The 55756-nt window shown below is 71.9% G+C and carries 53 protein-coding genes and 1 tRNA gene (2 of these 54 cut by a window edge); 18 read left to right on the forward strand and 36 right to left on the reverse strand.

The window, feature by feature from the left end:
* On the forward strand, positions 1-1948 hold the 3' portion of the coding sequence (locus ACQEVI_RS27750) for an alpha/beta hydrolase (protein WP_432906311.1). It extends 287 nt beyond the left edge of the window; only the last 1948 of its 2235 coding nucleotides appear in the window; its start codon lies beyond the left edge, outside the window; the stop codon is at positions 1946-1948.
* A 155-nt stretch (positions 1949-2103) separates the two neighbouring features.
* On the opposite strand, the gene ACQEVI_RS27755 is transcribed toward ACQEVI_RS27750, so the two are convergent.
* Entirely contained in the window at positions 2104-2859 is a 756-nt protein-coding gene (locus ACQEVI_RS27755) for an SDR family NAD(P)-dependent oxidoreductase (protein ID WP_432906314.1), read from the reverse strand.
* Between the two features lie 147 nt (positions 2860-3006).
* Here ACQEVI_RS27755 and ACQEVI_RS27760 point away from each other — a divergent pair, with 147 nt between their 5' ends.
* Complete coding sequence (locus ACQEVI_RS27760) at positions 3007-3795, forward strand: helix-turn-helix transcriptional regulator (RefSeq protein WP_432906317.1); 789 nt, start codon at positions 3007-3009, stop codon at positions 3793-3795.
* A 52-nt stretch (positions 3796-3847) separates the two neighbouring features.
* Here the strand turns inward: ACQEVI_RS27760 and ACQEVI_RS27765 are convergent, their stop codons facing one another.
* From ACQEVI_RS27765 to ACQEVI_RS27815, 11 genes are all read right to left on the reverse strand, one after another.
* Entirely contained in the window at positions 3848-4537 is a 690-nt protein-coding gene (locus tag ACQEVI_RS27765) for a LuxR C-terminal-related transcriptional regulator (protein ID WP_432906320.1), read from the reverse strand.
* A complete protein-coding gene (locus tag ACQEVI_RS27770; RefSeq protein ID WP_432906323.1) occupies positions 4534-5910 on the reverse strand; it encodes a sensor histidine kinase in 1377 nt (458 codons plus the stop codon). The genes ACQEVI_RS27765 and ACQEVI_RS27770 overlap by 4 nt, the downstream gene beginning before the upstream one ends.
* 86 nt (positions 5911-5996) lie before the next feature.
* Positions 5997-7217 carry an FAD-dependent monooxygenase gene (locus ACQEVI_RS27775; RefSeq protein WP_432906326.1) on the reverse strand — a complete coding sequence of 407 codons (1221 nt, stop codon included), beginning with the start codon at positions 7215-7217 and terminating at the stop codon, positions 5997-5999.
* The gene (locus ACQEVI_RS27780; RefSeq protein ID WP_432906328.1) at positions 7214-8632 is read right to left on the reverse strand and encodes an MFS transporter; all 1419 of its coding nucleotides are present in this window, start codon (positions 8630-8632) and stop codon (positions 7214-7216) included. The genes ACQEVI_RS27775 and ACQEVI_RS27780 overlap by 4 nt, the downstream gene beginning before the upstream one ends.
* A gap of 374 nt (positions 8633-9006) precedes the next feature.
* Entirely contained in the window at positions 9007-10272 is a 1266-nt protein-coding gene (locus ACQEVI_RS27785; protein WP_432906331.1) for a glycoside hydrolase family 71/99-like protein, read from the reverse strand.
* Between the two features lie 60 nt (positions 10273-10332).
* Entirely contained in the window at positions 10333-11421 is a 1089-nt protein-coding gene (locus ACQEVI_RS27790; protein ID WP_432906334.1) for an aldose 1-epimerase family protein, read from the reverse strand.
* Between the two features lie 67 nt (positions 11422-11488).
* Positions 11489-15481 (reverse strand): glycosyl hydrolase family 28-related protein, encoded by a 3993-nt coding sequence (locus tag ACQEVI_RS27795; protein ID WP_432906336.1) that lies wholly within the window; start codon positions 15479-15481, stop codon positions 11489-11491.
* Between the two features lie 104 nt (positions 15482-15585).
* On the reverse strand, positions 15586-16572 hold the full coding sequence (locus ACQEVI_RS27800; RefSeq protein ID WP_432906339.1) for an NAD-dependent epimerase/dehydratase family protein: 987 nt from the start codon (positions 16570-16572) through the stop codon (positions 15586-15588).
* Positions 16573-16622: 50 nt separating this feature from the next.
* On the reverse strand, positions 16623-17513 hold the full coding sequence (locus tag ACQEVI_RS27805; RefSeq protein ID WP_432906342.1) for a carbohydrate ABC transporter permease: 891 nt from the start codon (positions 17511-17513) through the stop codon (positions 16623-16625).
* Positions 17510-18493: a carbohydrate ABC transporter permease gene (locus tag ACQEVI_RS27810; protein ID WP_432906345.1), complete on the reverse strand. Its 984-nt coding sequence runs from the start codon at positions 18491-18493 to the stop codon at positions 17510-17512. Before ACQEVI_RS27810 ends, ACQEVI_RS27805 begins: the two co-directional genes overlap by 4 nt.
* Positions 18490-19914: an ABC transporter substrate-binding protein gene (locus ACQEVI_RS27815; protein ID WP_432906348.1), complete on the reverse strand. Its 1425-nt coding sequence runs from the start codon at positions 19912-19914 to the stop codon at positions 18490-18492. The genes ACQEVI_RS27810 and ACQEVI_RS27815 overlap by 4 nt, the downstream gene beginning before the upstream one ends.
* Positions 19915-20050: 136 nt before the next feature.
* Here ACQEVI_RS27815 and ACQEVI_RS27820 point away from each other — a divergent pair, with 136 nt between their 5' ends.
* The gene (locus ACQEVI_RS27820) at positions 20051-21364 is read left to right on the forward strand and encodes an enolase C-terminal domain-like protein (protein ID WP_432906351.1); all 1314 of its coding nucleotides are present in this window, start codon (positions 20051-20053) and stop codon (positions 21362-21364) included.
* A 41-nt stretch (positions 21365-21405) separates the two neighbouring features.
* On the opposite strand, the gene ACQEVI_RS27825 is transcribed toward ACQEVI_RS27820, so the two are convergent.
* The gene (locus ACQEVI_RS27825) at positions 21406-22611 is read right to left on the reverse strand and encodes an ROK family protein (protein ID WP_432906354.1); all 1206 of its coding nucleotides are present in this window, start codon (positions 22609-22611) and stop codon (positions 21406-21408) included.
* A 246-nt stretch (positions 22612-22857) separates the two neighbouring features.
* Between ACQEVI_RS27825 and ACQEVI_RS27830 the strand changes: the two genes are divergently transcribed.
* The 3 genes from ACQEVI_RS27830 to ACQEVI_RS27840 all read left to right on the forward strand — a co-directional run bounded on the left by ACQEVI_RS27830 (position 22858) and on the right by ACQEVI_RS27840 (position 24335).
* Positions 22858-23340, forward strand: a complete 483-nt coding sequence (locus tag ACQEVI_RS27830; protein ID WP_432906357.1) for a GNAT family N-acetyltransferase — start codon at positions 22858-22860, stop codon at positions 23338-23340.
* A gap of 123 nt (positions 23341-23463) precedes the next feature.
* Positions 23464-24162 (forward strand): NADPH-dependent F420 reductase, encoded by a 699-nt coding sequence (locus tag ACQEVI_RS27835; RefSeq protein ID WP_432906360.1) that lies wholly within the window; start codon positions 23464-23466, stop codon positions 24160-24162.
* A 99-nt stretch (positions 24163-24261) separates the two neighbouring features.
* Positions 24262-24335: transfer RNA gene (locus ACQEVI_RS27840), tRNA-Pro, on the forward strand.
* A gap of 106 nt (positions 24336-24441) precedes the next feature.
* On the opposite strand, the gene ACQEVI_RS27845 is transcribed toward ACQEVI_RS27840, so the two are convergent.
* Positions 24442-24711, reverse strand: a complete 270-nt coding sequence (locus ACQEVI_RS27845) for a hypothetical protein (protein ID WP_432906363.1) — start codon at positions 24709-24711, stop codon at positions 24442-24444.
* A 406-nt stretch (positions 24712-25117) separates the two neighbouring features.
* Here ACQEVI_RS27845 and ACQEVI_RS27850 point away from each other — a divergent pair, with 406 nt between their 5' ends.
* Positions 25118-26047, forward strand: coding sequence for a hypothetical protein (locus tag ACQEVI_RS27850; protein ID WP_432906366.1), 930 nt, complete (start codon positions 25118-25120; stop codon positions 26045-26047).
* 139 nt (positions 26048-26186) lie between these two features.
* Here ACQEVI_RS27850 and ACQEVI_RS27855 read toward each other — a convergent pair whose 3' ends face one another.
* The 3 genes from ACQEVI_RS27855 to ACQEVI_RS27865 form a co-directional block, all read right to left on the reverse strand.
* Complete coding sequence (locus tag ACQEVI_RS27855) at positions 26187-27134, reverse strand: NADP-dependent oxidoreductase (protein WP_432906368.1); 948 nt, start codon at positions 27132-27134, stop codon at positions 26187-26189.
* A 79-nt stretch (positions 27135-27213) separates the two neighbouring features.
* On the reverse strand, positions 27214-27843 hold the full coding sequence (locus ACQEVI_RS27860) for a TetR/AcrR family transcriptional regulator (protein WP_432906371.1): 630 nt from the start codon (positions 27841-27843) through the stop codon (positions 27214-27216).
* A complete protein-coding gene (locus tag ACQEVI_RS27865) occupies positions 27836-28297 on the reverse strand; it encodes a nuclear transport factor 2 family protein (protein WP_432906374.1) in 462 nt (153 codons plus the stop codon). The genes ACQEVI_RS27860 and ACQEVI_RS27865 overlap by 8 nt, the downstream gene beginning before the upstream one ends.
* 279 nt (positions 28298-28576) lie before the next feature.
* Between ACQEVI_RS27865 and ACQEVI_RS27870 the strand changes: the two genes are divergently transcribed.
* Positions 28577-29248: a DsbA family oxidoreductase gene (locus ACQEVI_RS27870; protein WP_432906377.1), complete on the forward strand. Its 672-nt coding sequence runs from the start codon at positions 28577-28579 to the stop codon at positions 29246-29248.
* A gap of 80 nt (positions 29249-29328) precedes the next feature.
* Here ACQEVI_RS27870 and ACQEVI_RS27875 read toward each other — a convergent pair whose 3' ends face one another.
* The 3 genes from ACQEVI_RS27875 to ACQEVI_RS27885 all read right to left on the reverse strand — a co-directional run bounded on the left by ACQEVI_RS27875 (position 29329) and on the right by ACQEVI_RS27885 (position 32890).
* Positions 29329-31005, reverse strand: coding sequence for a PQQ-binding-like beta-propeller repeat protein (locus tag ACQEVI_RS27875; protein ID WP_432906380.1), 1677 nt, complete (start codon positions 31003-31005; stop codon positions 29329-29331).
* An 84-nt stretch (positions 31006-31089) separates the two neighbouring features.
* On the reverse strand, positions 31090-31782 hold the full coding sequence (locus tag ACQEVI_RS27880; RefSeq protein WP_432906383.1) for an alpha/beta fold hydrolase: 693 nt from the start codon (positions 31780-31782) through the stop codon (positions 31090-31092).
* Positions 31783-32023: 241 nt separating this feature from the next.
* A complete protein-coding gene (locus ACQEVI_RS27885) occupies positions 32024-32890 on the reverse strand; it encodes a helix-turn-helix transcriptional regulator (RefSeq protein WP_432906386.1) in 867 nt (288 codons plus the stop codon).
* A 229-nt stretch (positions 32891-33119) separates the two neighbouring features.
* Here ACQEVI_RS27885 and ACQEVI_RS27890 point away from each other — a divergent pair, with 229 nt between their 5' ends.
* Positions 33120-34007: an SDR family NAD(P)-dependent oxidoreductase gene (locus ACQEVI_RS27890; protein ID WP_432906389.1), complete on the forward strand. Its 888-nt coding sequence runs from the start codon at positions 33120-33122 to the stop codon at positions 34005-34007.
* A 48-nt stretch (positions 34008-34055) separates the two neighbouring features.
* Here ACQEVI_RS27890 and ACQEVI_RS27895 read toward each other — a convergent pair whose 3' ends face one another.
* From ACQEVI_RS27895 to ACQEVI_RS27910, 4 genes are all read right to left on the reverse strand, one after another.
* Positions 34056-34742: a DNA alkylation repair protein gene (locus tag ACQEVI_RS27895; protein ID WP_432906391.1), complete on the reverse strand. Its 687-nt coding sequence runs from the start codon at positions 34740-34742 to the stop codon at positions 34056-34058.
* A gap of 178 nt (positions 34743-34920) precedes the next feature.
* The gene (locus ACQEVI_RS27900; protein WP_432906469.1) at positions 34921-35628 is read right to left on the reverse strand and encodes an ATP-binding cassette domain-containing protein; all 708 of its coding nucleotides are present in this window, start codon (positions 35626-35628) and stop codon (positions 34921-34923) included.
* 128 nt (positions 35629-35756) lie between these two features.
* Positions 35757-36803 (reverse strand): ABC transporter permease, encoded by a 1047-nt coding sequence (locus ACQEVI_RS27905; RefSeq protein ID WP_432906394.1) that lies wholly within the window; start codon positions 36801-36803, stop codon positions 35757-35759.
* 2 nt (positions 36804-36805) lie between these two features.
* On the reverse strand, positions 36806-37879 hold the full coding sequence (locus tag ACQEVI_RS27910; RefSeq protein WP_432906472.1) for a substrate-binding domain-containing protein: 1074 nt from the start codon (positions 37877-37879) through the stop codon (positions 36806-36808).
* Positions 37880-37994: 115 nt separating this feature from the next.
* Between ACQEVI_RS27910 and ACQEVI_RS27915 the strand changes: the two genes are divergently transcribed.
* A complete protein-coding gene (locus tag ACQEVI_RS27915; RefSeq protein ID WP_432906396.1) occupies positions 37995-39062 on the forward strand; it encodes a LacI family DNA-binding transcriptional regulator in 1068 nt (355 codons plus the stop codon).
* A gap of 15 nt (positions 39063-39077) precedes the next feature.
* Here the strand turns inward: ACQEVI_RS27915 and ACQEVI_RS27920 are convergent, their stop codons facing one another.
* Genes ACQEVI_RS27920 through ACQEVI_RS27930 form a run of 3 tightly spaced genes read right to left on the reverse strand, consistent with a single transcriptional unit; the run spans position 39078 to position 41976 of the window.
* Positions 39078-39869, reverse strand: coding sequence for an ABC transporter ATP-binding protein (locus ACQEVI_RS27920; protein WP_432906399.1), 792 nt, complete (start codon positions 39867-39869; stop codon positions 39078-39080).
* A complete protein-coding gene (locus tag ACQEVI_RS27925; protein WP_432906475.1) occupies positions 39866-40858 on the reverse strand; it encodes a FecCD family ABC transporter permease in 993 nt (330 codons plus the stop codon). The genes ACQEVI_RS27920 and ACQEVI_RS27925 overlap by 4 nt, the downstream gene beginning before the upstream one ends.
* Before the next feature lie 26 nt (positions 40859-40884).
* Positions 40885-41976 (reverse strand): ABC transporter substrate-binding protein, encoded by a 1092-nt coding sequence (locus ACQEVI_RS27930; RefSeq protein ID WP_432906402.1) that lies wholly within the window; start codon positions 41974-41976, stop codon positions 40885-40887.
* A gap of 226 nt (positions 41977-42202) precedes the next feature.
* Here ACQEVI_RS27930 and ACQEVI_RS27935 point away from each other — a divergent pair, with 226 nt between their 5' ends.
* The 5 genes from ACQEVI_RS27935 to ACQEVI_RS27955 all read left to right on the forward strand — a co-directional run bounded on the left by ACQEVI_RS27935 (position 42203) and on the right by ACQEVI_RS27955 (position 45450).
* Complete coding sequence (locus ACQEVI_RS27935; protein WP_432906405.1) at positions 42203-43138, forward strand: metal ABC transporter substrate-binding protein; 936 nt, start codon at positions 42203-42205, stop codon at positions 43136-43138.
* A complete protein-coding gene (locus ACQEVI_RS27940; RefSeq protein ID WP_432906408.1) occupies positions 43135-43887 on the forward strand; it encodes a metal ABC transporter ATP-binding protein in 753 nt (250 codons plus the stop codon). The genes ACQEVI_RS27935 and ACQEVI_RS27940 overlap by 4 nt, the downstream gene beginning before the upstream one ends.
* Entirely contained in the window at positions 43884-44750 is an 867-nt protein-coding gene (locus ACQEVI_RS27945) for a metal ABC transporter permease (RefSeq protein WP_432906411.1), read from the forward strand. The genes ACQEVI_RS27940 and ACQEVI_RS27945 overlap by 4 nt, the downstream gene beginning before the upstream one ends.
* 77 nt (positions 44751-44827) lie before the next feature.
* Positions 44828-45127: a toxin HicA gene (locus ACQEVI_RS27950; protein WP_432906414.1), complete on the forward strand. Its 300-nt coding sequence runs from the start codon at positions 44828-44830 to the stop codon at positions 45125-45127.
* Positions 45124-45450, forward strand: a complete 327-nt coding sequence (locus tag ACQEVI_RS27955; RefSeq protein WP_432906417.1) for a type II toxin-antitoxin system HicB family antitoxin — start codon at positions 45124-45126, stop codon at positions 45448-45450. The genes ACQEVI_RS27950 and ACQEVI_RS27955 overlap by 4 nt, the downstream gene beginning before the upstream one ends.
* A 68-nt stretch (positions 45451-45518) precedes the next feature.
* On the opposite strand, the gene ACQEVI_RS27960 is transcribed toward ACQEVI_RS27955, so the two are convergent.
* The 8 genes from ACQEVI_RS27960 to paaA are packed head-to-tail and all read right to left on the reverse strand — an operon-like array spanning position 45519 to position 51777.
* A complete protein-coding gene (locus ACQEVI_RS27960) occupies positions 45519-46310 on the reverse strand; it encodes an enoyl-CoA hydratase/isomerase family protein (protein WP_432906420.1) in 792 nt (263 codons plus the stop codon).
* Between the two features lie 20 nt (positions 46311-46330).
* Entirely contained in the window at positions 46331-47113 is a 783-nt protein-coding gene (locus tag ACQEVI_RS27965) for a 3-hydroxyacyl-CoA dehydrogenase family protein (protein WP_432906478.1), read from the reverse strand.
* A gap of 59 nt (positions 47114-47172) precedes the next feature.
* Complete coding sequence (locus tag ACQEVI_RS27970) at positions 47173-47916, reverse strand: enoyl-CoA hydratase/isomerase family protein (RefSeq protein ID WP_432906423.1); 744 nt, start codon at positions 47914-47916, stop codon at positions 47173-47175.
* Between the two features lie 31 nt (positions 47917-47947).
* On the reverse strand, positions 47948-49003 hold the full coding sequence (gene paaE, locus ACQEVI_RS27975; protein WP_432906425.1) for a 1,2-phenylacetyl-CoA epoxidase subunit PaaE: 1056 nt from the start codon (positions 49001-49003) through the stop codon (positions 47948-47950).
* A 1-nt stretch (position 49004) separates the two neighbouring features.
* Positions 49005-49559: a 1,2-phenylacetyl-CoA epoxidase subunit PaaD gene (gene paaD, locus ACQEVI_RS27980; RefSeq protein WP_432906428.1), complete on the reverse strand. Its 555-nt coding sequence runs from the start codon at positions 49557-49559 to the stop codon at positions 49005-49007.
* Complete coding sequence (paaC, locus tag ACQEVI_RS27985; RefSeq protein ID WP_432906431.1) at positions 49553-50515, reverse strand: 1,2-phenylacetyl-CoA epoxidase subunit PaaC; 963 nt, start codon at positions 50513-50515, stop codon at positions 49553-49555. Before paaC ends, paaD begins: the two co-directional genes overlap by 7 nt.
* 12 nt (positions 50516-50527) lie before the next feature.
* Positions 50528-50824, reverse strand: coding sequence for a 1,2-phenylacetyl-CoA epoxidase subunit PaaB (gene paaB / locus ACQEVI_RS27990; RefSeq protein ID WP_432906434.1), 297 nt, complete (start codon positions 50822-50824; stop codon positions 50528-50530).
* Entirely contained in the window at positions 50821-51777 is a 957-nt protein-coding gene (gene paaA / locus ACQEVI_RS27995; RefSeq protein ID WP_432906437.1) for a 1,2-phenylacetyl-CoA epoxidase subunit PaaA, read from the reverse strand. The genes paaB and paaA overlap by 4 nt, the downstream gene beginning before the upstream one ends.
* A gap of 133 nt (positions 51778-51910) precedes the next feature.
* Between paaA and paaZ the strand changes: the two genes are divergently transcribed.
* The 3 genes from paaZ to ACQEVI_RS28010 all read left to right on the forward strand — a co-directional run bounded on the left by paaZ (position 51911) and on the right by ACQEVI_RS28010 (position 55392).
* The gene (gene paaZ, locus ACQEVI_RS28000) at positions 51911-53995 is read left to right on the forward strand and encodes a phenylacetic acid degradation bifunctional protein PaaZ (RefSeq protein ID WP_432906440.1); all 2085 of its coding nucleotides are present in this window, start codon (positions 51911-51913) and stop codon (positions 53993-53995) included.
* 136 nt (positions 53996-54131) lie between these two features.
* Positions 54132-54857 (forward strand): TetR/AcrR family transcriptional regulator, encoded by a 726-nt coding sequence (locus tag ACQEVI_RS28005; RefSeq protein WP_432906442.1) that lies wholly within the window; start codon positions 54132-54134, stop codon positions 54855-54857.
* A gap of 4 nt (positions 54858-54861) precedes the next feature.
* Positions 54862-55392 (forward strand): PaaI family thioesterase, encoded by a 531-nt coding sequence (locus ACQEVI_RS28010; protein WP_432906444.1) that lies wholly within the window; start codon positions 54862-54864, stop codon positions 55390-55392.
* Between the two features lie 103 nt (positions 55393-55495).
* On the opposite strand, the gene ACQEVI_RS28015 is transcribed toward ACQEVI_RS28010, so the two are convergent.
* Positions 55496-55756, reverse strand: the 3' portion of a protein-coding gene (locus ACQEVI_RS28015) for a DUF222 domain-containing protein (protein WP_432906447.1). Its footprint extends 1548 nt past the window's final position; the window shows 261 of its 1809 coding nt (coding positions 1549-1809); the start codon falls outside the window, past its right edge — the gene reads right to left on this strand; the stop codon is at positions 55496-55498.

Genomic DNA, 55756 nt, shown 5'->3' on the forward strand with positions numbered 1-55756 from the left:
CATGGGAGCCAGCGGGTCGAACCTGACGGCCACGCTCGGCCCCCTCGAACCCGGCCTGTACTACTACCAGTACGCCGCGCGCCCCGCCGCGAACCAGGACGCGGTGGCGTTCCGCAACCCGGATGCGCCCCAGGAGGTGACGTCGAAGCCCACCTACAGCACCATGTTCGTCCCCGGACCGGGCGCGGAGTGGCTCGACGACGTGGACGGCGGCGGCGAGCTCGAGACGCTCGAGTACGGCAAGGGGCCGAAGCACAAGAAGGAAGCGCTCGTGTGGACGCCCCCGGGCTACGACGCGGACCGCAGGAAGGACTACCCCGTGCTGTACCTGCTGCAGGACGAGGGGCAGAGCTACCGCGAGTGGGTGGAGCTGGGCCGGCTCGGCCAGATCATGGACAACCTCACGCTCGACGGCGACGCCGAGCCGATGGTGGTCGTCATGGGCGACGCCGGCACCCCGGGCCCTGCCGGCGTGCCGAAGGAGCTGCTGCCCGCCGTCGAGCGTGCGTTCAACGTCTCCCACAAGGGATCGGACCGCGCGATCGCCGGGATCGGCCGCGGTGGGGAGGCGGCCCTGAGCGCCGTGGTCGCCAAGCCGCGGGACTTCGCCAACGTGGGCTCCTTCTCGGCCGGTTACGACAAGCCGATCTCGCGGGGCAAGGCGAAGCAGATCAACCGCTCGACCGACGTCGTCCGCGTGTACGCGGGCAACGTCACCGACCCCGCGTACGACGACACGGTGGCGCTGGCCGACAGGCTGACGTGGGCGGGCGTGGAGTTCCAGCCCGACGGGTCGGACCCCGAGACCGGCGGCACGTGGGACACGTGGCAGAAGAACCTGCACGACTTCGCCGGGCGCATCTTCCAGGACGTCGACGACGAGGGCCCGAGCGAGGGCCACCTGCCGTTCGTGGAGCACGAGCTGCCGGCGGCGGGCACGACGCCGACGCCGTGGGTCGACGAGAACGGCGTCGTCACCTTCGAGCTGGGCACCGAGTTCGCCGACGCGAACAACATCACCGTCTGGGGCAACTTCGGTCCGGCCGGTAGCTGGCCGCGCACCCACATGGTCCAGCAGGACGACGGTTCGTGGCGGCTCTCGCTGGCCGTCGAGGGCGGCTCCTACTACTACAAGTTCGTGGTCGACGGCGTCGACCACAAGGACGCGGACAACCCCACGACGGTGCTCTCGGAGCCGACGTGGAGCACCTTCACCGCCGATGGCGACACGATTCGCGCTCAGTACACCGCCCAGGTGCCGACCGAGGCACGTGGCGAGGTCAGCGTCATGAGCTACCCGAGCACCGCGGGCGGCGGCACGCAGCGTTCGGCGTACGTGTGGACGCCCCCGGGCTACGACGCGGACCGCGCCGAGGAGTACCCGGTCTTCTACCTGCAGCACGGTGGCGGGCAGACGTGGACCGACTGGGTCGAGGTGGGCTACGTCCAGCGCATCCTGGACAACCACTACCTGCGGGGCGACATCGTGCCGATGGTGGTCGTCATGGCCAACGGCAACGGCGTGGACTTCCCCACGGAGGTCACGACGCGCATCGTGCCGGCCGCCGAGGAGCAGTTCAACATCAGCTCCGAGGGCGACCAGCGCGCTCTGGCAGGCCTCTCGATGGGCTCGGGGCACACGCTCAGCACGCTCTGGGCGCACCCGGGCGAGTTCGGCTACATCGGCGCCATGTCGGCGTTCGGTGCGCCGCCGGCCACGGCCGACGTCGAGGCCATCAACGAGGGCACCAAGCTGCTGCGCGTCTACTCGGGTGACGTGCAGGACTTCACCTACGGTGCGACGCTGCAGCTGATCGCCGCCATGGAGAGCCGCGGGGTGAACCACGAGTTCGCGCCCATCGTCCCGGGCCCGCACAGCTGGGACGTCTGGCAGAAGTCGCTCATCGACTTCCTCCCCCGGCTGTTCACGGAGGGTGGGGACGCGTAGCGACGCGAGGGCACGAGAGCGGCGCGGTCGGCGGGTTCATCCCGCCGGCCGCGCCGTCGTTCTGCAGCGGGCAGGCAGGCGGGTGGTCACAGCCAGGCGGGGCTCGCGGTCTCATGCAAGTCGCGGTGGACGCGGCGATCGCGCAGATACGCCCGTCACCAGGGCAGGTTCACACCATCCCAGAGCGTGAACGTACCCGTCGGGCCGTCCGGCCCGAGGCGGGCGACGCGCACCACCTCACGGCAGGCGTCCTCAACCGGCTCCGTGCCCTGGAACTTGACCAGTGCGGTGTTGGCGAAGCCCGGCGAGACGAGGTTGACCTTGATGTCGGTCCCCTCCAGCTCGATCATCATGGACAGCGTCACGGCGTTCAGCGCGCTCTTCGACGCGGAGTAGACCGGCTCGTAGGTCGAGTGGAACGCGAAGGCCGGGTCGGCCATGGTCGTGAGCGAGCCCTGCGCGCTGGTGACGTTCACGATGCGCGCGTCCGACGACCTCCGCAGCAGCGGCAGCATCGCCTGGTAGACGGCCAGCACGCCGAAGACGTTCACCTCCCACACGGCCCGCACCTCGTCGAGGGAGGCGACGCTCGGCTGTGCCAGGGCGCGCAGTTCGTCCATGTCCTGGACGTCGGTGCGGGTGGTGGAGATCGCGGCGTTGTTGACGAGCAGGTCGAGCCGGCCGGCCTCCTGCCGGATCCGCTCGGCGGCTGCGGCGATCGAGACCGCGTCCGTCACGTCGAGCTGGAGCGCGACGGCGCCATCACCGATCTCGGTGGCCGCCTCCTCGCCGCGGGCGAGGTCGCGGGACCCGAGGTACACGGTGACCCCGTCGGAGACCAGCTCCTTCGCGACCTGTCGGCCCATGCCCTGGTTGGCTCCGGTGACGAGTGCGATGCGGTTCGTGGGCACGAGGCCCCTCCCTTGTCTGGTCGGCTTGTCCGAGGACGACTGTGCGCGACCTCGCGGCAGCCGGGGAAGACCCGGTCGAACGTGGTACTGCCAGGGCCACCCGACGGACAAGGCGGCATGGGCGACGGCGACGGCATAATGGTGCGCATGCCGACGCGGACCAGGGCGGACTTCGGGACGTACCTCCGCAGCCGGCGTGCCGTGGTGGCGGCACCCGAGCAGCCGGCCGAGATGCGGACGTCACGACGACGCGTCCCGGGGCTGCGCCGACAGGAGCTGGCCGAGGCCGCCGGCATCTCGGTCGAGTACTACATCCGCCTCGAACAGGGACGGGCGCCGCGCCCGTCACGGGAGGTCCTCACCGCCCTGGCCCGGGCCACCGGCCTCACCGCGGCCGAGCGGGACCACCTCTTCCGCCTCGCGGGCGAGCTGCCGCCCGAACCGTCCGCGCCCGACAGCACGGTCCGGCCCGGGCTCCTGCGACTCCTGGACGGTCTCGACGACACCATCCCCGTCACCGTCCACGACGGCCGGCTGGACGTCGTCGCGCGCAACGCGGCCGCCACCGAGCTCCTCGGACCGATCTCCGGCACCGGCCGGTACCGGCGCAGCATCGTGCGGCACGGTTTCACGGCCACGGCGCGCCACCTCCTCGGTGACGAGGGCGCCCACCGGTACGCCAGGTGGGCCACCGCCGAGCTCCGCTCCGCGATCGGCCGCTACCCCGACGACGAGCACCTCCGGTCCCTCGTCCGGGAGCTCTCGACGACCAGCACGGCTTTCAGGGACCACTGGTCGCAGGGTGAGGTCTCGCTGGGACGGTCCGGCGAGAAGCGCCTGCACCACCCGGCCCGGGGTTGGCTCGCCTTCCAGAGCGAGATGCTGCACGACGCCGAACGCGACCACTGGGTAGTGATCTACGCGCCCACGCCGTGACCCGGGCACGAGGTGCTCGTGGGACGGGACGCCGTCGCGGTGTGCAGCGACATCAGGTCCCCAGGTAACGCAGCACGGCGAGCACCCGGCGGTTGTCCGCCGCGTCGTACGGCAGGTCGAGCTTCTGGAAGATCGCGGCGACGTTCTTCTCCACGGCGCCCTGGGAGAGGAACAACTGCTCCGCGATGCCGCCGTTCGACCGGCCCTGCGCGATGAGGTCGAGCACCTCGCGTTCCCTGCCGGTCAGCCGCACGCGGCCGGTGTCCCGGTCGGAGGCGCCCATGAGCTGGGAGACCACCTCCGGGTCCAGCACGGTCTCGCCCCGGGCCACGCGCACGAGCGCCTGGGCGAACTCCCCCACGTCGACGACACGGTCCTTGAGCAGATACCCCACGCCACGTGCGTCACCCTGGAGCAGCACACCGGCGTACCTCGTCTCCACGTACTGCGAGAAGAGCAGCACAGGCAGCCCGGGAAACTGCTCCCGCAACGCGACCACGGTGCGCAGGCCCTCGTCGGTGAACGTGGGTGGCATCCGGATGTCCGCGACCACGGCGTCGGGCAAGGACGACTCGCCCGCGAGGCGAAGGACCTCACGCTCCAGGCTCTCGCCGTCCGGCACGGCCGTCACCTCGTGCCCCCGCCGCGTGAGCAGGGCGACGAGCCCGTCGCGCAGGATCCCGGAGTCCTCGGCGAGGACCACCCGCAGGCCGTCCGACGGCGTCGCGTCCGGCCCGGTCATGCGCGGCCGCCGGTGCCCGTACGGTGCGCACCCGCGGTACCGGCGCGCACGGCAGGGAGCGTCATGGTCACGACGGTCGGCCCTCCGACAGGGCTCGACAGGTCGAACGTGCCGTCGACCGAGCCGACGCGCTCGGCGAGGCCCGCGAGCCCCGACCGCAGCCCGGACCCGTCGGGCGGGACGACGGTCGCTCCCCCGGCACCGTCGTCGCGCACCTGGAGGTGCAGGACGCCGCCCCGGCCGTCGGCGACCGCCTCGACCCGCACGTGGACCCGCGACGCGCGCGCGTGCTTGGCCGCGTTGGTGACCAGCTCCGCGATCGAGAAGTAGACGATCGACTCGATCGCGGGCGCCAGGCGGCCGCCCGCCTCGACCGCCGGGTCGATGTCCGCCGTGACCGGCAGCGGCGCGCGGGCGGCGAGCGTCTCGAGGGCGACCGCGAGCCCGCTGTCCAGGGCCGGCGGGTGGATGCCCCGGGCCAGCTCCCGGAGCTCGGCCAGGGCGTCCTTGGTCGACGCGTGCGCCACCTCGAGGAGCTCGCCCACCGTGTCCGTCCCGCCGGAGGCCAGCTGCTCACGCGCCTCGCCGAGCTGCATGCCGACGGCGACCAGGCGCGCCTGGGTACCGTCGTGCAGGTCTCGCTCGATGCGACGCAAGCGGGCGTCGGCGTCCTCCACCGTGCCCGCACGGGAGCGTTCCAGCTCGGCGACCCGCAGGCTGGCGGCCGTCGGGCCGAGCAGCACCCTGGTCAGGAGCCTCAGCAGGGCGACGAACCCCGACTGGGCCAGCGGCCACAGGACCAGCATCACCAGGCCGCCCAGGGCGACGAGGGCGAGGCCCGCCGGGTTGTGCCACGAGCTGTCCATGGCGAGCTCGGGGGGCAGCGACCAGAACCAGGACCAGTAGGTCACGCTGCCGAAGCCGAGCACGAGGCACGCGGTGCTCACGATGAACCCGGCGAGCGTCACCGGCAGGGCCGCGAGCATGAACAGCAGCGCGCGCCAGCCCACCGGGTCGCCGAGTGCCCCGCCGAGGCGCTGCCAGAAGCCCTGACGCGCCCGTCGGGGCACGGGCGCCGCGACGTGCGTGTCGAGCAGGTGGCCCGCCAGGCGGCGGTAGAGGGCGCCCCACCAACGTCCGCCCACCACGAGCCCGCCCGCGAGGAACAGCCCGACGACCGTGACGGCGGCCCCGGCCGTGACCGCCACGGTGACCAGCACGTAGGCGAGTGCGAACGGCCCGAGGAGCAGCATGAGCCACAGGTAGCCGTACGAACGCCAGGTGACGGAGGACGACGGTGCGCGGAGCAGGTGCGCCTGGCCGGGCCTCCGCCCGGACCGCGGCGCTCGCGGATCGAGGGTCATGGTCTTCATGCTGCCAGCCTGCCTCGCGACCGCCCTGCCGGGACAGGGTGCGTTCCCCCGGGAGGGGTAGGGATTTCCTCCGTGCCGGGCCGGGCTCACGCCGTCGGCGCGGGCTCAGGCAGCACGAGTGCCGAGTGGGCGGGCTGCGGCGTCGTGGCCGGCATGGCGACCGTCTCGCGGAGCATGGCGTTGCGCCGTTCCAGCGCCTCGGCGGTGGTGGGGAACAGTCGGGCCCCGCCCTTGTCGACCAGGGCCTGGTTCATCGTGACGAACTCGCGGGTGTCCCGCTCGTAGGCGGCGAAGGCATCGACGTGGTCCCCGTGCGTGGCCAGCGACCTGGCGAGCATGTAGGCGCCCACCAGCGCCAGGCTGGAGCCCTGTCCGGTCAGGAACGACGGCGCGTAGGCGGCGTCGCCGACGAACGCGACCCGGCCGCTCGACCAGCCCGGCATGCGGATCTGACCCGCCGTGTCGAAGAACAGGTCGTCCGCCTGGTGCATCGCCTCGACGATGCTCGCGACCTCCCAGCCCGCACCGGTGTAGGTCCTGGCGACCAGGTCCCGCTGGACGCCCGGGTCCCGCAGGCTCTCTCGCACGACATCGAGCGGCTGCTCCGGCTGGTGGAAGTTCAGGAAGGCGTGCAAATCGTCCGTGGCGTCCCCGGTGGCGTAGAGCGCGGCGGCCCGGCCCGGGGTGTTCCACATCATGAGCTCGCGCGACAGACCCAGGATGTTGGGCATGGTGAACACGGCGAAGGCGTAGCCGAGGTACCGGTGGAACTGCTCCTCCGGCCCGAACAGGACCTTCCGGGTGCCCGAGTGCATGCCGTCGGCACCGACCACCGCGTCGAACGTGCGCTGCTTGCCGCTGCGGAAGGTGACGTCCACCCCGTTCCCGTGCTGGTCGAGGCGGTCGATGGAGTCGTCGAACACGAACTCGACGTCGTCCCGGACCGTCCCGTACAGCGCGGCGGTCAGGTCCCCGCGCGCCACCTCGAGGTCCTGCCCCTCGACGCTCCCGGCGACCGCATGGGGGTGGAGGGTGGCCACCTCGGCACCGTCGGCGTCGAGGAAGGTGAACCGTGCGGTGTCGATCTGCGCGGCCCGCAGCCGGGGCAGGACTCCCATCCCCCGGACCACCTCGATCGCGGTGCCGCGGACGTCGATCGGGTAGCCGCCGCCACGAGGCGCGTGTGCCTTCTCGACCACCGTGACGGCGAACCCGTACCGGTGCAGCCAGTACGCGAGCGTGGGGCCGGCGATGCTGGCTCCGGCGATCAGGACCTTGCGGTGGGCGGTGTCGGACCGAGATGTCATGACTGCACTTCCTTGTTGAGGTGGCGGACGACGAGCAGGGACAGCGCGGTCACGAGGGCGGCGACGAGGAAGCCAGTGACGAAGGCCGACTCGGCGGGCACCCCGGATGCCGGGTCGTTGCCCGCGTCGAGGACCGAGCCGGCGAGCTGGCCGCCCGCGACAGCGCCGATCAGGCGGATCACGACGAGGAGGCTGGTGGCGATGCCGGTGTCCTTTGCGGCCACGGCGGTGGCGGTGCTGGCGAGCAGCGCGGTGGTGATCAGGCCACCGACGAAGGCGGCGAGCGCCCGGGCGATGACGAGCTGCCACACCGTGTCGTGCAGCGCGGCGACGGTGACGAGGATGCCCGCGGTCGCCACGGCGCCCGCGGTGGCGACGGCCCGGGCGCCGTAGCGCTGCACGGCGAGGCCGCCGACCGAGCCCGCCAGCACGCCGGCGATGGAGGCGGGCATCATGAACAGCCCGATATCGGTGGTGTCGAGCCCCAGGCCGTAGCCGTCGCCCGAGACACCGAACAGCTTGGGAACGTACGTCTGCAGCATCGCGGAGATGGCAGCTACGGCAACGGTGAGCACGGCCGCGCTCCACATGGCGGGCGCCGTCAGCATGCGCAGCTCCACCATCGGTGAGACCGCCCGGCGTTCGACGGCCACCCAGGCCGCCGCGAGCGCCGCGACGACGAGCACGATGCCGCCGACCGCGAGCGGCGGGACACCGCCACCGGTCACCACGAGGAGTCCCAGCATGAGCGCGACCAGCGTGGCGCTCAGCAGTGCCACACCCGCCCAGTCGATGGTGGTGCCCTGTTCGCCCGGCGGATCGTTCGGCATGAGCCGGGACACGACCGCCGTCGCCGCGACGATCACGATCGTCGGCGCCGCGAAGATCCAGTGCCAGGACAGCCCTTCCGCCAGCGGCCCGGCGACGAGGGTCCCGACGATGCCACCTGCGGTGAACAGGGCGCTGACCACCCCGATGGCCACCTGTGTCTGCCCCTTCGGGAAGTTCTTGCGCACCAGGATGAACGAGAGGGGCAGTGCGCCCACCATCGCGCCCTGCAGCGTCTGGCCGACCAGCAGTACCGGCAGGTTCGGCGCGAGGCTCGACACCGCACCGCCTGCCGAGACCAGCACCATCAGCACGAGCAGCACCCGCTTTCCGCCATAGCGGTCGCCGAGCTTGCCCGCGATGGGTGCGACGATCGCGCCGGTGATCAGCAGGGTGCTGGCGATCAGCGCGGCCGCCGCCGAGTCGACGCCCAGCTCGCGCTCCAGCAGCGGACGGGCCGGGTCCACCACCGTCTGCAGGGTGCCGAGGGCGAGGGCGAGGACGCCCAGGGCCCCGACCGCGGGCCCTCCGATCCGGGCGGGGGACGGCCTCTCGACGGGGGCCGGGGAGTCGAGTGCGATGGTCATCTCAGTCCCTTCCCGGGCAGGTCACGGGCGGGAGCTCGAGCGAAGCTGGTCTGATCTCCATGTCCTCGAACCTAGGGTTCGAGCGCCGGGCCCCGACATGGTGGGAACCGCCGTGGACGCGGAGGATTTCCTCCGCGCCCACGAGCTCCGCGCTACGTCCGCACTGCTCGTGGTCCCTGCGGTCATCGGTGCCGCCGCGGTGCTTGCTCAGCCGCGACGCCGTTGAGCCGAGCGCCCGACCACGACCTGCCCAGCCTTCTCCTCGTCGAGCTCACCGGTGCACGCGATCGCGTGCGCTCGACGCTTCAACCGGAACGGCCGGACCTCCGGAGAGGTCCGGCCGTCCGGCGGGCCGGGCGGTTCGTGGACCGCGACTACAGCTGCGGACGCGTCGGCCGCACGGGCGTAACACCCGTCTCGCCGCGCAGCATCCGGCCCCCGTCGTTGGTCAGCCGCAGGTAGTAGTCCGACGAGCAGGCAGTGCCGTCCTCGTCGAGCGCCCAGATGCCCGAGCCCGCCGGCACGTCACCGGCGGTCGCGGCGGTCTTGGCGATCTGGTTGCCCTCGTTGTACTCGTCGAACATCGAGATGTAGGCGCTCGCCACCCCGGCCCGCGCGTGGTTGTAGAACTGGCGCCACATGAAGTCGCCGTGCGCCCGCTGCCGCTCCTGCAGGTCGCCCGGCAGCACGCACGGCTGGTAGTCGATGCCCAGGCGGGTGCACTCCGCCAGGTCCGGCACGGTCGCGCGGTCGTAGAAGTCGTCGGCGCCGGCCACGTTGCCGATCCTGCCCACGAGCCACGGCGAGATCATGTCGAACGAGCGGTACACGCCCGCGAACCCGTCCCGCGAGTCGTCACCTTCGGTGCGCCACCAGGTGGGCACGCCGCCCATGACGTAGCAGCCCTGGCCCTTGAACCAGTCGACGACCTCCTGGCACTCCTGCGGTGAGAAGGGTCGCTGCGGGTCGTCGAAGCCGAAGCCCCAGATGCCGACCACGGGCTTGCCGCTCTGCCGCGCGTACGCCGACGAGCCGGTGTGGGCCGACATCTTGCTCGCCCAGTCCTGCGTGATCTGCGAGCGCATCTCGTGCCAGTCGCTCACGTCGTACATGACGTAGTACTTCACGCCGGTGCGCTCGGCGGCCGAGCGCACGCGGCCCGCCACGGCGTCGCGCGTGGGCCCCTCGGCCCCGAACGGGTTGAACCGCTGCAGCGCGGCCGTGTGGATCCCGTTCTCGGCCATCCAGCGCAGGTGCACGTCGACGGTCTGCTGGTCGTACGAGGAGAACAGGTGGGCGGCGCGCCCGTCGTTCAGGGCGGGGAACCCGGTCTGGTAGGTGGCCGCGTACTCGCGCACGTCGGGCCACGACTTGATCGCGGAGTTGGAGATCGAGGGCGCCTGGTCGGCCTGCCGGGCCCAGTGCCACCACAGGTTGATGGGGGCGCCGTCGCCCCGGCAGGCGAACCAGCCCTGGTAGCCGGCGGTGATCTTGCCGACGACGTCGCCGGGCGGGCTCGCGGCGGCCACCGCCGCGGTGCCGGGTGCGGCCGAGGCGAGTGCCGATGCCGCGCCGGGTGCGGCGGCCGTGGCCGCGACCGCCGCGGAGAGGCTGAGGAAGGAGCGTCGGGAGATGGTCATGAGGTCATCCGTTCGTGAAGGTGGCGGGTGCGACGTCGTCGTCGCGCCCGGGTACGGCGATCACGTGTGGTGCGGCGGGACGGTGCTGGACCTCCCTTCGCCGGGGTGCGAGGGCGTGGGCGGCGGACCCGGGAGGCGGTCGACGTCGAACCGCAGCTGGTACGAGACGGACTCTCCCGGCGCCAGGACGGGCAGGATGCCCGCCTCCCGTGCGACGGCCCGCCCCTGGATCGCGGGCGCGTTCGCGGGTTCGAGGCCCAGGACGTTCTGGCCGGGGGCGAACATCTTCCACTGGTAGAGCACGGGCAGCGTCGCGGTCGGGAACGAGACGGTCAGCCGCAGGCCGAGCTCGCGGTTGGTCACGGTGGCGTGCCCGGTCCCGGGTGCGAGGTCGTGCCGGTGCACGCGCTGGCGGTAGCCGGCCTCGGGTGCGGTGACCCGGCGCCAGTCGTCCCCGACGGCGTCGGGGCCGTCCGGCTCGACCCGCGACGACGAGACGTCGACCTCGGCGGCCTCGGACACGAGCGGCCACCCCAGGTTGGCGTGGTAGAGCAGCAGGTGCGGCTCGGGGCGCCAGCCCTCGTTGGTCACCGTGTCCTCGACCGTGACCGACGTCGACCCCAGGGCCGCCCGGATCCGGCGGCGGAGCACCAGGTGCTCCTCGTGCAGGGTCGCCTGGCGCACCACGCCCTCCACGACCAGCTCGTCGCCGACGACGGCCGCCCGCTCGACGCTCGCGGGCACCGAGGTGAGGCGACCGTGCTGCGGGAACCGCCGTCCGCCGTCGACGACGGGCGAGCCAACGTGGTCGAGACCGCACGTCACGAGCAGACCGCCGCCGAACGACGTGCCGACGTCGTCGGGCCGGTACAGGCCTGGCGCGGAGAAGCCGGCCGGCGCGACCCAGGCGAGCGGCACGCCGTGCACCGTGAGCCGGCCCAGGTCGAGGGCCCGGTCGGGCAGCACGTCGAGCTCGAGCCCGCCGCCGGTCACCAGCCGCAGCCGGCGAGCGCCCCGGGCCGGGCCGTCGGACTCGACGAGCTGCTCGACGCACGCCACCTGCGCGAGCGAGCCCACCCGGCGGGCGACCTCGTCGCGGCTCGCCCCTCGAATGCTCACGGGCTCGGGGCGCCCCCCTGCTGCTGACATGTGTTCCTCTCTCGTTCCGGGTCCGGCCGGGGGCACGGACGCCCCCGGCCGTCGGCGTCGGTGACCGTCAGCTCGACCTCGCCCGCCGCGATGACGCGCGCGCGGACCGGGACTCGGGTGCGGGCTCGAAGCTCGCGACGAGCTCCGTGTCGGCCGTGAGCGCGAACGTGTACCGGTCCGCGGACGAGACGGTCCCGCCCGCGCCGTCGCGCCACCCGGCGAACCGCGACCCGGCGTCCGGCCGGGCGACCGCCGTCACGGTGCTGCCCGTCTCGTACCGGCCCGGTTCGGTCTCGTTGCCCTCGACGTGGGCGGTCCCGGCGCCGTCGGTCGTGACGGTGAGCGCGGAGGTGGCCATGTTGATCGCCATGGGGTTGACGATCGTGACCGGGCCCCGGCTGGTGGTCCCGTTGTAGCGCATCAGGTTGACCACCCGGACGGCGCTGGACTCGTCGGCGTCCACCGTGTGCCCGCCGGGCCCGAGGTTGTCCGTGCCGAGGTTGAACGCCGTCACCGTCGCGCCGTCGCGCGCCACGATCCCGTCGTGGGAGCCGTACGCGAACGTGTTGCGCACCTCGAGGTCCCGGGCGCCCACGGCGTGGACCAGCACCTCGCGCTCGCGGCTGATCCCGTCGATGACCTGGGCGAAGAGGTTGGTCTCCTCGACCCAGCCGGGCAGCCCGTAGGCGTTGCGGGTCATCACGTTGCCGTTGGACAGCACGCCGTCCACGAGGCCGTCGGACGCGGCGCCCACGCGCACGCCCTGGTCGAGGAAGATGCCGAGCACCCGACGCACCAGGAACCCGTCCGCGCGGGCGGTGAGGTCCACCGCGTTCCAGGCGTTGTCGAGGCCGACGTTCTCCACGTAGACGCCCGGGGCGTCGCCGCGCACGGCGAAGGGGTAGGGCACGGCGCCGTCGGGCGACGCCGGGTTGTTCTCCGGGTGCAGCACCCGCAGACCTCGCACGCCCGCGTCCTGCCCGGCGAGCGTCACGACGGCGGGCGCGGCGGCGGCCGCCTCGACCGACGCATCGTCGGTGCCGTCCTGCCGGCCCGCGTAGGCCATCAGCACCGTTCCCGACGACTCCACGAGCGAGGTGCGGTTCGGCACCGCCGACGCGCCGCGCAGCTCCACCCCGGCCGGCACCGCCAGGTGCCCGCGCATCGTGTACCAGCCCGCGGGCAGGTACACGATGCCGCCACCGGCCTCCCCGGCGTCGTCGAGCGCAGCCTGGATGCCGGCGGTCGCGTCGACGTCGGAGAGCTGCTTCGGCGTGCGCGGCACGTCGTAGGGCGCGGCCGTGACGTCGAAGAGGCGCCCGTCGGGCTTCGGGGCGGACCGGGTCTCCCCCGGCTCGGGCACCTCACCGGGCCCCTCAAGCGTGTGCACCGTCCCCTCGACGGCGCCGCTGACGGCGGTGTCCGTGAGCTTGACGTAGCCCGCCGAGGTGTTGCGGACCGCCGCCTCGGACCCCTCCAGGACGCTCGAGGCGAAGGCGGAACCCCAGCGCTGGTCGGAGTTCTCGACCAGCACGGCGACATCGGTGTCGACGACCTCCGCGTCGACGAACACGCCCGTGAACGACGCGCGCGGACCCTTGACCATCCGGATCCCCACGGCGTAGTCGGCGGCGTGCAGGCCGACGAACTGGTCCCACTCCAGGTCGGCGAGCACGAACCCCGTGCCGTGCGCGCGCGTCCAGGCGTCGAGCGCCGCCCGGTCCGGAGCGCCGTACGCGGCGCCCGCGCCGGCCCAGTAGCCGTTGTCGAAGCGCACGTCCTCCCAGACGCCCACGTCGGCGCCGTTGTACCCGGCGGCGCCCTCGCGCAGCACGGTGCCGGACACGTTGCGCACGTTCGCCAGCTCGTGCCCCTGCGCGCCGGGGCCCTCGCCGCGGTCGTTGCGCATCGTGGAGATGCCGATGCCGCGATAGGAGTTCAGGAGCGTGACGTCCTGGACCGTGCTGAGCATGTAGTTCTCGTTCCCGAGCCATGCCAGGCCGGGCACCTCGACGGTCCAGCCGTACGGGACCGGATCGGCGGCGTCCTGCTCCGGGTAGTAGGTCGTCAGGCCGACGACGCCCGCCGAGCCGCCCACGCGCAGCAGCGCCGGGCCGTCCTCACCGGACGGCAGGCGGGCCTCGAGCACGGTCCCGAGCCCCGCCGGCGCGTCCGGGGCGCCGAGCGGCTGCTCGTCCAGGTCTCGGTGGTCGCCGCGCAGCGTGCAGTAGGCGAACACCTCGAGCGTGTCCGTCACCCGGTAGGTCCCGGCGGGGAGCCAGACCGTGCCACCGCCGGCGTCGCGGCAGGTGGCCAGCGCCTCCTGGATCGCGGCGGTCGAGTCCTGCGCGCCCGTGGGGTCGGCGCCGAAGTCGGTGGCGTCGAGGTCGGCGACCACGACGTCGTCGGCCGGGAACACCGTCTCGACCACCCGCGACGCCAGGTCCACGAGCCGCGCGTCGCGCACCTCGAGCGCGGTCAGCCCGAAGGCGCCCCGCTGCGTGGCGCGCTCGTCCAGGGCCAGGCGCACGTGGCGCGCCGTGGTCTCCGCGAACCGGGTGCGCACGGGGGTGGCGCCGAGCGAGCCGGCGGTCGCCACGGTGCGGAAGTGCGTGCCGTCGTCGGAGACCTGGATGCGGTAGACGTGCGCGTAGTCGGCGGTCCAGTCCACCATGACGTCGTCGAACCGGGTGGGCTCGCCCAGGTCCACCTGGACCCAGGCCGACTCCTCGTCCCGGCCCGAGAACCACGCCGAGCCGGTGCCGTCGGTCGCCGCGGCCGGCGTGCCCGCGCTGGTCGAGCTCGCGGTCGCGGTCGCGCCGCGGGCGAGGTCGGTGGTCCGCTCGGCGGCCAGGAACTCCTCCAGGGCCTGCTCGAGCGTGTCCGTCGCGGCGTCGATCTGCGCGCCGGACGCGTCCGGGTCGTCGAGCACGGCCCGCGCCGCGTCGATCGCCGCGCGCAGCTCGGCCTTCGTCCCGGCGGGGAACTGCCCGTCGCGCTCACCCTCGCGCGCGGCGTAGTGCGCCACGTCGGCCTGCTCGACCAGCTTGCGCAGCCCGACGGCGGGGTCCACCTCCCGGGGCACGACGGTCACGGCGAGCGAGTCGATCCGGAGGTCGCGCGCCGAGCCCTCGACGGAGAGCCGGAAGTCGGAGCCGTTGGACCGGTTGGTCAGGATCGCGTCGTCCAGCAGCCACGACCGCGAGCGCCACGTGCCGTCGTCGGTCAGGTCGTGGCGGGCGGACGGCCGGAACATGTCCGGGATGGTGTCGCCCGGGGAGTCGTACTGGAGGAGCATCGAGCCGCCGCCCTCCTGGACGGTCGCGTCGACCAGCACGCGGTCGCGGACGTCGCGGGCGTAGCCGTCGGAGACGTTGGCGTAGACGAAGTTCGTGCCCTGCTCCCGGCCGGTCTGCCAGTAGCCGCGGCCGTCCGCGGTGCCCGTCACCAGGCCCGCGGTGTCGTCGCCGGCTCGTACGGCGATGCCGCGCTCGGCCACGGCCGGGCCGAGGTCCACGCTGGTGCCCTGGGCCACCACGCGCACGGCGGCGACGGTCAGCTCTCCGCCGTCGCCGGCGAGCTCGACCTCGGGAGACGCGCCTGCGTCGAGCGTCCCTGCGGGCAGCACGACGACGGTCGTGGTCCAGCCGTCCTCGTCGGCGTCGGCCTCGGGGGCGCCCGCCGTCAGGGGCTCGCCGGAGCCGGTCGCGACCAGGGCCTCCCCCGTGCGGTGGTCCACGACGAGGTAGCCGGGCGTGCCGTCGAGCCGCCCGACGTACTCGTCGGCCAGGCCGAGGGCGAGACGTTCGGCCCCCGCCGCGGCGTCGGTGCGCCAGTACCCGCGTGCGGCGTGCTCTCCTGTGACCTGCTCGCCCGCGGTGGGTGCGGTGGCCACGGTGATGCCGTGGGTCCGTGGGGTCGCCGACAGGTCGGCGCCGACGCCGGCCGGGTACCGGTCGACGTCGACCAGGGGTCCGGCGGCGGCCGGGGCCAGGAACCCCGTCACCGCGATCGTGACGGCCGCGGTGGTGGCGACCACCCGGCTTCTTCGTGCGTTCATGTTCATCCTCAACACCTTTGTTCGGACTGACGTGATCGGACTGGCTGGAACTCTCCCGGCCGGGCGGGGCCGGCCGGAGCTGGGACGTGCGGGAGGGCGCCGCGTCAGGCGCGCACCCCCTCGGCGACCGCCGTGACGGACGGGTCGAGCGCGTCACCGGTGCGCCACGAGTGCACGGGCGAGAACCCGAACAGCTCGCGCGCGGCGGTCGTGTCGATGACGGACGCGAACCCCTCCAGCGGGCGCGCGAGGCGCGACGCCGGGTGGTACCGCGCGAGCAGCTCCGCGGTGGGCACGTCGCTGGTGGTGTCGGGCGCCGCGACGTTGACCACGTGGTACCCGGTCACCCCGGACCCGAGCACGGCCCGCACCACTCCCGCGGCGTCGCGGGTGTCGAGCCAGGTCCACAGCTCCTGCCTGCTCGCGCCGGGGTCGCGGTGGGCGCGGACTACCGCCTCGCGCAGCCGCTCCCCGGTGCCGACGAACGGCAGGCGCAGCAGCGTGACCGGCATGCCGTACCGGCGCGCGGCGTAGGCGCCGACCTGCTCGCCCGCCAGCTTGGACAGCGCGTAGGCGTCCACCGCGACGGGCTCCTGGGCCTCGTCGATGGGCACGTACGCGGGCGACAGGTGCCGTCCGGCCCAGGGGTAGCCGTACGCGGAGAACGACGACGCCGCCACCGCCACCCGCACGCCCGCGCGGCCCGCGCCGTCGAGCACGCAGAACGTACCCTGCACGTTCTGCGTGAACGTCTCGTCGTCGGGCACCTGGCCGGGCGAGGCGATCGCCGCGAGGTGCACGACGCCGTCGACCGCCGGGGTCCCTGGCCCGCCCCCGGCCCGCAGCGCCGACCCGACGAACGCGGGGTCGCGGGAGTCGCCCACGAGTGCCACGTCGGCAGACGGCGCGTCGAACGGCGCGCGGTCGGTCGCCACGACGCGGTAGCCGGCGTCGACGAGCGCCGGCACCACCACCCGGCCGATGCCGCCCGCGGCGCCCGTGACCAGCACGGTGTCGCCGGGGTGCAGCGCGGCGGCGCGGGCCGGGGCCGTTGATGTGGCGGGCGGGGCGGCGGACGAGGCGTGGTTCATGGAGCTGTGCGTTCCGTTCTGTTCTCCGGCCGCGACCGGCGGGTGGTGGCTCATCCCTTGACCGCTCCGGCGAGCCCGTTGACGAAGTACCGCTGGGTCGCGAGGAACAGGATGATCACGGGGATCACCACGATCAGGGCGCCGGCCATGAGCTGGTTGTACTGGACGACGTTCGAGGACTGGAGCTGCTGCAGCGCGATGGGCAGCGTGAACGTCGCGGGGTCGTTGAGCGAGACCCGCGACAGCAGGTACTCGTTCCACGTCGGGATCGCGGTGAGCAGCGCGATCGTGATGAGCGCCGGCCGCGCGAGCGGCAGGTAGATGCGCGTGAAGATCCGCAGCTCCCCCGCGCCGTCGACCCGGGCGGCGTCCCGCAGCTCGTCCGGCACGGACCGGAACGAGTTGGTGAGCAGCAGGATCGACAGCGGTGCGGTGCCGTTCACGAACGGCAGGATCAGCCCCAGGTGCGTGCCGAGGATGCCCATCTGGTTCTCCAGCAGGACGATCGGCAGCAGCGTGACCACGCCGGGCACGAAGAGCAGCACCAGGAACAGCCGGAAGAACGCCTGCCTGCCGGGGAACCGGAGCACCGCGAACGCGTACGAGGCCGCGGAGTAGACCACGACCACCCCGAGCGTGGTGAGGCCGGTGACCTTGAGGCTGTTGAGGAAGTAGTCGAAGAAGTGCAGCTGCGCCCACGTGTCGACGATGGTCGCGAAGGTGGGGTCGCGAGGGATCAGGTGCCCGCCCCGGATGACCTCCTCCTGCGTCTTGAAGGCCGCGGAGACCATCCAGAGGAACGGGTACAGGCTCACCACGGCGTACCCGGCCAGCAGCACGCCCACGACCGTCCGCGCCAGGACCACCTTCGCGGGGTCCCGACGACGGCGCGGCGCCGTCGTACGGGTGGTCGCGACCCCGGGCGCGGTGACGGCGGTCATGGCTTCTCCCTCGCGACGCGCTGGTTGACGATCGCGACGGCGAGCGCGGCGAAGAACAGCAGCCAGCCCAGGGCGCTGGCGAGACCGAGCGTGGGCGCGAGCTCCTGCTGGAAGGCCAGGTCGTACGTCTCCAGCCCGAGCACGTTGGTGCGCCCGGCGGGGCCGCCGTTCGTCATGATCAGGAAGATCTGGAAGCCCTGGAGCGCCTCGCGCACGTTGAGCAGCGTGATCACAGCGGTGGTCCCGGCCAGCAGCGGCCGCACCACCGACAGGTTGGTGCGCCACCAGCCGGCGCCGTCGAGCTGGGCGGCCTCCAGGAGCGAGGTGTCGATCGCCTGCAGACCCGTCAGGTACAGGAGCATCGCGACCGGCACGCCCGACCAGACCATGATGACCACGAGGGTGGGCATGGCCGTGGCGGGGTTGCCGAGCCAGCCCTGCGGCTGCTCCAGGCTGCCCAGCCCGAGGGTGCGCAGCAGCAGGTTGACGGCGCCGTTCGGTTCGAGCACGTACTGCCAGGCCATGTACACCGCGATGCCCGACGTCACGTACGGCACGAAGTACACGGACCGCAGCAGGCCCGCGAACCGGCGGGCCTGGTTGAGCACCACAGCGAGCGGGAAGGACACCAGCACGGTGAGCAGCGGCACGGCCACCATCACGCCGAGCGTGTTGAGCGCGGCCCGGTGGACGACCGGTGCGTACACGGGGCTCGCCCACAGCAGGTCGGCGTAGTTCTTCAGCCCCACCCACTCCCACGTGGGGGTCAGGCCGTTCCAGCGGACGAACGAGAGCTGGGCGCTGAAGAAGAGCGTGTAGACGCCCATGACGAGGAACAGCAGGAGAGCCGGGGCGATGAAGACGTACCCCCACGCCACCTCCTGGCCGCGGTAGTGCACCGGGTTCCGGCGGCGGCCCCGCCGGCCGCCACCGCCGTCACCCGTGGGAGCGGCGGTGGCGATCAGGGTCGGTGCGGTCACTTCGACTGGGACCAGAAGGTGTCGACGAGCGTGGCGACGTCCTCGCTCACCGTGGTGACGTCCTTGGTCTCCAGCGGCGTCAGCTCCATGACGGCGTCGCCCACCTGTGCGGCGTCGTAGGCCGCCGGGCGGTAGGACGTGTCACCGGGGTTGTACGCGCTCTCCCCCTCGCCGAACGCGCCGATCATCGCGCCCAGCACCGGCCCGACGGTCGCGGTCGGGTCCTCCCCCAGGTCGACCGGCGGGACGTCCAGCGCGTCCTGCGCGAACGTCGCGGCCACGTCGGTCTCCGAGAGGTACTCGACCCACTGCAGGGCGCCGTCCTTATTACCCGAGGAGGCCGAGACCGAGACCCCGGTGAGGCCGAACGGCGCGAGCTCCAGGTCCTCGATCGCGCCGTCCTCGGGGGCCGGCACCGGGAACGTCATGATGTTCTCCGGGTCCATCCCGTTCTGGTCGAGGAACGCGAGCGTGAACGTGCCGCCGATGTCGAACGACGACTTGCCCTGGGCGAACGCGATGTCGGCGTCGTCGATCGTGAGGGACTGTGTGCCGGGCATCCAGTAGGGCTGGACCTGGCTGTAGGCCTCCAGCACCTCGGTGCCGTTCTCCGACGCGAAGTTCTTGGCCGGGTCCTGGCCGAACAGCGCGCCGAAGTCCTCCTTGCCGAGCTGGCCGTAGGCCATGGGCTGCATGAGCCACTCCAGGCCCGTGGTGGAGGACTGGAAGCCGATGCTCACGCCGCCGTCGTCGGGACGCATCTCCTGGACGGCCTCCAGCGCCGTGACGAACTCCTCCCAGGTGGTGGGCGCCTCGGTGATCCCGGCCTCCTCCAGGCGCTCCTTGTTCGCGTAGACGATGCCGAAGGTGCCGATGGTCAGCGGCACGGAGTAGCGCTGTCCCTTCTCGATGCCTGCGGTCTTGGACCCCTCGGCGAGCGACTGCTCGTAGTAGGCGTCGGTGACCGTGCCGTCGTTCGCCACGGCGGGCAGGAACCGCGAGGTCCACTCCTCGTCGACGTCGTCGGACAGGTCCTCCAGCAGGCCCGCGGCACCGAACGTGAAGTCGTCGCCGTGGGTGTGCACCTCCAGCACGTCGGGCAGGTCGCCGGTCTGGGCGGCGGCCTGCACCTTGGTGATGAAGGCGTCGTCCGGCGTGTAGGCCTGGACGTCGACGGAGATACCCGTCTCCTCCTCGAACGTCTCGGCGGCGTTGCGCAGCGGCTCGACGTGCGACTGCTTGAAGGTCCACATGGTCAGGGTGTCGGGGTCGCCCTCGGCGGCACCCCCGGAGGCGCCGCCGACCGGGCCGCTGCAGGCGGCGAGCGCGCCGACGAGCAGCGTGGTGGCAGTGACGGTGGTCAGGCGTGCGGAGGACGGTCGACGTCGGTGTCGGATCACGGGCGGTGCCTCTCGGGTCATGGGCGGCGCCGTTCGGTGCCGCGGCCATCGGAACATAAATCAATTCGATGTACAGTGTCAACGGGCACCCTGGCGGCGCCTCTCTCCAGTGCGCGGGACGGTCCGCGCGAACAGTCCGTCCGGATCGAGGTCACCGATGACAGCACCGCAGGCAACCACCGACGAGACCCCCGCGAGCCCCCCTGCCGAGGTGCTCGCCCCCGCCCCCTGGTCCCCCGCCGAGGCCGACGGCGTGCGGGTCACCGCGGTGCGCACGTTCCTCACCGGGCCGCAGGGCTGCCCGTACGTCGTCACCCGTGTGGAGACGAACCAGCCCGGGCTGTACGGGCTGGGCGACGCGAGCGACCCGCAGCGCCCGCTGGCGACCCGGGCGGTGCTCGACGAGTACCTCGGGCCGCTGCTGGTCGGCCGCGACCCCGCCGACATCGAGGACCTGCACCGCCTGCTGCTGAACAGCGGGTACTGGCGGGGCGGCTCGATCGAGCACAACGCGCTCGCGTCGGTCGACCTGGCGCTGTGGGACCTCAAGGGCAAGGTCGCCGGGCTGCCGGTGCACCAGCTCCTGGGCGGCAAGGCGCGTGCCTGGGCGGACGCCTACACGCACGTCGACGGCGCCGACGCGGCGGAGGTGGCCGAGAAGGTGCTCGCCGCCGTCGGCCAGGGCTATCGGCACGTGCGCGTGCAGGTGGCCGTACCGGGCCGGGACACGTACGGCACGGCGCCGCGCGACGCGGCGGAGGCGGCCCGGCGGCGGACCCGCACCGACCGCTGGGACACGCTGGCCTACCTACGGCACGTGCCGGCGATCCTCACGGACGTCCGCGACCGGGTGGGTCCCGACGTCGAACTGCTGCACGACGCCCACGAGCGCATGACCCCGGCAGAGGCCCGGCAGTTCGTCCGCGCGGTCGAGGACGCGCACCTGTACTTCCTGGAGGACGCACTGGCGCCCGAGGACGCCGCGCACTTCCCGGAGCTGCGCGCCGCGGGCACGACACCGCTCGCGGTCGGCGAGCTCTACCACGACCCGCGCGCGTACCTGCCGCTCCTGGCCGGGCGGTCGATCGACTTCGCCCGCATCCGCATCCCCACGCTCGGCGGGCTCACCCCGGCCCGCAAGCTGGTCGCCGCGTGCGAGATGTTCGGCGTGCGCACCGCGCCGCACGGCCCGGGTGACGTCACGCCCGTCGGCATGGCGGCCAACATGGCGCTGAACATCTCCTCCCCCGCGTTCGGCGTGCAGGAGGCCGCGACCTTCCGCGACGCGACGCTCGAGGTCTTTCCCGGCGCGCCTGTGCCCACGGACGGGCACCTGCTGGCGCCCGAGGCGCCCGGCCTGGGCGTCGACTTCGACGAGCGGGCCGCGCGCCGCTACCCGGTGGGCGCCCCGCTCGAGCACGACCGGTGGGCGCTGCTGCGCGCCACGGACGGGAGCGCGCACCGGGCGTGAGCACGCCGGTGCCGGACCGGGAGCGGCTCAGCCGATCGAGCTCAGCCGATCAGGAGCGCGTGCGGCTGCGGCGACAGGGTCTGGTCCAGCACGAGGCAGGCCGCGCCCACGGCGCCGACGTCCTCGCCGAGCTGCGTGTTGACCACCTGGATGTCGTGCATCTTCTCCACGAACGGCCAGCTCGTGATCATCGGCTCGACCACCGCGAGAAAGCGCTCGGACAGCATCGGCCAGATGGGCCCGCCGAACACGACCAGGTCGGAGTCGAGCAGCGTCGCGGCCGCCGCGACCCCCTTGCCCACCCGGCGGGCCCACCGGTCGATGATCACCTGGGCACCGCGCTCCCCCGCCGCCGCGAGGTCCGCCAGCCGGCCGAGCTGCTCCGCGACGGCCTGCGGCCCCGGAACCGGCGCGGCGTCCAGCACGCCCGCGGACACGGCCTCGTCGACGAGCGAGCGTGTGGTGCAGTTGGCGTCCAGCCCGCCCACCTCGCCGGCGTTCCCGGAGGCACCGCGCAGCACGACGTCGTCCGCCACCACGCCCATGCCGGACCCGGTGCCGAGGTAGAAGAACAGGAAGTTGCCGGAGTGGGTGGCGGCACCCGCCCAGCGCTCGGCCACCGCGGCCGCGATGACGTCCTTGTCCATGAGGACCGGCAGCCCCGTGGCCTCGACGAGCCGGTCGCGCAGCGGGACCCGGCCCCAGCCCTTGAGCTGCGGCGGGTCGACCACCGACCCGGTGGCGAAATCGACCGGGCCGGGCACCGCGAGGCCCAGGCCGAGGATCCGGTCGCGGGCCGCGCCGGAGTCCCGGATGACCGTCTCGATGGTCTCGCTCATCTCGGCGATCGTCGACTCCTGGTCGACGACGGCGGGCGTGGGCCGGTGCACGCTGTGCACCACCTGCCCCGCGAGGTCGAGCACGACGTACGTGACGACCGCCGGGTCGAGGTGGACGCCGAGCGCGTACCGGCCGCCGGGCACCACCTGCAGGACCGTGCGCGGCTTGCCGGCACGCCCACCCTTCTTGCCGGTCTCGGCGAGCAGCCCGGAGTCGAGCAGGCGGCGGCAGATGTTCGAGACGGTCTGCGCCGACAGCCCGGTCGCGCCCGCGAGCTCCACCCGGCTCAGCCCGTCCCGTGCACGGCGCACCGCGTCGAGGATGACGGACTCGTTGAAGTCGCCCATGCGCGGCAGGTTGGTCCCCCGGCGCACGGTCGCCGGGGCGGCCGACTGGTCGATCGTCACTGCGTACCTCCTGCTCGATGACCGGCCGGCGGACGGCCAGGAAGCCCGCCCCCGCACATCTTCGCACCCCGGTGCGCGTGGTGCGCCTGCTCATTGTAAATCAACGTGATGAACTCTCGACGTCATACTACCCAGCGCGAGCGTCATCAAGACGCTCGTCCACGACCGAGGTCCGCTAACGTCCTCCTACCTGGGATCTCACGTGCTCCGACCGTTCTCGTCGCCCCCCACTTCCTGGAGGACCCCATGACCATCGCCGTCTCCCCGCTGATCGTCCCGATGATCGACGACGTCATCCACCTGATGGAGCAGGGTGCGCCGCACGTCACCGTGCGGACCGCGTCCGACTACTGGGCGTACGCCACCCTGTTCTCCTCGACCTGCCACATCGCGCGCATCGACGGCGCGCTGGCCGGCACCGTGATCGCCTTCCGCAACCAGGAGGACCCCGACGAGGTGTACGTCCAGGACGTGATGGTGCACCCCGCGTACAGGCGCCAGGGTGTGATGACGGCCCTGCTGGCCGACGTGCGCGCCCAGGCGCAGAAGTGGGGGTGCCGCCGCCTGTGGCTCACCTGCGCACCCGGCAACCGGGAGGCCGACGCCGCGTGGAGGGCGCAGGGCTGGTCCAACGTTCCCGGCGACCTCCTGGTCGACGGCGTCCACGTCACCTCCGACCTCAAGGGACCGGGCACGGACCGCGCCGTCTACGAGCTGTTGCTGGCCTGATCCCGGGGGGGGTGTGAGAGGGCCCTCGCTACGCGCCCGGCGCCCTCCTACGTTGGCTCCACCGGCAGGTCGCGACGCGCGACCACCGACGTCCGCGCGAGCTCGACCCCAGGAGACTTCGTCATGACCACCATCGGCATCCTCGGTGCCGGCCAGGCGGGCAGCACGCTCGCCCGCGCCGCGATCGGAGCGGGCTACGACGTCGTGATCGCCAACTCACGAGGGCCGAGGACATTGCGGGGCCTCGTCAGCGAGCTGGGGTCCCGCGCCCGTGCCGCGTGGGCGGCGGACGCCGCCACGGCGGCCGACTTCGCGTTCATCGCCTTCCCGTACGCGCCCACCGGCACACTGCCGGTCGAACTGCCGGTCGACGAGCTCGCCGGAAAGATCGTGCTCGACAACAACAACTACATGGTCTGGCGCGACGGGAACCTGCCCGAGGTCGACTCGGGCCGTAGGACGGTCCATGAGCTGCGGCAGGAACAGCTGCCCGCCTCCAAGGTGGCCAAGGCGTTCACGCACGTCCAGTTCCACGCCCGCTCCCCGATCCGGGTCCCGAGCGACGCGCTGCCGGCGCTCGTCCGGCTGGCCAGGCCGGCAGGCGCCCCGGACCGGAAGGCGCTGGTCGTCTCGAGCGACCACCCGGAGGCCGTCGCGCTGGTCACCCGGTTCTACGACGACCTCGGGTTCGACGCCGTCGACAACAGCCCTCTGAGCGAGTCGTGGCGCAGCGCCCCCGGCACGCCGATGTGGCGTCAGGCCGTCGACGGGCAGAGCCGTGCGGAGCTCGTCCGCGACCTGCGGCGCGCGCAGCGCCCGTGACGCTCCCTTCTGGTCGGGCGCAGGGCTGGAGTTGGGGTAGTATTTCCGTCGGCCCCAAAGGGCCAAACCCGGTAGTGTCGAGCATGCTCGAAACGACCGCGGGCTGTGGCGCAGCTTGGTAGCGCACTTGACTGGGGGTCAAGGGGTCGCAGGTTCAAATCCTGTCAGCCCGACAGATCGCCCCTCACCTGTTCACGCAGGTGAGGGGCGTTTTTCGTTCCATCGAGAGCGGCGTTGGGGTGGGTTAGCGGCAGAAATGTGTGTCCCGGCTCGGGCGTGTCATGAGTGGCCGGCCCAGCCTTTGCGGGCCCGGAGCCCTTCGCCGGCGGTCGTTGTGGTGTCTGAGCCGGCAGGCCCGTCGGGTTCGTCGACGACGACGGTGGGCGCGGATGGCTGCCAGTGGGCGGGCAAGGCGCGGCTGCGCCGCGCTGGGGCCGGGACATCGCGGAAGCGTCGAGCCGTGCGTAGGCCAGCGATCGTCGCCACGATCATGCTCGCGCCGAACACAAGGCTGCGTACCCAGTCAGGCCAGGTTCCGATGTCCATCATGTCCAGATGTTAGTGCTCAGGCAGTGCCCCCGGCGGGCACCAGCCGAACACCAGAGGGGTAGGGAACCGGCCGTGGTTCCCCTGCCCCTCCGGCATCCAACGGCTTGACCGGGACCCCACGAAGACCACCTACGTTGGGAGACGAGCCACAAACCCGCGACGCACGATCTCCGAATGCGTGTGGCCAATCTGTGGCCAACGCCCTGCACGCGATGCGCGATCAGACACCCTGGAGATCCTCTCGCTCAGTCCTGACCTGCGTCAGCACCAGCGCTCGTCACGTCAGATCACCCGCTGGTTCACCCCGGATTCCGTTGTGCCGGATCGACCGGCTCAATAACGTTCGATGCCACTCGCTGATGCGACGCCGTCCCTGGGTATCCGAACCGTGCGAGGAGTTCCTGTCATGTTCGAAGGTGTCAAAGCCTGGTTCGAGGGCATGGGCGTCGGATTCCAGCTGGCGCGGGACGGCTGGACCGAGATGGTCCGGCCCACCTACAGCTTCTTCGGCGGGCAGAAGGACCGAACGATGGAGATCGTCGCCGGGTTGCGCGGCACCGGCGGCATGCTGATCTTCCTCGCCCTGTGGTACTTCAGTGCCCTGCCCCGGGACGCGGCCGAGCGCACCGTCGAGGACTGGGCCGTCCTGGGACCGCTGGAGACCATGGCCGATGGGCTGATCGCATTCCTCCTGGTGCTCGTCGTGATGTGGATCGTCTCGGTCTTCCTGCTCGTCGTAGCGCGGCCCGGGAACCGAAGGGCGGTGTACCAGTGCGCCCAGATCGCGTTCGCCCCGGTGCGCTGGATGATCATGACGCCGTTGAGAGTGCTTCTTCCGCTTCTGCTGGTCGACGCCCTCGCGGTGGCTGCCTTCGCGAGCTTCTTCCTCCCCGAGGAGTGGTGGCCGCTGAAGGTCCTGGCCGGCCTGGCACTGCTGCCGCTGGGGATAGCGGCCTGCGTGCTGCAGGGGGCGTTGATCGGTCTGCTCTTCTATATGGGCTGGATCGTGCTCTCGGGTTCCGGATCGATCGCCACCAACTACTTCCGCGCCATCGACGGGCACCCGACGATGCGCGCGCTCATCGCCATCGGCGTCTTCGGCACCTACCTTGCCTTCGGCCTCCTCGGTTTCGAGATCTTCGATCTCGGCCTCACCGAGTCCGGCGACCTCGCGGCGACCTACTTCACGTTCTCTGGCGGCGGCGAGCTCGGCTGGTACCTGTTGACCGTACCGGTGCCGCTGATCGGCGTCCTCATCGCGATCTGGGAACTACGTCGGCTGCATCACGTGCACGGCGCCACCGTGCGCTCCGAACTGACCTACTCCCAGGAGTGAACAGATCCCGCATCTGACCCGGTGACGGCTGCGGACGGCAGGTCGGCTGGCGTGCCGACCATGACCGAGACGGTGGTCCTTTGGCGACCCTGGAGTGGGCCGGCCCGACGCCGGCCCACTCCAGGGTCGCGGCAGTGCCTCAGAACCTGAGGACGATCCTCCCGCGGACACCGCCCGATTCCAGGCGGCGGTGTGCCTCGGGCGCGTCCTCGGCTGGGAGTTCGTCCGCGACCCGCAGCGTGAGTTCGCCGCTCTCGGTGAGCTCGCTGAGGTGCCGGAGCCTCGGTGCCGGGTCGGCGATGGCGTCCACCAGCACGGGAGCGAACCGGACGCGGCGGCGGGCGGACTGGGCTTGGCCGGGGTCGCTGAAGCCGAGGACAGACGCCACGACGCCACCGGACCGGACGATCTCCGCCACGTCCAGCGTCGGCATGGCGGCCAGTGCAGCGGCATCCACCTCGCCGACAGCCGCGCGGATCGCGTCGACCACGCCGTCCCCACGGGGGACGACCACGTGCGCGCCGAGGCTCTCGACAAGTGCCCGGTCGGTGTCCGCGGCGTCCGCGATCACGCGGTGGCCGGCGGCGACGGCGAGCTGCACGATGTAGCCGCCGACCGCGCCCGCAGCGCCGATCACGGCCACAGTGCCTGGCCGCTCGAGGCCCATCGCCTCGACGGTCTGGTACGCGGTCAGTCCGTTCATCGGCAAGGTGGCCGCCTGTGCGATTGAGGCACCGCGGGGTACACGCACCACCCTGTTCACGTCGGCGACGGCGAGCTCCCCGTAGGCGCCTCCGCGTGGGTCGATCGGCCACACGTGCGCCGTGACCGCCTCGCCGACGCGGAACCGGTCCGCGGCCCGCACTCCGACGGCGTCGACCACCCCCGCGGCTTCCATCCCCGGGACCCACGGGGCGTCGTGACGCAGCTGGTGCACCTCACCGCGCCGCATCAGGAGGTCGCCGTTGTTGACGGTCGCGGCCGCCACGTGGATCCGTACCTCGTCGTCGCCCACCGCGGGTTCGGGGTGGTCGAGCTCGCGCAGGACGTCCGGTCCGCCGAACGTCGTCATACCGATGGCTCTCATGCCAGTTCTTCCTCACTCAGTTCTGGGCGCACGGGAACCAGCCACGATCCGGATGGGTCGCGGCCTGGTCGGCCCGGTGCTAGGAGTTGTCGTGCAGGTGGGGTGCGGTGCCGTTCAGCGGCGTGTACCCCGGGGCGCGCATCCCGTCGAGCAGGAGCGTGATGACGCGGCGCCAGCCGTCGGGTCCGGCGTCGACGCCGAGGCAGTGGTCGGTGTCCAGGCCGGCGCGCGAGCCGATCATGACGTCCTGCCAGGTCACGTCCGCGCGCAGAGCGCCGGCCGTGTGTGCCCGGTCGGTGAGCCGGATGACGGCGTCCTGCAGGGCAGTGGTCCGCTCGGCGATCTCGGGAGTGGGCACGGTGTCGCACGCGGCGGTCACCTCGGCCACACCACGGCTGTCGCGGTGCGCACCGGCCAGCTCTGTCACGAACCGGGTCAGCCCCTCCCAGGGGTCGTCGACCCGAAGGCACTCCTGCGCGCTGTCGAGCATCTCGTCGTAGAGGCCGACCACGACGGCGTCCAGGAGCGAGTCCTTGGTGCCGAACCGGCGGTAGAGCGTGCCCACCCCGACGCCGGCGGCCGTGGCGATGTCCAGCGCCGAGACGTCGAGGCCGCGGGAGGCGATGGCCTCCCGGGCCGCGACGATCAGCTGGCGCCGGTTGCGCCGCGCGTCGGCGCGGACATCGGTGGTGACGTCCAGGTCAGGCATCCGGGTCCCAGTTCTCCAGTGCGTCCATGCGCAGGCGGGTCAGCAGTACCGAGTCGATCAGCCATCGGCCGTCGACCTTGCGGTAGGTCTCACGGTACTGCCCGTAGCCGTTGTGCCCCTCGGGGGCCTCGGGGCCGACGGGGAACGTCAGCAGGTCCTCCATCGCCCAGATGCCGGACGCCGAGTCCTCGCCCAGCATCTCGATCTCCGGCATGTGCCCGTGGTGCACCGACGGGGCGTCGCCCGTCAGGTCGCGGATGGTGTCCGCGAACTCGCGCGGTGAGCCCCACGTGATGCCGTCGGTCACCAGCGTGGCGTCCGGCGTGAACAGCGCCGCCAGCTCGTCGTGCTTCTTCTCGTCCACGAACCGGAAGTACCGCGCCTTCAGCTTCTTGATCTCCTCGACGGCTTCCAGCGCGTCCAGGCGGCGGGTGAGTTCAGCCAGGTCCTTCATGTCCATGTCTCCTCGGGTGTCTTGGCGCTGTACCGGGCGCCAGCCATTCGGACGACTGTCGTCCGCTTGTACACCCATCCTAACCGGACGAGTGTCGTCCGAATTCCCGAGGGTGACTGTGAGCCAGATGACTCAGCCCGCCGTCCCGAGAGTCATTCGGACGACTGGCGTCCGCTTATGCTTTCATAGAAGCGGACGACTAGCGTCCACATACGAGCGCCCCACCTGCCGACGCGGCAGATGCCGGCGCGCACCCTCACAACCCAAGGAGCAAGCGCGATGCGCGTCGAGATCTGGTCGGACGTGTCCTGCCCGTGGTGCTTCATCGGCAAGGCACGCTTCAAGAAGGCGCTGGCGGCGTTCCCGCACCGTGATGAGGTCGAGGTGGTCCACCGCTCCTTCGAGCTCGACCGTCATCTGACCGGGACGCATCCGACGACTGGCCCGGAGCACGCGAAGAAGTACGGCATGACGCCGCAACAGGCCCGCGCCGCCGAGGAGGACCTTGCCCGCCTCGCCCGTGCCGAGGGGCTGGACTACCTCGTCGACTTCCGCGACCACGGCAACACCTTCGACCTGCACAGACTGCTGCACCTGGCGGCCGGCCGAGGTGTCGGCGACACGCTGCTCAATGTGTTCTACGAGGGCAACTTCTCTGCCGAACGCAGCATCTACGACCCGGAGCACCAGGTGGAACTCGCCGGCCGCGCAGGGCTCGACGAGGCCGAGGTCCGCGCCGTCCTGGCGGACCCGAGCGCCTACGCCGACGAGGTGCGCGCGGACGAGGACGAGGCGGGCCGACTAGGCATCACAGGTGTGCCATTCTTCGTGGTCGATCGGAGGTACGGTCTCTCCGGCGCACAGCCGACCGCCACCTTCGCGGAGGTGCTTCGAACGGCGCGCGCCGCTGCCCGAAGCGCGCGAGCGCTCGTTCGGCGAGACCGACCGTAGCCAGCAGCGCCAGGCAGCCGAGGGCGACGAAGGCGCCGATCAGCCCGCCCTGGCCGACGTCGGTGAGGCACTCCCGGACATCATCCGAGCCCCCGGACGCCGGTGCGGCCGACCTCGAGCAGGTGCCCGTCCACCGCGACCAGCACCACGGGCATCTGCTCGTCGTCGATCCTGCCCGTGGCAACGTCCTGCCTGACCGTGGCGGCCTCGTCGCTCTCCCGCCAGAGCACCTCGCCGGTCGCCGCGTCGAGCGACACCATGCGGCGCATACCGGAATCGATCTGGATCAGGTGCAGCAGCACTGCCCGGCCGTCGGTGAAGATCTCGAGCGCCTCGTCGCCGCCTGCGGAGACGTCCCACCGCCATCGCTCCGCGCCCGTGTCGATGTCGAGCCCGCGCACGCCCGCACCCGGCGCGGTGACCACCGCCGTCCGGCCCACCTGCGCGAGGAACCGATGTTCGAGAGCCTCCGCCCCGACGTCCCAACGTGGGACGCCGTCCGCGGCGTAGGCGAGCAGGCGCTGCCCCGTCTCGTCGGATCCGAGGAACGTGTCCGGGCCGACTCCGTCCGCGGCCCTCGGACCGCGCACATGACCGGCAAGTTCGACGACGACGGTGCCGTCGTCGGCGTAGACGACGGTGCGTCCCGGACCGTTGTAGCCCAGCCACACGTAACCGCCCAGGGCAAGGCTCTCCACGTAGCCCGTCCCCTGTCGGAGCTCGGGGCTCAGCAGCACTCCGTCCGGGGTGACCGCGGCCTCGACGCCGCACCCGGACAGCTGCACGAGGTCGGAGGTCACCCGCGCACCGAACGCGTCCGGGTGAAGCTGCCCGTCGAAGGCCAGTCCGCCGCTCTGGTCCTCCCAGGAAGCGTCCATGCACTCCCAGGCCTCTGCCTCCTCGAACGGAACGGTCACGGTCCAGAGCTCCTCCCCCGTGACGGCATCCTCGGCCCGGAGCTCGACGTCGCGCCCGGCGGCGACGATCCCGCCGCACTCTCCTGTCTCCGTGCACTCCGCGTCGCCCAGGTCCACCTGTGACTCCGGCCCGATCCGCGTGGCCCGCAGGATCGTCCCGTCGGGTCCCGGCCGGGCCGGGCCGTGCCTGCGGGCATCCGAGGGAGCGAGCGTCCGCGGTGCGGAGACCGTGCCGTCGGGCAGCACGGTCACGACCTCGCGGTCCGCTGCTGCGCCGTACAGGCACACCATCATCGATACCGACCGGGCGGATGTGCCCTCGTAGGGCGAGATACCTATCGGCCCGCACGCCGGATCGTCGCCGAGCGGTACGACCCAGGCGTCCTCGCCCGTCGCGGGATCGAGCGCGATCAGATCACGGCCGGACCGGAACGCCAGGACGTCCCCCAGGACCACCGCCTCGACCCCGTCCCAGTCCTGGCCGATGCCGACGGTCCCGTCCCACACCCACTTCTCCGTCAGCGGCGCCGACACGTCCTCGACAGCGCCGCCGAAGTCGCGCATCCGCTCGATCCGCGCGGCGTCCCGCACGCCGTCCGAGGCGATACCCGTCCCGAGGACGATCGCCAGGACTGCCGCAGCCGTCAGGACGGTCCGCCACCGAGCGCCCGCCTCGCGCGGCGCGTCCGGCCCGCGGTCGGCGTCGTCCGAGGCAACGGGGGCCGCCACCTGGACCGTTCCGTCCACACCGGGAACTGCGGGCGAACGGTCCGGATCGGGCTCGTCGTGCTCGACCAGATCGAATACGAGTGCGGAGCCCTCGTCCGGATCACGCAGCATGGAGAGAGCATAGATGCGGACAAGGCACCGCAGGGGTCGAACGTCTGCAGGGGTCGAACGTCTCGATCCGCCGAATCCGCCTCGCTATCCCGTGACGGCCACCGCGTACGCCTCCAGCCTGTCCGCGAGCTCCACGGGCCGGCCCAGCGCGACGCAGTGGCTGCCGACGATCTCGTCGGGCACTATCCCCAGGCGGTCGGCAACCAGCCGGCGGAAGAAGTCCGGCGGGAAGAAGCGGTCCTCGCTGCAGAGCAGGAACCTGGTAGGCACGTCGGGCCACGCGACCAGGGGCCAGGGCGCGGCGGACGCGGCGCTCGACGGATGCGCACGTTCCTTGCTCATCGCTTCCTCCGCGATCTCCCGTGGCACGTCGTGATAGAAGCTCACGTACGGGTCCTCGCTGCCGGTCAGGCCACCGTCCCGCTCGGCCGCCTCCGCCACCGCGTTTCCGTAGCCGGTGTTCGCCCACCAGTCGTCCGGCGACTCCCCCGGCGCCGGGATCATCCCGGCCAGCAGGACCAGCGCATCCGCGCGCAGACGTTCGGCGACGAGCGGTGCGGTGAACGCACCGAACGAGTGGCCGACGACGACCAGGTCACGCTTCGAGCCGACGACCTCCACGACGACGTCCGCGTAGTCCACGAGGGTCTTCGAGTCGTCGTCGGCCGGAAGGTCGGGGGCCACGACGTCATGTCCACGCTCTCGCAGCTCGGCCTCGACCCGGTGGAAGTGCCAGCCGACGTCCCCGCCGCCGTGGATCAGTACGAAGGTGCTCATCGTGCTACCGCCTCCTTGCGCGACGTGGTGGGAGGTCCGTCCCGGAGGACTCCTCGTACGTGGTCGAGCGTCATCTCGTCCGGGTCGAGCTCGGTCAGGCACCAGGTGGTGGCAGCAAGGCTAGATCCGCGCGGCCATCGTGAAAAGCGCGGTGGCGCACCGCGAGCCCTACCTGCTCCGCCCGGACGCCCCGCGGGTTCCGCAGAATCACAGCCTTGCCTTCGCGCGGCTGACCCGGCGCTCAGACAGAAGGCGAGGCGCCGTCACCCGTCAGCGACCAGCTCGCGAGCAGGCTCAGCGCTCGCTGCGACGGGGAGCTCGCCTCGGTCGAGTAGGCGTACAGCGTCGTGTGCGGGTCGCCCGGGAGCATCAGCGTCTCGTACTCGACCGTGAGGTCGCCGACCAGCGGATGGCGCAGCCGCTTGGACCCGTGCGTGCGCTGGTTGACCCGGTGCTCGTCCCACCACCTGTCGAACTCGGCGCTGGACTTCCTCAGCTCCGCGACCAGCTCGGCCGTCGCCCGGTCCGCCGGGTCGTTCCCGGCCTCCAGCCGCAGGTTCTCCGCGGCGATGCGGGCCTGCTCCTCCCAGTCGACGAACAGCGACCGCGCGTCCTCGTCGAGGAACATCCAGCGCGCGTAGTTGCGCTGCGGGGCCGGGAACCGCTCGAAGTCGGTGAAGAGCGCCTTGCCCATCCGGTTCTGCGCGAGCACGTCGGCGCGGCGTCCCAGCACCAGCACCGGCACGTCGGCCAGTGCGTCGAGCAGCTGGTACAGGCCCGGGCGGACCCGCTGGACGGGACGCGTGCGCGGCGACGGAGGCACAGTGCCGAGGCCGATCAGGTCCGCGAGGTGGGCGCGTCCCGCCTCGTCCAGACCCAGCGCCCGGCCGATGGCGTCGACCACCGACGGCGACGGCACGATGCGCCGGCCCTGCTCCAGCCGCGCGTAGTAGTCGGTGGAGACGCCGGCCAGGAACGCGACCTCCTCGCGGCGCAGGCCCGGCACCCGGCGCACCCGGCCGTCCGCGGGCAGGCCCGCCCGCGACGCGTCGCACTGGCCGCGCGCCCGGCGCAGGAAGTCCGCCAGCTCCGTGTTCTTCTCCGACATGCCTTCATTCTGGGCACCGGTTCGCCTCGGTGCACCCGTCCTGGGTGGACCGCTGAGTCCTAGGCACGACTGGTCCAGGACGAGGGGGCCAGGACGAGGGGGGCCAGGACGAGGGGGGCCAGCTGTGCCGCCCCGCAGCGGGTTTCCCGGACGGAGTCTTGATGTGCCGGCACACCGAGCCGGGCAGCCACTCAGCAATCCCCCCGCTCAGCACACCGAGGAGACCACCATGACCTACCCCACCGACCGTCCCGCCACCTGGTTCGTCACCGGCGCCTCGCGCGGCCTCGGGCTCGAGCTCGTCCGGCAGCTGCTCGGGCGCGGCGACAACGTCGCGGCGACCACCCGCTCCACCGAGCGCCTGACCGGCGCCCTCGACGGCATCAACACGTCCCGGCTGCTCCCCCTCGCGGTCGACCTCGCCGACGAGGGCCAGGTGGCGCAGGCGGTCGCCGCCACCACGGAGCGTTTCGGCGACCTGGACGTCGTCGTGAACAACGCCGGGTACGGCTACCTCGCCGCCGTCGAGGAGGTCTCCGACGCCGACGCCCGCACGATGTTCGACGTCCAGGTCTTCGGCGTCTGGAACGTACTGCGCGCCGTGCTGCCGGGCTTCCGGGCGAGCCGCAGCGGCCACGTCATCAACGTGTCCTCGATCGTCGGGCTGGTCCCGTTCCCCGGCTGGGGCCTGTACGGCGCCGGCAAGTTCGCCCTGGAGGCGATCTCGGAGTCCCTGGCCGCGGAGGTCGCGGACCACGGCATCCGGGTGAACACCGTCGAGCCGGGCTACATGCGCACCGACTTCCTGCGTCCGGTCTCGCTCGGCCTGCCCTCGTCGACCAGCGACGCCTACCCCGCCGTCCGCGAGATGGTCGAGCAGCACCTTGACATGCCGGGGACCCAGCTCGGCGACCCCGCGAAGGCCGCCGCGGCGATCATCACCGTCGCGACCACCGGCGACGCGCCGCTGCACCAGCTGCTCGGCTCGGACTCCGTGTCGCTCGCGGACGCCCGTCTCCGGGCCCTGGCCGGCGAGTTCAAGGCGGGCCGTGAGCTCGCCGCGACCACGGACATCTCCAGCACGGACATCTCCACCACCGACCCCGCCGCGGTCTGAGCCGCCCGGTTCCGGTGGGCGCTCACCGGGCGCCCACCGGACGGGCTGTCAGACCGCGTCCGGGAGCAGGGACGTGGCCAGCCGGACGGTAGGACGGCTCATCCGGCCTCGATGGGCCGCGAGGAAGTCCCGCAGTCGCTCCTGGTCGAGCTTACCGACCTCGCGCAGCGCCGTGCCGACCGGTCTGGTGACGAGCTCGCTGGGGTCGTCCAGGAGCAGCTCGGCCAGCTTCAGCGGGTCGTCGAGGTCGCCCTGCCGGATGAGCCAGAAGGAGGCGGTGATCGCGGTTCGCCGTTCGATCGCCTTGTCGGACCGCGCGAGATCGAACAGCGGCCGGCGGGACTTGTCCAGCAGGTACCAACCGACGACTCGCGGTGCCGCCCGGTCCACGAAGTCCCAGAGATTGATGAGCTCGTGGTTGTCGAGGTAGGTCTCGTAGAGCCGCCGCCGGTCGTCGTCGCTCAGGCCGCGTCGTCGTGCCTTGAAGTCAAGGACGGAGACGCCGACCATGCGGACCTCGTACCACGAGCTGGACAGCAGCTCGGGGGCCTGCGCCAGGTCCATGCTCGTCCAGTCCTTGGCGGTGTCGAACACCTGCTTCATCCGGACGCCGATCACGTCGAGACCGCTGTCCGACGGGAGCCGCCGGCTGATCTTGTCCTGCTCGGCTGCGCTGCGCTGGTCTTCCAGCGCGGCGTAGACCTGTGCGTGAACCTGTGCGTGCGGGCCGGTCATACGGCCAGTCTCCACCGTGCCGTGGACGGTCATCAACCGTACGGACGGCTCCGGGGCCGCCGCTACCCAGCCCGACATGGCCACCCCGTACACGGACCTTGATGATGCAGCCGGTCCGCCCCTCACCCGCCTGCGCAGGTGAGGGGCGGTCCCTGAGGCGGATCCAGGGACGGCGCCGTCAGGCCTCCGCGGCACCCGTCATGATCGCCACCGCCTCGGTCATGGTGTGCGACTGCGGCGTGATCGTCGCCGCACGCCTGCCGAGCCGCTGGATGTGGATCCGGTCGGCGACCTCGAAGACCTGCGGCATGTTGTGGCTGATGATGATCACCGGCACGCCCTTGTCGCGCAGGGTCCGCACCAGCTCCAGCACCTGACCCGACTCGCGGACGCCGAGGGCCGCCGTCGGCTCGTCGAGGACGACGACCTTCGAGCCGAAGGCCGCCGCCCGCGCGACGGCGACCGCCTGGCGCTGCCCGCCGGACAGGTTCTCGACGGGAACCGTCACGTCCTGCAGCGTCGAGATGCCGAGCTCGCGCAGCTCGCGCCGGGCCCGCTCCCGCATCCCCGCGCGGTCGGTCATGCGCAGCACCGAGCCGAGGGGGCCCTTGCGCCGCACCTCGCGGCCGAGGAACAGGTTCGCGGCGACGTCGAGCGACGGGGCGACGGCGAGCGTCTGGTAGACGGTCTCGATCCCGGCCGCCCGCGCGTCCTGCGGGCGCTTGAAGTGCACCGGCCGGCCGTCGAGGAGGACCTCGCCCCGGTCGGGGACCTCGGCGCCGGTCAGGCACTTGACCAGCGTCGACTTGCCGGCGCCGTTGTCGCCGATGATCGCGAGCACCTCGCCGCGGTAGAGCTCGATGTCCACGCCGTCGAGCCCGACCACGTGGCCGAACGTCTTGACGAGCCCGCGGGCCTGGAGGACGGGCTTCCGCTCGTCCGTCGCCGGCCCGCCGGCCGCTGCGCTCGTCGTGCCGGGGGTCGCGTCCGGGGCCGTGTCGGTGTCGGTGGTGGTCACTTGCGCACCTTCCGGATCCACTGGTCGAGGGAGACCGCGACGATCACGAGGACGCCCACGGCGAGGGTCTGGTAGAGCACGTCGAGGCCGGCGAGCGACAGCCCGTTCCGGAACACCCCGACGATGAGCGCGCCGAGCAGGGTGCCCCAGACCGTGCCCCGGCCGCCGAACAGGCTCGTCCCGCCGATGACGACGGCGGTGATCGAGTCGAGGTTCATGTCGACGCCGACGTTGGGGCTCGCGGCGTTGGCCCGCCCGATCTGGATCCAGGCGGCGAGCGCGAGGATCGCCCCGGCGGCGAGATACACGCTGACCAGCACACGATTGACGCTGATACCCGACAGCCGGGCGGCGTCGCGGTCGTCGCCCACCGCGTAGACGTGCGTACCCCAGGCGGTCCGCGAGAGCACGAACGCCACCACGAGGTAGGCGGCGAGCATGAGGATCACGCCCGTGGAGACCCGCACGCCGAACACCGGGAACGTGGTTCCCGTCCAGGTCATGGCAGCGGGCATGTCGCCGCCACGCACGGTGGCCCCGTGCGAGTACAGGAGCGTGACCGCGAGGTAGATGTTGAGCGTGCCCAGCGTCGCGATGAAGGGTGGCAGCTTGAAGCGGGTCACGAGCAGGCCGTTGAGGCCGCCCGCGGCGAGTCCGGCGAGCAGCCCGAGCAGCAGCGCCACCACGGGCGATGCCCCCGCCGACGTCGTGATCTGGGCCATGACCATCGAGGCGAGGACCATCGTCGCGCCGACCGAGAGGTCGATACCCGCGGTGAGGATCACGAGCGTCTGGGCGACGGCGAGGGTTCCCACGACCGCGACCTGCTGCGTGATCAGGGACAGGTTCCCGGGCGCCCAGAACCGGTCGTTGAGGAGGCCGAAGACGATCACGGACACGATGAGCACGATCGCCGGGCTCAGCGCCGGGTAGCGGTGCAGCATGCCGCGCGCGCGTTCGAGCCGGGTGCGGCGGTCGAGGAACTCGGCGGCCGGTTCTTGAGCCGGTTGATTGGCCGGCGCGGGCAGGGTGGATGTGCTCATGGTCAGCCCCAGCAGAGGTCGGCCGCGGCTGCCGAGTCGATGGACTCGACGCCGTCGGCGGGCGTGTCCGTCACGAGCGCGACGCCGGTGTCGAAGAAGTCGAGCCCCTCGGTGGTCTCCGGCTTGGTGCCGTCCTTGGCGAGCTGGGCGATCGCCTCGACACCCAGCTCCGCCATCTTCACGGGGTACTGCTGGCTCGTGGCGCCGATCACGCCTTCCTGCACGTTGTCGATGCCCGCGCAGCCGCCGTCGACCGAGACGAGGACGACGTCCTTCTCCCGGCCCGCTGCCTCCAGCGCCTGGTACGCGCCGTACGCGGCGGGTTCGTTGATCGTGTAGACGACGTTGACGTCCGGGTTCTTGGTGAGCAGGTTCTCCATGGCGGTGCGCCCGCCGTCCTCGGCGCCCTGGCTCGCCTCGTTGCCCACGATCTCGTAGTCCCCACCGCTGTAGGTCCCGGTGGGGGCCTCGTCGCCGTTGGTGCTCGGGTCGGCGACGTCGATCCCCATGCCCTCGAGGAATCCCTGGTCGCGGTCGTAGTCGACAGAGACGACCTTGTCGTCGAAGAGGTCGAGCAGCGCGATGGTGGCCTTCTCGCCGTCCAGCTGGGCGGCCGCCCACTCGCCGATCAGCACGCCGGCCTGCCGGTTGTCGGTGGCGAAGGTGATGTCGACGGCGTCGGCGGGGTCGGGCGGCGTGTCCAGGGCGATGACGTACAGCCCCGCGTCGCGCGCCTTCTTCAGCGCGTCCACGACGGACGGGCCGTTCGGCGTGATGAGGATGCCCGCGTCGCCCCGCGCGATCGCGTTCTCGATCGCCTGGATCTGGGTCTCCTCGTCGCCGTCCGCCTTGCCGGCGGCCATGGTCAGGTCGACGCCGTGGTCGACGGCGGCCGCCTCCGCGCCGTCCTGCATCGCGACGAAGAACGGGTTGGTCGTCGTCTTGACGATCAGCGAGACGCCGACACCGTTGTCACCGCTGTCGCTGCCGCCGCACGCGGTGAGGCCGAGCGCCCCGAGCGCGAGCGCGCCGGTCAGTGCGATGCCGCGGCGCAGCGCGGGTCGGTCATTGGTCAGTGTGTTCACCGTCGAACTCCTTCGTGGGGCCGGTTGCCCGACAACGTTGTCAGGTCTATGACTAACCGAAACTCCCGGTAGGGTCAAGGCAACAACGCAAAGGAGCGACCCAGATATGACATCGGTGTCAGACGAATCCTCGCCGTCGGTACGCCAACGGCGGCCCACGATGCGCGACGTGGCGCGTGTCGCCGGCGTCGGCATCAAGACCGTCTCGCGGGTCATCAACGGCGAGCCCAACGTCTCCCCCGCGACCGCCGAGCGCGTCAACCGGGCCGCTGCGGACCTGCACTACGAGCCGGACCTGCAGGCCGGCAACCTGCGCCGGTCCGACGGCCGCTCCCGCACCCTCGGCCTCCTCGTCTCCAGCGTCGCCAACCCGTTCGCCGCGCAGGTGCACCGGGCGATCGAACGGGTGGCCACCGAGTACGGGTACGCGGTGCTCGCGGCAAGCCTGGAGGACGATCCGGCCGCGGAGCTGCGGGCGGTCACCGCGCTCGCCCGGCGCCGGGTCGACGGGTTCATCGTCACGCCGGTGCGGGACGACCAGTCGTACCTGCGGGTGCACGTCGACCGCGGGACGCCGCTGGTGTGCGTCGACCGGACGCCGCACGGTATCGAGACCGACAGCGTCGTGACGGGGAACGTCGACGGCGCACGCGACGCGGTCCGCCACCTGGTCTCGTACGGGCACCGGAGGATCGCGTTCCTCGGCGACCTCGAACGCATAGAGACGGCGCGCCTGCGCCGGGAGGGCTACCTGACGGAGCTCGCCACGGCCGGGATCGACGCCGACCCCGCCCTGATGGTGCTCGGCCTGCACGACGACGCGAGCGCCACCGCCGTCGTCCGCACGCTCCTCGCGCTCCCCGACCCGCCGACCGCGATCTTCTCGAGCCAGAACCTGATCACGATCGGCACCATCCGGGCACTGCAGCAGCTCGGCCGGGAGCAGGACATCGCCCTGGTCGGGTTCGACGACGTCGAGACGGGCGACCTCATGAAGCCCGCGGTGACGACCATCGCGCAGGACCCGGACCGCATCGGCCGCCTCGCGGCGGAGCGGCTCTTCGCGCACCTGGAGGGTGACACCAGCCCCGCGCGACAGGTGGTGGTGCCGACCCGCCTCATCGTGCGCGGCTCGGGCGAGATCCCTGGGCCTGTCCGACCCGTGCCCGCCTGACCCGTGCCCGCCTGATCAGCCGGGCAGACCTGACCGCTCGAGCGGGCCCGGCTGGAAGGTGACCGTCGGCCGGCCCGAGCCGTCGTCGTGGGTCACGCGGGCCCGGACGCCGTAGACCTCGGCGATGAGTTCGGCGGTCAGGACGTCCGCCGGCGGACCCGCGGTGACCACCCGACCCTGCCGGAGCATGACCACCGTGTCGCAGAACATCGCGGCGAGGTTGAGGTCGTGCAGGGCGACGATCGCGGTCAGGGGCAGCGCCGCCACCAGCTCGAGCAGCTCGAGCTGGTGGCGGATGTCCAGGTGGTTCGTCGGCTCGTCGAGCAGCAGCTCGCGCGGCTCCTGGGCCAGTGCCCTGGCGATGTGCGCCCGCTGGCGTTCACCGCCGGACAGGGTGTGCCAGAGATGGCCCGCCTTGGCGGTGAGCCCGACCTGCTCCAGCGCCTCGGCGACGACCCGTTCGTCCCGCGCGAGCTCGCCGCTGAGGGCTGACCGGTGCGGGGTGCGACCGAGCCGGACGACGTCGCACACCACTATGTCGACGTCCGTGTCTGCGTGCTGGGTGACGCTCGCGACGGCCCTGGCGATCTCGCGGCGGCGCAGCCGGGCGAGGTCGATGCCGTCCAGCGTGATCGTCCCGGCGTCGGGCTTCGCGATGCCCTGCAGCAGCCGCAGGAGCGAGGACTTGCCGGAGCCGTTGGGACCGAGCAGGCCGATGGTCGACCCTGGCTCGGGTCGCAGCGTGACGCCGTCGAGGACGAGCGTCCCGCCGCGCCGCCAGGAGACGTCTCGGGTCTGGAGCGTCATGCGCGTCCCCTTCTACGCAGCAGCAGGAGCACGAACACCGGGACACCCACGAGCGCGGTCCCGACACCGACCGGCAGGGGTGTGGGCGCGAAGGCGACCCGGGAGACGGCGTCGACCCAGACCATGAACACCGCGCCGAGGACGATGGTCGCCGGGATCACCCGCGCATGCCGCTGCCCGAACAGCAGCCGCGCGGCGTGCGGCAGCACGAGTCCCACGAAGCCGACGGCGCCGGCGATGCTGACCAGCGTCGCGGTGAGCAGGGCCGTGAGGACCAGCAGCAGGACCCGGGTCCGTGCCACCGCGATCCCGAGGGATGCCGCGACGTCCTCACCGAAGGCGAAGGCGTCCAGCGTGCGGGCCGAGGCGACGCAGACGACCGCGCCGATCGCGACCACCACGGTGCTCAGGACGACGTCGTCCCACCGCATCCCCTCCAGGGAGCCAAGGAGCCAGAACATCACGCCCCGGACCTCGTCGGAGTCCGCGAACGCGAACATGACCAGCGAGGTCAGCGCCGAGAAGAGCTGCGTGCTCGCCACGCCCGCGAGGATCACCCCTGACGTGCCGCCGCTCGCGAAACGCGCCAGCAGCAGCACGAGACCAAAGGCCACCAGGGCGCCGAGGAACGCGCCGCCGGACAGGCCCAGCGCCCCGCCGCCGAGGCCGAGCATCCCGAACACGACAGCCCCGGTGGAGGCGCCCGACGAGACGCCGAGCACGAACGGGTCCGCCAACGGGTTCCGCAGCAGCGACTGCAGGATCGCCCCGCACAGGCCGAGCCCGGAGCCGCAGGCCGCCGCGACGAGCGCGCGCGGCAGCCGCTCCTGCCACACGATGGCGTCCTCCGAGACCCGCACCGGGATGTCGGCGAACCCCAGGTGGTTCAACAGGATGTCCCGCACGTTCACGAGCGACACGTCGGCAGGTCCGAGCGTGACGGCGACCCCCACCGACAGGGCGAGCAGGACGATCCCGCCGAGCGACAGGCCCGCGACGGCGAGCGGCTTCGTGCTCAGGGCTGGTCCCTGTTCAGCTCGTCCTGGTTCGCGAGCCACCACGCCTGGATCTTCTCCAGACCGTCGACGAACCGGATGGACGGGTTCAGCTCCGCACCGTGCAGCGGGATGAACCGCTCCTCCTGGACTGCGTCCAGGGTGCTGGTCAGCTCGTCGCTCTCGAGGAACTCGACCTTGTCGTCGAGGCGGTCCCCGGGGAACCGGTCACGCTGCAGGTCGCCCAGCACGAGGATGTCGGGTTCCAGCTCGACCACGCTCTCCCAGCCCGTCGCGATCCAGTCGTCTTCCGCGTCGTCGAAGACGTTCGCCATCCCGGTCGTCGTCGCCAGGAGAGCCGGTGCCCCCGACCGGCCGGCGACGTACGGGGTCTTGGTGTCGGCGAACCAGAACATGACGGTCCGCCCCTCGAGGTCGACCCCCTCGGTCGCGGCCGCCGCGCGCTGCTGCAGGTCCGCGACCAGGCGCTCGCCACGGTCGGCGACGTCGAAGACCTCCGCCAGCTCCTGGATCTCCTGATACAGCGCGTCGACGGTGAGCGGCGTCGTGCGAGGGGTACCGCCGTTGACGCTCCGGCCGTTGTCGCAGTCGGTCGGCGAGAGGTACGAGCTGATACCGGTCTCCCCGAGCCGCTCGCGGGAGACCACGCCCCCCTCGGTGTTGTAGTGCCGCCCGAACGACGCCGTGACGAAATCAGGGTCCGCGCCCAGCAGCACCTCGTACGTCGGGGCGTTGTCGGCGAGCCGCGGCACGTCCTCGTTCGCCTCGGCGAGCGAGTCCAGCACGGGGTCCGTCCAGGACGCCGTGCCGACGATCCGGTCCTCGAGGCCGAGCGACAGCAGGATCTCGGTGGAGTCCTGGTCGAGGGACACCACCCGCGCGGGGGCCGACTCGACGGTGACCTCCTGGCCGCAGTTCTCCAGCGTGAGCGGGTACTCGGTGCGGCCCTCGCCGGCCGGCGCCGCCTGGGCGGGCTCCACGACCTCGGACGCCCCGCATCCGGTGAGGCCGACGAGGACGGCGGCGGCGAGCGCCGCCGAGCGTGCGCGCGTTCCAGCGCGTGTTCCAGCGCGCGTTCCAGTGGTAACCACGGGTCTCCTGAGGTCGTGCTGCGGTGCCCCGCGGTCACGGAGCGTTCGAGCGTTGTGAGGTGAGGTTAACCTAACTTTCCGCCCGGACCGCTCACGTGAGACAGGTGCGGGGCCGACATGAGGCCGGCATGAGGTCGGCGTGAGGAGCGCGAAGAGCCACACCCCGGGCAGAAGTTTGGGTCCGCGAGTACTTGTGTTCGGGTGTCCGAACTTTTAAGGTCATGCCATGCCCCGCACTCGCCGCGCCGTCGCCGCCGTCCGCCTCGCACTCCCCCTGTTCATGGTCGCGGGAGCGACGTCGGGATGCGCGGCCTCCGCGCAGGGGTCGGGGACTGACGACCGGCCGGTCGTGCTGACGACGTTCACCGTGCTCGCCGACGTCGCGCAGAACGTCGCCGGCGACCACCTGCGTGTGGAGTCGATCACCAAGGTCGGCGCGGAGATCCACGGGTACGAGCCGACGCCGCGCGATATCGCGAAGGCGTCCGAGGCCGACCTGATCCTGGACAACGGGCTCAACCTCGAGTCGTGGTTCGGGCAGTTCGTCGAGTCGGTGGACGTGCCGCACGTCGTCGTGTCCGACGGCGTGGAACCGCTGGACATCACGGAGGACGCCTACGCGGGCAAACCGAACCCGCACGCGTGGATGAGCCCGGTGAACGTCCAGCTCTACGTCGACAACATGGTCGACGCGTTCGCCGAGCTCGACCCGGCGCACGCCGACGACTACGCGGCCAACGGCGCCGAGTACCAGGCGAAGCTGCAGAAGGTGCAGGACGAGCTGGTCACCGGGCTGTCGGCCGTGCCCGAGAACCAGCGGGCGCTGGTGACCTGCGAGGGCGCGTTCTCCTACCTCGCTCGCGACGCCGGGCTGACCGAGCAGTACATCTGGCCCGTGAACGCCGAGCAGCAGGCCACCCCGCAGCAGATCACCTCGGCCATCGAGTTCGTCGAGGCCAACGACGTCCCCGCCGTGTTCTGCGAGTCGACGGTCTCCGACAAGCCCATGCAGCAGGTGGTCGAGGCGACCGGCGCGGCGTTCGGCGGCACCCTCTACGTCGACTCCCTCTCCGCGGCCGACGGGCCGGTGCCGACCTACCTCGACCTGATCCGCTACGACGCCACGACGATCGTCGACGCGCTCACCGGGAGCGCGTCGTGAGCCCCGCCATCCAGGTGACCGACGTCGTCGTCCGCTACGGCGAGGTGGTGGCCCTGGACGGCGTGTCCCTCAGCGTCGCCCCCGGCCGGGTGACCGGGCTCGTCGGGATGAACGGGTCGGGCAAGTCGACGCTGTTCAAGTCGATCATGGGTACGGTCCGCCCCGACACCGGGACCGTCCTGATCGACGGCGCCGCCCCGGTCGCGGCCCGCAAGCAGGGTCTGGTCGGGTACGTGCCGCAGAGCGAGGACGTCGACTGGGCCTTCCCCGTCTCCGTCCGGGACGTCGTCATGATGGGCCGCTACGGCCGCCAGGGCCTGACCCGGAGGGCCCGGCACGCCGACCATGCCGCCGTCGCCGAGGCCCTGGAGCGGGTCGAGCTCACCGGCTACGCCGACCGGCAGATCGGGCAGCTCTCGGGCGGGCAGCGGAAGCGCGCGTTCGTCGCCCGCGGCATCGCGCAGGACGCCCGGATCCTCCTGCTGGACGAGCCCTTCGCCGGTGTCGACAAACGCTCGGAGGCCACCATCGTGCGGCTGCTCAGAGAGCTGGCCGACGACGGCCGGACCGTCCTGGTCTCCACCCACGACCTGCACGCCCTCCCCCGGCTCGCGGACGAGGCGGTGCTCCTGCTGCACCGGGTCCTGTTCCACGGCGGGGTCGCGGAGGCGCTGCGACCGGACAACCTGGCCCGAGCGTTCGGGCTGGACGTGCTCGACAGAGCCTTCGACAGGGAGGGATCCGCATGAGCCTCCTCGACCTCCTGCTGGAGCCGCTGCAGTTCGACTTCATGGTCCGCGCCCTCGTGACGACGGTCATCGCCGCCGTCGTCTGCGCGCTGCTGTCGTGCTGGCTCGTGCTGGTCGGCTGGTCGCTGATGGGCGACGCCGTCTCCCACGCCGTCCTGCCCGGGGTGGTGATCGCCTACGTGCTCGGTGCGCCGTTCGCGCTCGGGGCGCTCGTGTTCGGGTTCCTCGCCGTCGCCCTCATCGGCGCGATCCGCGGCACGAGCCGGATCAAGGAGGACGCCGCCATCGGGATCGTGTTCACCACCCTCTTCGCGCTCGGCCTCGTCCTCATCTCCGTCACGCCGAGCAACACGGACCTGAACCACATCATCTTCGGCAACATCCTCGGCGTCTCCAACCCCGACCTCGTCCAGATCGCGATCCTGGCCACGATCGCCTTCGTGATCCTGGTCCTCAAGCGCCGCGACCTGACGCTGTACGCGTTCGACCCCATGCACGCCCACGCGATCGGGCTCTCGCCCCGGTTCCTCGGGGCCCTGCTGCTCGGGCTGCTCGCGCTGACGGCCGTCGTCGCCCTCCAGGTGGTCGGTGTGATCCTGGTCGTGGCGATGCTGATCATCCCCGGCGCCACCGCGCACCTGCTCACCGACCGGTTCGGACGCATGCTCGTGATCGCGCCCGTGCTGTCGGCGGCCTGCTCGGTGGTGGGCATCTACCTCAGCTACTGGCTCGACGCCGCCTCGGGCGGGCTCGTCGTCCTCGTGCAGGGCGCCGCGTTCCTGCTGGTCTACCTGTTCAGCCCGCGCCACGGTCTGATCGGCAAGCTGCCAGCGGCCCGACGGCGGATCGCCGTCGCGAGCTGAGCGTCGGGAGCTGAACGACGCGGTGCCGATCGCTTCTCGCCGTGGCCGAGTAGTATCACTATTGATATCGTCGCGACATGGGGAAGCTGAACAGGATCGTCGAGGCAATGCGCACCAGCCCGGCCTGGGTCCGGTACGCGGACCTGTTCAAGGTTTGCGAGCACTACTTCGGCGAGGCGCGCCAGAGCGGGTCCTCGCATGCCGTCTTCAGGACGCCCTGGCACGGCGACCCGCGCGTCAACATTCAGAACGATCACGGCAAGGCGAAGGCTTATCAGGTGCGGCAGGTCCTCGCCGCGATCGCCAAGCTTGAAGAGGCACAGGACACCGCCGAAATGGCCACCGACACAGAGCAAGGCAAGGAGAAGAAGCCGTGACCGCTGACCACTACACCTATCGCGTCCAGTTCTCGGCCGCTGACGACGAGTACGTCGCCACCGTGGCCGAGTTCGCGTCCCTGTCGTGGCTCGACAGCAGCCCCGCCGGCGCACTCCTGGGACTCATGCAGGTCGTCACCGACGTTGTCGAGGACCTCCGCACCTCAGGCGAACCCGTACCCGAGCCGCTGGCGGACCGTGAGTATTCCGGCAAGTTCATGGTCCGCATACCGCCTGAGGCTCACCGCCGCCTCGCCATCGAAGCGGCTGAGCAGCACGTTTCGCTGAACCGCCTCATCGCCGACCGCCTCGCGGTCGCGTGACGAGGGGCTGACGGTCGGTTCGACGCGGTCTGCCAGGCCACAGACGCGCGGCCTGGCGGACCGCACCCTCACCGACCCGTGAAGACCGGTGTCTCCCGGTTCAGGAACGAGGCGACGGCGGCGACGTGATCGCTCGTCGCGCCGCACGCGATCTGACCGAGCGCCTCGGCCTCGAGCGCCTCGTCAAGGCTGAGGCCTGGCGCTTGCCCGATCAGGCGCTTGCTCTGCGCGAACGCGGCGGTCGGCCCGGCGGCGAGCTGCCGGGCGAGGTCGACGGCCCTGGGCAGCACGTCCTCGGCCGGGACCGTCTCGCCCGAGATGCCCCAGCTGATGGCCTCCTCGGCGGTGAAGGTGCGCCCGAACAGCATCAGCTCCTTCGCCCGGGCGTCCCCTACCGCGCGCGGCAGCGTGACCGACAGGCCCGTGTCGAAGGTCAGCCCGATCCCGGCGAAGGCGGTGGCCAGCTTGACGCCGTCCGCGAAGACCCGGTGGTCGCACGCCAGCGCGAGGCCGAGCCCCGCGCCGACACAGGTGCCGCCCACCGCCGCGATCACCGGCTTGGGCATGGTCAGCAGGTTCCGGACGACGGGCATGTAGTGCTCGCGGACCGTCGCGAACGCCGACTCCGCGCCGCCCTCCAGCGCTCTCGCGTGCTCGCCGAGGTCCTGCCCCAGGCAGAACGCCCTGGCCGACCCCGTGAGCACCACCGCACGCACCCGCTCGTCCGCGGCGATGTCCGCCACAGCGTCGCGCAGCACCGCCTTGGCCGCGGCAGTCAGCGCGTTGCGGTGCTCGGGGTCGTCCAGCGTGATCGTCGCTACCGCGTCCCTGCGGTCGACGACGACGGGGGTGTCGGTCATAACGGCTCCTCCAGATTGCGTTACCAGGCGTAGAAACCCTTGCCGGCCTTGCGTCCCAGCTCGCCGGCCGCGACCTTGTCCCGGAGCACCCGCGGTGGTGCGAACCGCGGCCCCAGCTCGCGCTCGAGGTGCTCGGCGATGTGCAGCCGCACGTCGAGCCCGACGATATCGGTGGTGCGCAGCGGGCCCACCGGGTGCCGATAGCCCAGCGTCATCGCCGTGTCGATGTCGGCGGCGTCGGCCACGCCCTCCTCCAGCATGCGCATCGCCTCCAGCGCGATCGCCACCCCGAGCCGGCTGCTCGCGAAGCCCGGCGAGTCCCTGACCGTGATGGCTGTCTTGCCCAGGCCCGCGACCCAGCCCCTGGCCGACTCGACCAGGTCGGGCGCGGTCCGCCGTCCGACCACCACCTCGACCAGGGCGCTCACCGGGACCGGATTGAAGAAGTGCAGGCCGATCAGGCGGGACGGGTCGGGCAGTGCGTCAGCCAGGGCGTCGATCGACAGGGAGCTCGTGTTGCTGCCGATCATCGCGCCGGGCGCCACGGCGGCGATCCGCCGCAGGACGTCGTGCTTGAGGTCGACCAGCTCGGGCACCGCCTCGACGACGAGCGAGCAGCCGGCGAGGGCTGCGGCGTCGGTCACCACCTCGAACGTGCCGGTGACCCGCACTCCCTTGGCCTCCGCCTTGGCGAGACTCGCCTCTATCCGCTCGTGCGCCGCCCGGGCCGACGTCGGATCGTTCTCGATCACGGTGACGGCCGCTCCGACGACCGCGAAGGCATGCGCGATCCCGGCGCCCATCCGCCCGCCGCCGTACACGCCGACGGACTTCGGCACAGGCTCCGGTACGACGTCGGCGGTCACGACTTCCCCTTCCGGCGGTCGAGGAACGCCGTCATCCGGTCCGTCTTGTCCTGGGTCTCGAACAGCACCGCCTGCGCGATGTCGTCGACCAGCGGGTGCGCGTCGCGCGGCGCGTCCAGGACGGACTTGGTGAGCCGCACGGCGAGCGGCGCCTGGGCGGTGATGCGGTCGGCGAGCCGGTGCCCGGCCGGTTCGAGGTCGCCGGCGTCGACCACCTCGTTGAGCAGGCGCACCGCGAGCGCCTCCTGGGCGTCGAGCACCCGGCCGGCCAGCAGCACCTCCTTGGCCAGGGGTTCGCCGACGAGCTCCTTGAGCCGCCAGGCGGCGCCGGCCGCCGCGAGGATCCCGAGGCCCGGCTCGGGGTTGCCGATCTTCGTCGCGGGCGTGCCGATCCGGAAGTCGCACGCGTACGCGAGCTCCGCGCCGCCCCCGAGCGCGTACCCGTCCACCAGCGCGATGACCGGCATGGGCAGCTTCCGGACCCGCTCGAAGACGCCGGAGTTGATGCCGGCGAGCGCGTCGTCCCGCCGTCGTTCGCGCAGCTGGGCGATGTCCGCCCCCGCGGCGAAGGTGCCGCCCGTACCGATCAGGAGTGCGACGCGCGGCGCGGCCTCCAGCGCGGCGCACGCGGCGTGCAGGGCCTCGACCATCGCCCGGTCGATGGCGTTGCGGACCTCGGGCCGGTTCAGCCGCAGGACCACCCGGTCGTCGTGCTCCTCAACAACGAGGGGCGCCGTCATGCGTCGAAGCCCGTCATGCGCCGAAGCCTGTTCATGCGTCGAAGTCCACGGTGACCTCGTCGCTGACCGGGTACGTCTGGCAGGTCAGCACGAACCCGGCGGCGACCTCCTCCGGTTCGAGCGCGTAGTTGCGCACCATGTCGACCTCGCCCGCGCAGACCTTCGCGCGGCAGGTGCCGCAGACCCCGCCCTTGCACGCGAAGGGCAGGTCGGCGCGGACCTCCTGCGCGGCGTCGAGGAGCCGTTTGTCCTGCGACATCGCGCTGGTCGTCGACCGGCCGTCGAGGATCACCGTCACCTCGCTCGTCGCGCCGTCCACCACCCGGTCCGGATGCCGCAGCTCAGGCGGGGGCTCGTCGACCCAGAAGAGCTCGAAGTGCACCCGCTCGTCCGGGACGCCGAACTCCGCCAGCACCGCTCGCGCGTCGGTGAGCATGCCGAACGGCCCGCAGAGCCAGACGTGGTCCATGTCGCCGACCGGCACGACGAGGGTGAGCAGGTCGCGCAGCCGGTCGCCGTCGAGCCGGCCCGAGAACAGCTCGACGTCGCGCGGCTCCCTGGACAGCACGTGGACCAGGTCGAGCCGGTTGTGGTGGGCGTCCTTGAGGTCCGCGAGCTCCTCGGCGAACATCACGGAGCTGGTGGTGCGGTTGCCGTAGAGCAGCGTCACCCGGGAGTCCGGGTTGCCGAGCACCGTCGACATGATCGAGAGCATCGGCGTGATGCCCGAACCCGCGGCTATGCACAGGTGCCGCCCGCCCTGCGCCGGGTCGGCCCGGAAGCCGCCGCTCGGCGGCAGCACCTCCACCCGGTCGCCGGGGCGCACGTCCCGCACCAGCCAGGTCGAGAACAGACCGTCGGGCACCTCGCGGACGCCGATCCGGGGCGCGCTGCCCGCGGGCGCGCAGATCGAGTAGCTGCGGCGCTGCTCGACGCCGGCGACGGTGCGTCGCAGCGTGAGCGACTGGCCGGCGGCGAAGTCGAACACGTCCCGCAGCTCGGCGGGCAGGTCGAAGGTGACGGCGGCCGCGTCGTCGGTGAGCTGCTCGACGTCGGTCACGGTGAGCGTGTGGAACGTGGCTGCCACGTCAGATCTCCTTCACGTGCTCGAACGGCTCCAGGCAGGCCTGGCAGCGGTACAGCGCCTTGCAGGCGGTGGAGCCGAACTCCGAGCCGACGACGACGTCGCCGGACCCGCACCGCGGGCAGCGGACGGCGCGCCGCGTGGGCGTGAGCCGCAGCGGCACCGGTCCGGACCGCCGCGGGGCGGGCCCGGGCGGCGAGATCCCGGCAGCCGCGAGCGCCGCCCGTCCCGCGGGTGTGATCCAGTCGGTGGTCCAGGCGGGTTCGAGGACCACCCGCACGCGCGCGTCGGCGAAGCCCGCGGCGCGCAGCTCGCGCACGAGGTCGTCGCGCATCGCGGCCATGGCGGGGCACCCGGAGTAGGTGGGCGTGATCGCGGCGACGACGGCGCCGTCCGCGCCGAGGGTGACATCGCGCAGGACCCCGAGGTCGGCCAGCGTGAGCATCGGCAGCTCCGGGTCGACGACGACGGAGGCGGCGGCGCGTGCCCGTTCGAGGACGGGGTCCTGGGCGCTGTCCGGGGCGAGCACCGAGGCGTGGCGGAGCGCGGCGGTCACCACTGCCCCCTGGGGTGTGCGCGGGCTACGACCTGCATCTCGGCAAGCAGCTCGCCGAGCGCCTCGGTGTGGTGTCCGTCGCGGCCCTTGTGCGTCTGGGTCTCGGCAAGCGAAGGCACAGCGAGCGGGGAGAGTTCCGGCCGGTCGACGCCGCTCGCCGCAAACACCTGGTCGAGCACCGCCTCGACGTCGGCGGCGACATCCGCCGGGTCGACGCCGACGCCGGAGCGCGCGGCGGCCCGCTCGACGTCGTGCGTCTCGAAGAGCTCGGACCAGTACGGCCAGAGCTCATCGAGCCCCGCGAGCAGCCGCCGTCGTGACTCGATGGTGCCGCGGGCCAGGGTGAGGAACCAGCGGCCGGCGAAGTCCCGGTGGTAGGTGAGCTCCTTGACGGCCTTGACGGCCACGGCGGCGAGCACGGCGTCGCGGCTCGGGGTCAGCCGGTCAGACAGCCGGTCCAGGAGCGCCAGGCGCCACGAGGAGAACAGCAGGATCCGGACGACCGTCTGCGCGAAGTCGCCGTTGGGGACCTCCGCGAGCCGGACGTTGCGGAACTGCCGGGCGTCCCGGAAGAACGCCAGCCGGTCCTCGTCGGGGACCGGTGAGCCGTCGGGCAGCGTGGGTACCTGCGAACCGTCGGCGGCCGCCGCCCGGGCGAGCAGCAGCCGCGCCTGGCCGAGCAGGTCGAGCGCGATGTTCGAGAGCGCGATGTCCTCCTCGAGGTCCGGCGCGTTGCTGCACCACTCCGCGATGCGCTGGGACAGCACCAGGGCGTCGTCGCCGAGCATCAGGCAGTAGGTCGCCAGCGTCGCCGGGTCCACGCCGTCGGGCACGGTGGTGTCCACACCGGCGAGCGGGTCCTCGAAGTCGGTCCCGAACGCCCAGTGGGCGTCGTTGACGAGCAGCCCCGAGTAGGCGTTGTCGTGGTCGTCGGGCTCGTGCGTCCGGACGTCAGGCATGTCGTGCTCTCCCTACATGTGCGGGACGTCGGCGGGGATCTCGTAGAACGTCGGGTGCCGGTAGACCTTGTCCCCGCTGGGCGCGAAGAGCGGGTCCTTCTCGTCCGGGCTGGACGCCGTGATGGCGGACGAACGGACCACCCAGATGCTCACGCCCTCGTTGCGGCGCGTGTAGACGTCGCGGGCGTGGCGCAGCGCGAGCTGGTCGTCCGGCGCGTGCAGCGACCCGACGTGCACGTGGTTGAGGCCGCGCTTGCCGCGCACGAACACCTCGTAGAGCGGCCACTCGCCGCTGACCTGGCTGCTCATGCCGTCACCTTCTCGTCAGTGCTGCTCTCGTTGCCTGCGAAGGCGAGCGCCGCCTCGCGGACCCAGGCGCCGTCGTCCCAGGCCTTCTTGCGATGCGCAACGCGCTGGGCGTTGCACGGCCCGTTCCCCTTGACGACATCCCAGAACTCGGCCCAGTCCGGCTGCCCGAAGTCGTGCGCGCCGCGCTCCTCGTTCCAGACGAGGTCGGGGTCGGGCAGGGTCACCCCGAGCGCCTTCGCCTGCGGCACGGTCATGTCGACGAAGCGCTGGCGCAGCTCGTCGTTGGTGTGCGTCTTGACACCCCACGCCATGGACTGCGCGGTGTTGGGCGAGGCGTCGTCCGGCGGGCCGAACATCATCAGCGAGGGCCACCAGAACCGGTCGACCGACTCCTGGACCATGGCGCGCTGCTCGTGTGTGCCGCGCATCATCGTCGTCAGCAGCTCGTAGCCCTGCCGCTGATGGAAGGACTCCTCCTTGCAGATGCGGATCATGGCCCGGCCGTAGGGGCCGAACGAGGTGCGGCACAGGGGCACCTGGTTACAGATGGCGGCGCCGTCCACCAGCCAGCCGATGGTGCCCATGTCCGCGTACGAGAGCGTCGGGTAGTTGAAGATCGAGGAGTACTTCTGCCTGCCGCTGATCAGCATCTCGGTGAGCTCCTGGCGCGAGACGCCGAGCGTCTCCGCCGCCGAGTAGAGGTAGAGGCCGTGCCCCGCCTCGTCCTGCACCTTGGCCAGCAGGATCGCCTTGCGCCGCAGCGACGGCGCGCGGCCGATCCAGCCGCCCTCCGGCTGCATGCCGATGATCTCGGAGTGGGCGTGCTGGGCGACCTGCCGCACGAGCGTCCTGCGGTAGGCGTCGGGCATCCAGTCGCGGGGCTCGATGCGGTCCTTGCGGTTGATCACGGCCTCGAAGCGCGCCTCGAGCTCTGGCTCGGCGGCTACCGGCATGGGCACCTCCAGGGCGCGGCTGGAACTATTTACTGACCGATCGTTCTGTACTAGATTGACACAGCCGCGGCGGGTTGCACAACGGCCCGGGGCTGACCGAAACCGATCACTGCCGATCGGCCGATCCGAGGGGATGCGCACAGTGAGCACAGAGCCGGTGAGCACACAGACGGTGACCACACAGCTGGAGAGCTATGTCGCGGGCCACTGGTTCCGCGGGACGGACGCCGGCGAACCGGTGCTGGACGCCGTCACCGGGCAGGAGGTCACCCGCGTCTCGAGCCACGGCCTCGACTTCGCGGCGCTGGTCGCCCACGCCCGCGACGTCGGCGGCCCCGCCGTCCGGCGGCTGACGTTCCACGAGCGGGCGACGCTCCTCAAGGAGCTCGCCCTGCACCTGAGCGGGTTCAAGGACGACTTCTACGCACTCTCGCTCCGCACCGGCGCCACCCGGCGCGACTCGATGGTCGACATCGACGGCGGCATCGGCACGATGTTCAGCTTCGCGAGCAAGGGCAAGCGCGAGCTCCCGAACGACACCGTGGTGCTCGACGGCGCCCTCGAACCGCTCGGCAAGGGCGGCACCTTCGTGGGCCAGCACCTGTACACCTCGCGCCCCGGCGTCGCCGTCCAGATCAACGCCTTCAACTTCCCCGTCTGGGGCATGCTCGAGAAGCTCGCGCCCGCGTTCCTCGCGGGCCTGCCCAGCATCGTCAAGCCCGGCAGCCAGACGGCGTACGTCACCGAGGCCGTGGTCCGGCAGATCATCGCCTCCGGCATCCTGCCCGAGGGCAGCCTGCAGCTGGTCTGCGGCAGCGCGGGCACGCTGCTGGACGAGCTCGGTGAGCAGGACGCCGTCGCGTTCACCGGCTCCGCGCACACCGCCGCGATCCTGCGCGAGCACCCGGCCGTGCTGCACCGCGGCGTCCGCCTCGGCGTCGAGGCCGACTCGCTGAACTGCTCGATCCTCGGCCCCGACGTGACGGTGGAGGACCCGGAGTTCGACCTGTTCGTCAAGGGTGTCGTCACCGAGATGACCGTCAAGGCCGGCCAGAAGTGCACAGCCATCCGGCGCGTCATCGTCCCGGAGGCGCTCGCGGACGCCGTCGTCGAGGCGATCAGCGCCCGCCTGGCCAGGATCACGGTCGGCGACCCCGCCGACGAGAGCGTCCGGATGGGCGCCCTCGCGAGCCTCGGGCAGCGCGACGAGGTGCGCAAGGCCATCGAGGCGCTGCGCACCTCGGCCGACATCGTGTACGGCGACCCGGCGCACGTCGACGTCGTAGGGGCCGACGCCGAACGCGGCGCCTTCCTCTCCCCCGTCCTGCTCCGGGCACATCCCGGCGCGGCCGAGCCGCACGACGTGGAGCCGTTCGGACCGGTCGCCACGGTGCTCACCTTCAGAACCGTCGAGGAGGCGGTGGACCTGGCCGCCCGCGGCCGCGGCAGCCTGGTGGCGTCGCTCGCCACCCACGACCCACAGGTCGCCCGGGAGGTGGCCCGCGGGCTCGCGCCCTGGCACGGCCGGCTGCTTATCCTCGACCGCGACGACGCCGCCGAGTCGACAGGCCACGGCAGCCCGCTGCCGATGCTCGTGCACGGCGGCCCGGGCCGCGCCGGTGGCGGCGAGGAGCTGGGCGGGGTCCGCGCCGTCCTGCACCACATGCAGCGCACGGCGATCCAGGGCTCCCCCGACATGCTCACCGCGGTCACGGGCCGGTGGACCACGGGTTCACGACGCGTGCTCGACGGCGTGCACCCGTTCCGCAAGTCGTTGGCGGAGCTGCGCATCGGCGACACCATAGAGACGGCGACGCGGACGGTCACGCTCGACGACATCAACCACTTCGCGGAGTTCACCGGCGACACGTTCTACGCGCACACGGACCCGGAGGCCGCGGCGGCGAACCCGTTCTTCGGCGGCCTCGTCGCGCACGGCTACCTCGTGGTGTCCCTGGCCGCGGGCCTGTTCGTGGACCCGGCACCGGGTCCGGTGCTGGCCAACTTCGGCGTCGACAGCCTGCGGTTCCTCACCCCCGTCAAGGTGGACGACACCATCCGGGTGAGCCTGACCGTCAAGCAGATGACGCCGCGCAGCTCCGCCGACTACGGCGAGGTGCGCTGGGACGCGACGGTCACCAACCAGGACGGCGAGCTGGTGGCGACGTACGACGTGCTGACGCTGGTCGCGAAGACGGCCCACCGGAGCGACCGCTGACGGCCGGGAAGCCACCCCAACACACTGCAGGCCATCGTCGGCGTGTCCCGTGCAGCATGTTGGGGTCGCTTCCATTGCCACCCACCCGGCCTCCAGCAGGGCGGAAGGCTGGTCTCTCGTCTGGGACGATGACGTCATGACCACAGACGCGACGGCGGCAGACTCGATGTCGACGGACGCGGCGGCGACGGGCACAGCGACGGGCACAGCGACGGGCACAGCGGCGACGGGCACGGCGGCGGGCACGCCCGCCCGACGTCCGCGCGGGCGTCCGGGGCACGACCGCGAGGCGGTGCTCCGAACGGCGATCGCGCTCTTCAACCAGCGCGGGTACGACGCGACGTCGATCAGCGACCTGGCCGCCGAGCTGGACGTCACCAAGTCGGCGGTCTACCACCACTTCGTCAGCAAGGAGGCGCTGCTCGCGGCGGCCCTCGACGAGGCGCTGGAGGGACTGAGCGAGGCGGTCGAGGTCGCGGCGGTCGCGACGGACGGCGAGCCCAGCTCCGTGCGCCTGCGGACCACCGTCGAGGCGGCCGTGCGCATCCTCGCCGACAACCTGCCCGCCGTCACGCTGCTGCTGCGCGTCCGGGGCAACAGCGACCTGGAGCGGTCGGCGATGGAACGACGCAGGCACATCGACGAACGCCTCGCCGTGCTCGTCCGGCAGTCCGCCGCGGAGGGCGACCTGCGCGGCGACGTCGACCCCGAGGTCATCAGCCGGCTCATCTTCGGCATGGTCAACTCCCTCGCCGACTGGTACCGGCCCGGCGGTCCGCTCGATGCCGACGCGCTCGCCGGCACGATCTCCAGCGTGCTCTTCGAGGGCCTGGGTCCGGCGCGGGGCGGCGTCGTACGGTGACGGCATGACCAGCGACCAAAGCACCGGTGACCGTCTGACCAGTAGCGGGGCGGCTAGCGACGGTGGCACCAGCGGCCGCGTGACCAGTAGCGAGACAGAGGATGACAGCGCAGCGAGCGACATGGCGGTGAGCGACCGGGCGCCGAAGCCATGGACGATCACGCTGGGCGCGCTCGACGAGAAGCTGGGTATCCGTGTGCTGGAGCAGTCGGCGCGGCGGGTGGTGGCCACCATGCCGGTGGCGGGCAACACCCAGTCGCTGGGTCGCCTGCACGGCGGCGCGACGGCGGCATTCGCTGAGGCGCTGGGATCCTGGTGCGCACTGATCCACGCGAGCGCGCTGGGCAAGGTGTGCGCAGGCGTGGACCTGAACATCACGCATCACCGGGGCGCGACGGACGGGATCCTGACCGGCACGGCGATGCCGGTTCACCTCGGCCGAACGACCACGTCGCACGAGATCGTCGTGACAGACGATCAGGGCCGGCGCATCTGCACGGCTCGCATCACGAACCAGCTGATCGAGCCACGCTGACGCCGTTCGGGTTGTACTGCCGACGGATCTGAGCTCGTCGTCAGCCGCCTGCCAGGTCCGGCCCATCCGACCGGCCGGTCAGGCGGCTGGTCAGGCTGGTGAACTAGCAGGCCAGGCGGAACTGCCGGGTGAGGTGGTCTGGTGGGCTCGGTGGGCTTGGCAGCGGGATCGGGCCGGTCGGGTCACGCCAGGTTCGGCCGGCCGGTCGGTCGGCTTCGATGGGTAGCGTCGGCTCGGTGGTCGGGTCGGTGTCGCGTGGTGGTGGGGCTTCGATGGGTTCGGGGAGGCGGATGCGGTGTCCGCGGGCGTCGGTGAAGGCCCACCCGGTCTCCAGCAGGGTGTTTGCTGTGTTGTCGGCCGGGGG

Origin of the sequence: Promicromonospora sp. CA-289599, from assembly GCF_050936155.1 — a bacterium.
Taxonomy (GTDB): Bacteria; Actinomycetota; Actinomycetes; order Actinomycetales; family Cellulomonadaceae; genus Promicromonospora.

Bases quoted from the DNA above. Each gene is read 5' to 3' on its own strand.
- ACQEVI_RS27760 (WP_432906317.1), top strand. From the start codon at position 3,007: ATGCCGACGCGGACCAGGGCGGACTTCGGGACGTACCTCCGCAGCCGG.
- ACQEVI_RS27765 (WP_432906320.1), bottom strand. From the start codon at position 4,537: ATGACCGGGCCGGACGCGACGCCGTCGGACGGCCTGCGGGTGGTCCTC.
- ACQEVI_RS27770 (WP_432906323.1), bottom strand. From the start codon at position 5,910: ATGAAGACCATGACCCTCGATCCGCGAGCGCCGCGGTCCGGGCGGAGG.
- ACQEVI_RS27775 (WP_432906326.1), bottom strand. From the start codon at position 7,217: ATGACATCTCGGTCCGACACCGCCCACCGCAAGGTCCTGATCGCCGGA.
- ACQEVI_RS27780 (WP_432906328.1), bottom strand. From the start codon at position 8,632: ATGACCATCGCACTCGACTCCCCGGCCCCCGTCGAGAGGCCGTCCCCC.
- ACQEVI_RS27785 (WP_432906331.1), bottom strand. From the start codon at position 10,272: ATGACCATCTCCCGACGCTCCTTCCTCAGCCTCTCCGCGGCGGTCGCG.
- ACQEVI_RS27790 (WP_432906334.1), bottom strand. From the start codon at position 11,421: ATGTCAGCAGCAGGGGGGCGCCCCGAGCCCGTGAGCATTCGAGGGGCG.
- ACQEVI_RS27795 (WP_432906336.1), bottom strand. From the start codon at position 15,481: ATGAACGCACGAAGAAGCCGGGTGGTCGCCACCACCGCGGCCGTCACG.
- ACQEVI_RS27800 (WP_432906339.1), bottom strand. From the start codon at position 16,572: ATGAACCACGCCTCGTCCGCCGCCCCGCCCGCCACATCAACGGCCCCG.
- ACQEVI_RS27805 (WP_432906342.1), bottom strand. From the start codon at position 17,513: ATGACCGCCGTCACCGCGCCCGGGGTCGCGACCACCCGTACGACGGCG.
- ACQEVI_RS27815 (WP_432906348.1), bottom strand. From the start codon at position 19,914: ATGACCCGAGAGGCACCGCCCGTGATCCGACACCGACGTCGACCGTCC.
- ACQEVI_RS27820 (WP_432906351.1), top strand. From the start codon at position 20,051: ATGACAGCACCGCAGGCAACCACCGACGAGACCCCCGCGAGCCCCCCT.
- ACQEVI_RS27830 (WP_432906357.1), top strand. From the start codon at position 22,858: ATGACCATCGCCGTCTCCCCGCTGATCGTCCCGATGATCGACGACGTC.
- ACQEVI_RS27835 (WP_432906360.1), top strand. From the start codon at position 23,464: ATGACCACCATCGGCATCCTCGGTGCCGGCCAGGCGGGCAGCACGCTC.
- ACQEVI_RS27845 (WP_432906363.1), bottom strand. From the start codon at position 24,711: ATGATGGACATCGGAACCTGGCCTGACTGGGTACGCAGCCTTGTGTTC.
- ACQEVI_RS27850 (WP_432906366.1), top strand. From the start codon at position 25,118: ATGTTCGAAGGTGTCAAAGCCTGGTTCGAGGGCATGGGCGTCGGATTC.
- ACQEVI_RS27855 (WP_432906368.1), bottom strand. From the start codon at position 27,134: ATGAGAGCCATCGGTATGACGACGTTCGGCGGACCGGACGTCCTGCGC.
- ACQEVI_RS27860 (WP_432906371.1), bottom strand. From the start codon at position 27,843: ATGCCTGACCTGGACGTCACCACCGATGTCCGCGCCGACGCGCGGCGC.
- ACQEVI_RS27865 (WP_432906374.1), bottom strand. From the start codon at position 28,297: ATGAAGGACCTGGCTGAACTCACCCGCCGCCTGGACGCGCTGGAAGCC.
- ACQEVI_RS27870 (WP_432906377.1), top strand. From the start codon at position 28,577: ATGCGCGTCGAGATCTGGTCGGACGTGTCCTGCCCGTGGTGCTTCATC.
- ACQEVI_RS27875 (WP_432906380.1), bottom strand. From the start codon at position 31,005: ATGCTGCGTGATCCGGACGAGGGCTCCGCACTCGTATTCGATCTGGTC.
- ACQEVI_RS27880 (WP_432906383.1), bottom strand. From the start codon at position 31,782: ATGAGCACCTTCGTACTGATCCACGGCGGCGGGGACGTCGGCTGGCAC.
- ACQEVI_RS27885 (WP_432906386.1), bottom strand. From the start codon at position 32,890: ATGTCGGAGAAGAACACGGAGCTGGCGGACTTCCTGCGCCGGGCGCGC.
- ACQEVI_RS27890 (WP_432906389.1), top strand. From the start codon at position 33,120: ATGACCTACCCCACCGACCGTCCCGCCACCTGGTTCGTCACCGGCGCC.
- ACQEVI_RS27895 (WP_432906391.1), bottom strand. From the start codon at position 34,742: ATGACCGGCCCGCACGCACAGGTTCACGCACAGGTCTACGCCGCGCTG.
- ACQEVI_RS27905 (WP_432906394.1), bottom strand. From the start codon at position 36,803: ATGAGCACATCCACCCTGCCCGCGCCGGCCAATCAACCGGCTCAAGAA.
- ACQEVI_RS27915 (WP_432906396.1), top strand. From the start codon at position 37,995: ATGACATCGGTGTCAGACGAATCCTCGCCGTCGGTACGCCAACGGCGG.
- ACQEVI_RS27920 (WP_432906399.1), bottom strand. From the start codon at position 39,869: ATGACGCTCCAGACCCGAGACGTCTCCTGGCGGCGCGGCGGGACGCTC.
- ACQEVI_RS27935 (WP_432906405.1), top strand. From the start codon at position 42,203: ATGCCCCGCACTCGCCGCGCCGTCGCCGCCGTCCGCCTCGCACTCCCC.
- ACQEVI_RS27945 (WP_432906411.1), top strand. From the start codon at position 43,884: ATGAGCCTCCTCGACCTCCTGCTGGAGCCGCTGCAGTTCGACTTCATG.
- ACQEVI_RS27950 (WP_432906414.1), top strand. From the start codon at position 44,828: ATGGGGAAGCTGAACAGGATCGTCGAGGCAATGCGCACCAGCCCGGCC.
- ACQEVI_RS27960 (WP_432906420.1), bottom strand. From the start codon at position 46,310: ATGACCGACACCCCCGTCGTCGTCGACCGCAGGGACGCGGTAGCGACG.
- ACQEVI_RS27965 (WP_432906478.1), bottom strand. From the start codon at position 47,113: ATGGGCGCCGGGATCGCGCATGCCTTCGCGGTCGTCGGAGCGGCCGTC.
- ACQEVI_RS27970 (WP_432906423.1), bottom strand. From the start codon at position 47,916: ATGACGGCGCCCCTCGTTGTTGAGGAGCACGACGACCGGGTGGTCCTG.
- paaC (WP_432906431.1), bottom strand. From the start codon at position 50,515: ATGCCTGACGTCCGGACGCACGAGCCCGACGACCACGACAACGCCTAC.
- paaB (WP_432906434.1), bottom strand. From the start codon at position 50,824: ATGAGCAGCCAGGTCAGCGGCGAGTGGCCGCTCTACGAGGTGTTCGTG.
- paaA (WP_432906437.1), bottom strand. From the start codon at position 51,777: ATGCCGGTAGCCGCCGAGCCAGAGCTCGAGGCGCGCTTCGAGGCCGTG.
- paaZ (WP_432906440.1), top strand. From the start codon at position 51,911: ATGCGCACAGTGAGCACAGAGCCGGTGAGCACACAGACGGTGACCACA.
- ACQEVI_RS28005 (WP_432906442.1), top strand. From the start codon at position 54,132: ATGACCACAGACGCGACGGCGGCAGACTCGATGTCGACGGACGCGGCG.
- ACQEVI_RS28010 (WP_432906444.1), top strand. From the start codon at position 54,862: ATGACCAGCGACCAAAGCACCGGTGACCGTCTGACCAGTAGCGGGGCG.